This is a genomic window from Faecalibacterium sp. Marseille-Q4137, from assembly GCF_017377535.1.
Classification (GTDB): domain Bacteria; phylum Bacillota; class Clostridia; order Oscillospirales; family Ruminococcaceae; genus Faecalibacterium; species Faecalibacterium duncaniae.
Window position 1 is genome coordinate 113,416 of sequence record NZ_JAFREK010000001.1, and the last position, 57,375, is coordinate 170,790.

Consider the following 57,375-nt stretch of genomic DNA (forward strand, 5'->3'; position numbering starts at 1 on the left):
TTGATCGGTGTTCAGATGAGCACCATTGCCCCCGCTAAGATGCCTCACTTCGACGCATACGAGAGCATGGGCAAGCTGGCTGATATCGGCTATCACTGTGTCGAGATCTCTCAGGTCCCCATGACCGCTGAGAACGTTGCAGGCTTCCGCAAGGCAATCGATGAGCTGGGCCTGAATGTCTCTTCCTGCACCGCATCCACCTCTCCCATGCTGCCCGGTATGCCCGGCGAGTTCCTGTGCAATCCCGACGACTATAAGAAGATCGTTGAGGACTGCCGTAAGCTGGACTGCGATATGCTGCGCATCGGCATGCTGCCCATGACCTGCATGGGCAACTACCAGAAGGCCGTGGATTTCGCCAAGGAAGCAAATGAGTATGCTCTGAAGCTGAAGGAAGACGGCATTGACCTGTACTACCACAACCATCACGTGGAGTTCGTTCGTTACGACGGCGAGTTCCTGCTGGACATCATCCGCGCAAATGCTCCTGCTCTGGGCTTTGAGCTGGACAGCCACTGGATCCACCGCGGCGGCCAGGACCCTGTTAAGTTCATCAAGAAGTATGCCGGCAGCATCCGTCTGGTCCACCTGAAGGATTACCGCATCGGTGAGATGCCCATCCCCGAGGGCGGCGTGGACTTCACCAGCAAGGAAGGCATGATGAAGTTCATGAGCAACTTCACCAACATTGTGCAGTTTGCTGAGGTTGGCGAAGGCACTCTGGATATGCCCGCTATCATCCAGGCTGGCCTGGAGGGCGGCGGCGAGTACTTCCTGGTGGAGCAGGATGACTGCTATGGCCGTGATCCGTTCGATAGCCTGAAGATCAGCCACGACAACCTGGTCAAGATGGGCTTCGGCGACTGGTTCTAATTGAAAAGTTTCTGAGGAGTCGTTTTTTACGATCCGATAAATGAAATCGATGCTGTTTTGCAGAAATGCAGAGCAGCATCGATTTTTTATGTTTCAGGGTTCTGCTTTGTAACACGCTCCAAAATGTTGAAAATATTTTGTGCAAGTTTCACAGTTTTCTATTTGAGCCTTTGGTGGTACAATAGATGTGGAAATTCATAAACCGCTGGAGGAGCTACATGGCCGAAAAAAGTATTGAGTTGGATAGTGTGGAGATCGCCGCTGCCATCTTTGGCAACTGTGACCGCAACATTCGTCTATTGGAAAAGGAGTTCTCTGTCACGGCAGTCTGCCGGGGTACGATGCTTCGCCTCTCTGGCGAGGAGGCCAACGTGGCCGCTGCTGTGCGTGCCGTGGAGGGGATGCTGCTCCTGATCGAAAACCACACGCCGCTGGAGGATCAGACGGTGCGCTACTGCCTGAGCCTTGCTCACGATGGAAAGGAGCAGCGTGTCCGGGAGCTGACTGAGGATTTTGTCACGGTCACAGTCAAGGGCCGCCCCATCCGCCCCAAGACACTGGGACAGAAGGAATATCTGAATGCTATCCGCAAGAATGCTGTGACCTTTGGCGTAGGTCCCGCCGGTACCGGCAAGACCTACCTGGCCGTTGCGATGGCGGTCAAAGCGTTCAAGGCCAAGGATGTTTCCCGCATTGTGCTGACCCGCCCCGCCGTGGAAGCAGGCGAGAAGCTGGGTTTTCTGCCCGGTGATCTGCAGCAGAAGGTAGACCCTTACCTGCGTCCTCTCTACGATGGCCTGTTCGATATGCTGGGTGCCGAGACCTATGAGCGCCTGGTGGAAAAGCAGATCATTGAGGTTGCTCCGCTGGCATATATGCGCGGCCGCACGCTGGATGATTCCTTTATCATCCTGGATGAGGCGCAGAATACCACACCGGAGCAGATGAAGATGTTTCTGACCCGTATGGGTGTAGGTTCCAAGGTGGTTGTGACCGGCGATGTGACCCAGATCGATCTGCCGGACCGTACCCGCAGCGGCCTTGTGGATGCGCTGCATATTCTCAAGAACGTGGATGGCATTGCACAGTGCTATTTTACGGAGAAGGATGTTGTCCGCCATCGTCTGGTGCAGGAGATCATCAAGGCCTACGAAGCGGCTGCGCACCCGGCCAAGCGTTGAAACCGACGCGGAAAGCTGCAATTGCAGCATAAAATGAAGGGAGAGGAATGTTATGTCCAATAAAGTTTTGATTACCAATTCACAGAAAGCCGTAAAAGTGCCTTCTGGCCTGCGGATCCTGATCCGCCGTGCCTGCAATGCTGTGCTGGAATATGAGCACTTCGATGAGCCTGCTGAGATCAGCGTGACTTTTGTGGATAACGCTGCCATTGCAGAGCTGAACAATCAGTACCGCAACAAGCCGATGCCCACCGATGTGTTGAGCTTTCCTCTGGGAGAAAACGGCGTTTACGATGTGGATGAGAACAACGGCTGCAAGATGCTGGGGGATATCGTCATCAGCATGGAACGTGCTCAGGAGCAGGCAACGCTCTACGGCCATCCGCTGCAGCGTGAAGTCGCTTTCCTGACCGTTCACTCCATGCTGCATCTGCTGGGCTACGACCATGAGAACGGTGGTCTGGAAGCTATGCGGATGCGCGAAAAGGAAGAGGCTGTGCTGACCCAGCTTGGCCTGCCCCGCACCGTCAGCTATACGGAATGATCAAAGATACTGGCAAAGGATAGGAGTTCTATTTTGAAAAACGCAGCACCCATGCAGCAGCATTACGATACCTCATCTGTGTTCGTAGCGGTCATCGGCCGCCCGAACGTGGGCAAATCCAGCCTGACCAATCGTCTGGTGGGGGAGAAGGTGGCCATTGTCACCTCCAAACCCCAGACGACCCGCACCCGCATCACCGGCGTTGTGACCCGCGGCCCCCTGCAGTATGTTTTGCTGGACACCCCGGGCGTGCATAAGGCCCACAACAAGCTTGGCAAGCGGATGGACAAGACGGCCAGCGATTCCATCGCGGATGTGGATGTCTCTATGATGCTGTTTGAGCCATACGGTGCCCTGAATGAGCCGGAAATGGTTCTGGTGGACGCTCTGCGCAGCAGCGGCGGCCCTGCCATTGCAGTCATCAATAAGACCGATCTTGTCAAGGAGCCTGCTGATCTGGAAGCCCGCAAGGCTGAGCTCAAGGAGCTGGGTGTGTTTGATGCCATTTACACCGTAAGCGTCCGGGCGGACGACCACTGTGAGGAACTGTTCGATGCCCTGAGCCAGTATGCTGTGGAGGGCCCACACTACTTTGACGATGATGCCTACACCGATATGCCGGAAAAGGAACTGGTGGCGGAGGTCATCCGTGAAAAGGCACTGCTGTATATGCGGGATGAGATCCCGCATGGCATTGCAGTCGTGGTGGAGCGCTTCAAGGAGCGCCCCGGTACAGATCTGGTTGATATTGATGTAAATATCTACTGCGAGCGCGAGAGCCATAAGGGCATGGTCATTGGCAAGGGCGGTGCGATGCTGAAAAAGATTGCCAGCTCTGCCCGTGCGGACTGCGAAGAGTTTCTGGGCTGCCGGGTCAACCTGCAGTGCTGGGTCAAGGTCAAAGCAGATTGGCGGGACAATGAGTTTCTGCTGAACAACTTTGGCTTCAAACAGAACCCGAATAATCGTTGATTTTTCTCTTTACATTGCCCAGGACACTGCTCGGGCAGGGAGAATATGCAGATGGACACGATCGTAACACCTGGGCTTGTGTTAAAAGAGACCCGGTACAAGGAATCTGACCGGATTCTGACCATTCTTACACCGGAGCTGGGGGTCATTTCGGCCTCAGCACAGAGCAGCCTGCGGCTGAAGAACAAATTATTCAGCGCCTGCGGGCTTTTTTGCTACTCTGAATTTGTGCTGCTACCCGGCCGGAATATGTACACCATCCGAGAAGCAGAAGTGCGCAACGTATTTCACGGCATTTCCTCCACCATCGAGGGGATGAGCCTTGCCATGTATCTTGCCGAGATGGCGGCGGCACTTTCTCCTACGGGGGAGGAAGCTGCCAAGGAACTACGCCTGCTGCTGAACTGCCTGTATATGATCAGCGAGGGGAAAACCGACCTGCACGTGGTCAAGGCTGTGTTTGAGCTGCGCACCATGAGCGAGTGCGGCTTTCTGCCGCAGCTGGTCTGCTGCAAGATCTGTGAAAAATACGATGGCCCCGCGTTTTATCTTGACCCGCAGGAGGGCATTCTGCTCTGTGAGGACTGTGCGAAAAAGGCGGGCAAAACCTGCAATCTGGACATGGGTGCCTTGTATGCCCTGCGTCATATCTGCCTTGTAGAAGATAAGAAAATATTTGCATTCAAAATCTCGGTCGGCAGTCTGGCAAAGCTGTCTGCGGTGGCAGAGCGCTACGCTTTGACCCACCTGGACAAACCGCTGAAAAGTTACGACTTTTTGAAATCCGTTCTGCCTTGACCGGGATAAACAATTTTGATATAGGGAACAAACATGGAAACAAGCTATTTGAAAACTTTAGAGCTTGATAAGATCATTGCGCGTGCATCCGAGGGCTGCGTGTGCAAGGAAGCTAGAGAGCAGCTGCAGGCTCTGGAGCCTCAGTGCGACCCAGATGAGGTGCGTTACGCGCTGGAACAGACCGATGCCATCAACAGTCTGCTCATCAAAAACGGGTCTCCACGCTTTGGCGGGGTAGAGGGTGTCAGCTCTCTGGCAGCCCGTGCGGTCAAGGGCGGTGTGCTCTCCATGGGGGAACTGCTGATGGTGGCCGGCGCTCTGCGCAACTTTCAGAACCTGACCAGCTGGTATGGCTCCTCGGAACATGATGCCCTGCCTACGGATGACCTGTTCTATGCACTGGCACCCCAGCCCGGGCTGGAGCAGCAGATCTCCAGCGCCATTCTGGCTCCGGATGCCATGGCAGACACGGCTTCCCACACCCTGAACGAGCTGCGCAAAAAAATCCGCGCTACGGAAAACAGCATACGCGACCGGCTGGAAAGCATGGTCCGCAATATGGATACCTCCAAGTATTTGCAGGAGAGTGTGGTCTCCATCCGCAATGGACGGTATGTTGTGCCCGTTAAGAGCGAGTATCGCGGCGAGGTGAGCGGCATCATCCATGATGTCTCGTCCACCGGTGCTACTGTCTTTGTGGAGCCGCAGGCGGTCGTGGAAGCAAATGCACGCATTCTGCAGTATCGTGCACAAGAAGCGCAGGAGATCGAACGCATTCTGGTGGCATTTACGGCACAGGTAGCCGCCATTGAGCCTCAGTTCCAGTACAGCTACAAGGCAATGCTGGAAATTGATGTGCTGTTGGCAAAGGCTCGTCTGGCTCTGGATATGAAGGCATTCAAGCCCTCTGTCCGCACCGACAGCTCCTTTTCGCTCATTCGGGCGCGTCATCCGCTCATTGACCCCAAAAAGTGTGTACCTGTGGACATTGCGTTGGGTAAAGAGTACGATTCGCTCATCATCACCGGCCCGAACACCGGTGGTAAAACCGTCACCCTGAAAACGGCGGGTCTGCTGTGTGCAATGGCACAGTGCGGCTTTCTGATCCCTGCCGATGAACGCAGTGAGATCTGCGTGTTCGATGAATTTCTTGTGGACATCGGTGATGAGCAGAGCATCGAACAGAGCCTTTCTACTTTCTCCGGCCACATGAAGAAGATCACCGGTATTCTGGAACTTGCCATGCCGCACACGCTGGTCTTATTGGATGAGCTTGGCGCGGGCACTGACCCTGCCGAAGGTGCAGCGCTGGCCGTTGCCATCATCGAGGAACTACGCCGCCGCGGTGTGCTGCTGATGGCAACCACTCACTACGCCGAGCTGAAGGTGTTTGCGCTGGAAACCAAGGGTGTAGTCAATGCCAGCTGCGAGTTTGATCTGGAGACACTGCGCCCGACTTACAAGCTGAGCGTAGGTGTGCCCGGCAAGTCCAACGCCTTCCTCATCAGTGAGAAGCTGGGCATCCCGGAGCGTGTCATTGAGGCAGCCCAACAGCATCTGTCTGCCGAGGATAAGCGCCTGGATGCAGTTTTGGGCCAGCTGGACGACCTGAAGCTGCAGCTGAAAGAGAGCCAGGACGAGGTTGAGGAGCTGAAGAACGAGGCTTCTCACCAGCTGGAGGCCGCTCAAAAAAAGCGGGATGAATTGATCCAGCAGGGCGAAAACGAGTTGGAAGCTGCCCGTGCCAAGGCACGTGCGCTGGCACAGCAGGTGGAAAGCAAGGCGTATGCACTGACCGATGAGCTGCGCCAGCTGCAGAAGGACGAGCGCCTGAGCACCCAGCAGAAAGCCCAACGTGCCCGCGAGATTGCTAAGAAAGAGTCCGAAAAGCTCTTTATCGGCACTGAGGTGGTGCATAACCCTGTCAAGGAGTTTGTCCCACTGAAAGAAGTCAAGGTAGGGCAGGAGGTCTGTATTGCAGAGCTCAACCAGCTGGCCACCGTGCTGGCACTGCCGGATAAAAACGGCGATGTTCTGGTGCGTGCCGGCATCATCAAGACCAAGGTCCCGCTCAAGGGCCTGAAGCAGCCGGATAAGCTCATCAAAGAGCCTCAGCCCAAAACCAAGGCACAGCAGCGTTATTCCCGCCTGACGGGCGATGCAAACCGGCCCAACGGCAGGGTAGAGCGTGTGCAACGTTCGGCCAAAATGGAGCTGAATCTGCTGGGCCTGACTGTGGATGAGGCTCTGCCTGAGGTGGATGCTTATATCGATCGCGCCATTCTGAACGGGCAGACAGTGGTGTACCTGATCCATGGCAATGGTACCGGTGCTCTGCGCACCGCGATCCACAAACATCTGCGCGGAAACCGGATGGTAAAAAGCTTCCGGCTGGGCCGTTATGGTGAGGGTGAGAGCGGTGTGACCGTGGTTGAATTGAAGTAAAAACATACCGGGAGTTTCCCGGTAGCGCCCGTCCGGAAGATCATTCTTTGGGCGGGCGTTTCTTATAAAACGGCAGGGAAGTCATCATGGCAAAACATTCGGTACAGCGCAAAAGAAAGAAAAGGGGCAATGGCTTTTCCTTTGGCAGCGCAGTGGTTCTGGTTCTCTGTTTTATTGGTGTCAGTTTTGGGCTTTATCTGTGGCAGGCGGCTTTCTCCATTGGACAGCCAACACCGACCGTGGACGATGATGATTTTCGTCCGACCATCGGTGAGCCGCCGTACCGTATTGTGATCGATGCAGGACATGGCGGCTCAGATCCGGGTGCAAGGGGAGTGGTGCAGGAAAGCGAGATGACCGCTGCCACAGCGGAGGCTTTGAGCGCCTGGCTGGAGCGTGACCCCAATTATATCCCACTGACCACCCGGGAAAGTTACGACAGCACCGCAAAACCTGCTGAACGCGCCGCTGCCGCCAATGCACAGAATCCGGATCTATTGTTGTCTGTCCACGGCAATTCAGCACCCGAAGGCTCCAGCGCAGCCGGGTTTGAATGTTATCCGGCTGTTCCGGGACGAGCATACCATCAGGAGAGCTATTATTTTGCAAAGCAGCTTGCCGGGGCTATGCAGGCGGCAGGAGCCAGCCTGCGGGGACGCGGGGGAGTCCGATACATTTATTACCAGGGTGAAGTAAAACAGCTGGTGGAGAGCAGTCACAAGGAAGTGCGGGTAGAGCGCAGCTTTACGATTCTGGAAGATGTAAATTGTCCGGCTGTGCTGGCGGAACAGTGTTTTGTGACCAGCGATACGGACGTAGCCCGGTTCGGCAGTGAGGACGGATGTAAGCGGACTGCTCGTGCATACTATGAAGCGATCTGCGCATACTTTGAAACCACACCATTGCCGGAAGAGTGATGGGTACATATTTTCTATAACAACAGTTGATCGGTCAGACCCTCTGAGATCTCAGAACCCGCAGCGGGAAGAGAGAGGAGGGTCTGATTTTTTGATTATTACATTTTCGTATAATGCAGGTTATGCGAAACATAGGGGAGTGAAAAAGCCCTCTTTTCCAGTTTTGGGCGTTTTTAAAGCCGCCTCGGCTCAATCTGAGCTCTGGCGGCCTGTTTTACAATAACTGTGTATTTTGCGTTTTTTACACACGTTTTTCCTGTTATTGATCTGTTTGATCTATTACAGCATCCGGTTCATTACAACGACCGTATAGTCCTGCGTGTGATTTCTCAATCCGGTATCTGTGAACTGATTCTTTTTCCAGAACGATTCACTTTGCTTGTTGCCATCCACATAACCCAGCCGGATATACTCGTAACCCAGACTGTGCAGATACACACACAGCTCTGTGATAATCCTGCTTCCAATGCCATGTCCCTGTACAGAACGTTCCATCATAAAGAATCCGATGAAGCAGCTTCGTTCCGTTGGATAATGGTCAATAAAGTCCATCACAGCCACAAGCTGCTCGGCATCATCAAAAAATCCGAGATAATACTTATCCTGAGGTTCGTCCATTTTGCGCTGCGGCAAGGCACACATATCATCCCGAATGCTTTCCGCAGTTACAAATGGCGGACAATGTTCATAAAACTGTGTGTTTATCTCACAAAGAGCCAAAATCAACGGAATATCGCGTTCTATCAACATCCGTACATGATAGCTCTTAGAGAAGTTGATATAGTTCATACAGTTTCCTTATCCCCGGTCATAGAAGAGATATCCACCCGGATGCCATCATTGGCAGCACCCTCAAAAGCTTCCATCGGACCGGTAGATTTTTCAACATCCGTCGAATCGGCGTTATTTTCCCCTCTGTTCTCCCCTGCTGCCCGTTTTGTTGTATCCAAGCGTGCTTTTTCGGGTGTGACCGTGCCCAGCGGGTTCTGCTCAATGGCAGCACGCACCTGAAATTCTTGCAGATGCGTATAAATTTGCGTTGTACCCACACTGCTGTGACCCAGCAGCTGCTTGAGGGTCAAAATATCCACATTGCCGGTCTGATACATCAGCGTTGCCGCAGTGTGACGCAGCTTATGGGTGGAAAAGCCCTTGAGCCCGGCCGCTTTCATGGCACCGGTGACGAGCTGCTCCACCCTGCGGTTGGAAATGCGCTCCTTCCGGCGGCGTGTCACAAACACAGCCTTTTCCTTTGGATTCAGGCCCTCCATCGTGTTGCGTTTGGCCAGGTAGAGCTGCAGGGCTTCGACGCAGGCCTCATTCAGATAGACCATCCGTTCCTTGTGGCCCTTGCCAAAGAGCCTGATCTGCCGCTGTTCCAGGTCGATATCGCCCAGATCCATGCCCACCAACTCAGAAAGCCGCATTCCGCAGTTCAGGAACAGAACCACCATGCAGTAATCCCGCTCCGGAAAATCGCTCTGATATTGCGTGCTCTCCAGCAGATCCATGGACTGTTCCGCTGTCAGATATTTGGGCAGGACTTTATCCTGCTTGGGCGGCTTGATGGAAGCAGTCGGGTTCTCTGTCAGCTTATTGACCTGATTGACCAAGTAATCATAAAAGCCGTGCAGGCTGGCCAGCCGCCGGGCGGTCGAGGATTTCTTGTTGCCGCATTCGCGGTTCAGGAAATAGAGATATTCATAGATGTCCTCTTTACTCACACTGCCCCAGAAGGCTGTGTCCAGACCCTTGGGGTCAATATCCTTGATCTCCGTATCTGCTGGAACCAGCCCGCGGCGGCGTTTCATAAAACGGGAAAAACCGCGCAGGTCACAGTAATAACTGAAGGCAGTGTTGGCGCTTTTGCCCGCGATCACCTCCAGGTACCGCACATATTCCACAATATCCGGCGAAGCATCATCAAACGGCAGATGCTTGCCCGGATTTTTTTCATCAAGATAGATTGACATAGTTTCTCCGTAAATTCGTTACAACCGGTCTGATTTCAATGCATGGATCGCATCCGAGATATAAGCCGCACCTATCAGCTTCATGCCCGGATAATCTGCCGGATTCAGGTGGGCAAGGCTGTGTTTTGGCACCACAGCCCGCTCAAAGCCGATGCGCTCGGCTTCCCGCAGGCGTTGTTCAAGGTTGGGCACACTGCGCACCTCACCGCCCAGACCCACTTCTCCAATGGCAATGAGCTTATCGCTCACGGGGCAGTCCAGCAGAGACGACACCATACACAGGCAGACCGCCAGATCGCAGGCAGTATCCCGCAGGGCAATGCCGCCCACTATGTTGATATAGACATCCAGATTGCCAAAGAAATACCCTGCCCGCTTTTCCAGAACGGCAATGAGCAGATTCATGCGGTTATAATCATAGCCGCTGCAGGCACGGCGCGGTGCCGGGAAATTCGTTTTGGTGGCAAGGGCCTGGATCTCGCTTAGAATGGGGCGGCTGCCCTCCATCGTACAGGCGACGCAGTTACCGGAAACCCCCAGCGGACGGCCTTCCAAAAGCATCTGGGAAGGGTTTTCGATCTCCTCCAGCCCCTGCCCTGTCATATCAAACATGCCCAGTTCATTGGTGGAGCCATAGCGGTTCTTGGCGGCCCGCAGAATGCGATAAGGCAGCATCTTGTCGCCCTCAAAGTAGAGCACAGTATCCACGATGTGCTCCATGACCTTGGGGCCTGCAATGGCTCCGTCTTTGTTGACATGGCCCACAATGAACATGGGGATCTCCTGCTTTTTGGCTACCGCCAGCAGACGGGCGGCGCTCTCCTTGACCTGACTGACCGTACCGGCAGAGGAAGAAAGATCCATACAGCGCATCGTCTGGATAGAGTCGATGACTACAAGCTCCGGCTTTTCCTTTTCAATCAAGCCGCAGATCTCGTCCACATCGTTCTCCGCAGCAAGATAAATATTCTCCTGCGGCACTTTCAACCGTGCAGCACGCAGTTTGACCTGACGGACAGATTCCTCACCCGTGATATACAGAACAGAATGCTGGTTGGAGATGGCACCGCAGAGCTGCAAAAGCATCGTAGATTTGCCAACACCCGGTTCTCCGCTGAGCAGAACCACGCCGCCCAGCACAATGCCGCCGCCCAGCACCCGGTCAAGTTCCGATATGCCGGTCAGGATGCGGCTTTTCTCTTCCGTAGTGCTGATATCGGCCAACCGCCGGGCTGTCAGCGAAGTAACACCCTCCTGCCGGGCAGGTGCTGCCGCTTTGCTGCCGGAAAGCCCTGCCTTGGGCGCTTCCGCAACAACATCCTCATTCATGGTATTCCAGCTTCCGCAACTGGGGCAGCGGCCCATCCAGCGCGGGCTGGTTTCGCCGCAGTTGGAGCAGACGTAAACAGTTTTGAGCTTTGGTTCCTTCATGGTGCACTCCCTGCAAAAACGCCGCTGGAAAAGCGGCGCTCAATTTCATTGTTCTGTTTTAGTTTACCACATTCTGTTGTCTGCCGCAACTGCTCCCTTACTTTACCTCAACAACGGTGATATTTTGGGCTGTCACACTGCTCTTGCTCAACACAATGTCACGGATCTGCGCTACCTGTGCGGCCGTTAAGGCATCGCCCGAGGTCATAACAGTCAGATCGGCCCGACCTGACTGCAGAAAGCAGAGACAATCCGCAAACCCCTTGGCCTTGACCAGTGTCTCGATCTCGTTTTCCGCGTTGAGATCCGCAAGGTTTCCGGTCAGCTGGCTGGTGTACTCCTTCTTTTCTTCCGTGGAGAGAGATGCGGATTTCAGCGCTTTCTGAATGCTGTCCATGGCTTCATCGTGGGCTTTGGTCCGCTTGAGCCGCGCTTCCTCAAAGAACTTGGAGCCGCTGTTGTTTGCAACGCTCACAAGCTGAGCTTCGCCATAATTCTTGTTGGCACTGGAAACCGCCTCGGCTTCGGTCATCAGTTCATCCGTAACGGGAACGGTCTCCTGACTGACGGCAGAAACGTTGACTGCATCCTCTTCCAGCGTCACACCGGTGCGGGCATACTGCCAGTTCAGGTAAACGGCAATGACCAGTGCTGCTGCCAGGGTAATGGCTGTTGCTTTGCGGGTATTCTTCGAGATGGCTCTCATAGCTGTTTCCTCCTTATATTACATGGTGCGTTATCCTTTGCGCTGTTCTACACAAATTCGATTGGCCGAAAGATCCAGCAGTGCCCGGACAAGCTCTGTGATGCGGGCGGCGACCCGGACATCTCCCCCACCATCACAGACAACAGCCACACCGCAGACGGCAGGCAGATAGGTCGTCTCTTCCAGGGCGGAGCCATCCTCCAGCAGAACATGGGTCTCCTGGTTCTGCATCTGGCCGGACTGCGTATCCACAGCATAGATCGTTTCTTCCCCACTTTCCAGTGTCACCATCACAACGGTTTTTCCTGCCCCATCGAGCTGTTCGATCAGCTCTTTCAGCTGCGTTTCCAATTGCTCCCGGTAGACAGTTTCTGAAACAGCAGCAGAACTGCCCGCACTTGCTGCGGGTTTTGCGGGGGTCGAGAATAATTCTGAGAATAAGATCAGCAGCATTGCCGCCACACCCAGAATGATTGCGAGCTGGGTGCGGCTTTGCTTCTGGAGCAAACCGGCAAAGAGGCTCTGTTCCCTGCTCTTCATCTGGAAAGGTTCCCCTCCTTTGCTTCCTGTCCGCTGCTGCGGGCATCCAGTTCAGCCCGAATGGCATCTTCCAGCGTGCCCATGGATGCGGGCGAAAGATCCGGCACAGAAAAGGACTGAACTTCTGTCCGGAGCTGAGGGATGACCTGTAAAAGCACCACTAAAATATATAGTCCAGCCACGGCTTTTATGCACCATCGGGCCCAGCTGTTTCCTGTGAGCCGGGCCAGCAGCTCTGCGCAGATACAGGCAGTGCAAAAGATCACGGCTGCGCTTTTCAATGTCTGCATCAAACGCCTCCCAGCATAAAAAGAAGTGCGGTTCCTGTTACGGCCAGCCCGAAAAAGAGTGCGATACAGGCCATCATACACCGGACAGCGGAAGCAAAACAGGTAAGCAGTGCCTGTCCACGGTTGTTTCCGGTCAGGCTGCACAGCGTCCCGCAGAGAACGATACATCCCAGATGTGCAAGCATCCCGAGATACAGTGGCAGAAACTCAGCCAATAAAATCAGGATAGCGGCCATTCCAAGGCCGCTTTTGAGCAATTGGATGCCTGCCAGAACAGCCTCGGAAGCATCGCTCAAACTCTGCCCCACAATGGGAATGGTGCCGGTGAGAAACTGTCCTGTGCGAAGCGCCGTTCGGTCGAGCTGTGCGGCAGAGATGCGCTGGAATCCCAGCAGTGCAGCCAGCAGCTTTCCAGTAAGGGAAAGTCCCTTTTGCAGCAGTGTCCCTGCCGCTTTGCACAGGTTCCCCAGGCAGCTCTGTTCCGTGATACAGCAAGCCATGCTCAATGCAAGGTAGCATTCCAGAATGGGCGGTACAAAGGCCGTCAGGGCCTGTGCCAGCAGACAAAGCAATGTCAGAAAAAAGCCGCTTGCGGCGGCCCCGGCACTTGTCTCACCGCCCATGATCAGAACACCGGCATAGACAGGAAGAAAACCGGAGAGAAAGCGGTTCCAGCTTTCAATCTGCGCACACAGCTGCCGGGCAATTTCAAGCAATGGCTCCCACAGAAGGATCCCGCACCCACCGGCGCAGACAAGGTCACACCAGCTGTGATCACCTTCCTCCCCAAGAAACAGACTGACTATGGCAGACAGGAGCAGAAACAACAGCAGTGCGGCATAACCGCGGATGCTTTCCCGCAGTGTCTGGAACAGCGACGAAGTGCAAAAACTTTGCAGAACGCTCCACGGGTCTTCTGCTACCTGCAAAGCATCCACAGGACTTTGGTCGAGATAAGGCTGCCAGAGCTCTGCTCCCGGCAGCTGTGTGTGCAAACCGGCACTCTCTGCCGCAAAAGCTGTCGGGGCGCACAGGCAGAAGCTCGTCCCCACCAGCAGAAAAGCCCACCACTTCCAGTTCTTCATCTTGCAATGCTCCCAATCGTCTGCAGGATCTCTTCCAGCAAGGGCCACGCCGCCGCCAGTACAAGACACCGACCTGCCAGCCCAACACACCACCCTAAAGATTCTGCCCCGGCTTCCTCACACAGGGTGCGGGTATAATCTGTCAGCAGAACGATAGCCGCACTCCGTACAAGGCAGGAAAAAGCCCCGCTGTCAGCTTGTCCAGCCAGGCGTGCTATGCCGGAAAGTACTGTCCGGATGCTTGTCCCGGCCCGCACCAGCAGCACCAGCGCTGCCCCAAGGGAGAGCAGGAGTGCATAGGCGGGGGCCTGCTTTTCCAGAACCGCATAGAGCAGTGCCGCGAGCAGCACAATGCCGAACACAGCCACGGTTGCACTCATAGTGCAAACAGCGACTTGATGGTAACGAACAGCACACTGATCTGTTTGACCAGGATGGACAGCACGACCACCAGACCTGCCAATGTCGTCATCATTGCCTGATCCTCCCGCCCGGAGCGGATCAGCAGTTGGTTCAGCACGGCAACAATGATGCCAATGGCCGCAATTTTGAAGATAAGGTCAATCTCCATCCGCGTCCTCTCCTTTTGAGCTGATTCATCCCAGCAGAATGGCAGCTGCAAGCCCGGCGGCCAGGCCCAGCTTGTGCGAAAGCATCGACTGCGTTCGGGCCGCAGCTTCACCTTCCTGCAAGGCTGCCTGAAACTGTGCCTGATACAATTCAAGCCGTCTGCACTCCTGCTCCGCTTCCAACCGTCCCAGGCCTGAAAAACATTCTGAGAAGCGGGTGCGTTCTTCTAAGGTCAGGGAGGGAAAGGGCTCCAGCGTTTGTAACGAAACCGTTTCTGGTGGAAGCTGCCCATCCTGTATCAGCTTCCGGCAGAGAAGATTCAGGTCACTGCGGCGGAAGCTGATTTCCTGATGCAGCGTTTCCAGCAGATCCAGCGTTTTGTGCAGGGCTTCCAGATGCGCCTGCGCCTGCTGATGAAAGCTGTCGCCTGCGCACCAGCCGCAGACGACAAAACAGCAGACACTCAACCAGCGCAGAGGGCTCATAGAAACCGCACCTCCCCGATGCAGCCGGGTGCTTGTCTGCCGGTCAGCCAGACGAGCACCCGCACCGCGCCGCGCTCCATCAGATATTTCACCTGTGGGCGCATGGTCGCCTCTTCAGGTGTGGCAGCATGAAGGGTGGCGATAAAATCCACCCCGCTGAACAGGCCCTGCTCCAGCGCTGTGACCTCATCCAGACCTCCCAGCTCATCCAGCAGGATCACCTGTGGCGAAAGGCTGCGCAATACCATCTGCACTGCTTGTCCCTTGGGGAGCCCGGCAAGAACATCCAGCGCCTCGCCGGGCGCATTCCCGGCAAAGAGCTCCCGCCGTTCATCAATGACCGAAAGGATCTTCTGCTGCCGGACGAGCTCCCGGGCAATACTGCGCAGCAGTGTGGTCTTGCCGCTGCCCGGCTCTCCAACAAGAAGCATCCCGATGAAATGCCCCCGCAATGCTGCGGTCAGTTCCTGTGGAAGCGGAACGGTCTTTTCCCGGGCAATGCGCAGGTTGACAGAGGTGAGCTCCTGCAGAACCGTGCCCTGTTCCGGGTTTTGCAAAAAACGCCCGCCAAGCCCTGCCCGACATCCATTTTCCAGTGTGACATAGCCCTGTGCGATCTCTGTCTGATGGGTATGGACTGAACCGCCGCAGAGGGTGAACAGGATCTCTTCCATCTGCAACGGGGTCAGCTGCATCGTTTGCAGTGCGTTCAGTTCAGGTGCCAGCTGTGTCGGTGTGCAGCTGCACCCCTGCACCGTAAACTGTGGAGCACAGCCCAGCCGGAGCCGCAGCTCATGTACAGTCTCTGCGTCTTCTGATGGGAGCTGCCCCAGCGGCCTTGCCAGCCATTGGGGCAAAGCCTGCACCACCTGATAATACTCGTCCATCTTCTGTTCTCCTTCCGTGTCCTTTGCCATCAGTTTATGCACCGGCCCGGAGGTTAGAACCCACAGGACACAGAAAAGCCCGCACAGCATCCAAACTGTACGGGCTTTATAGAACAGGTTTTCTGATTATTGCTGGGACTTATCCTCTGCGATCATAGCAAGGAACTCTGCTTCGGTCAGCACAGGCACACCCAGTGCCTGTGCCTTGGTCAGCTTGGAACCTGCAGCGGCACCAGCCACCACATACGCTGTTTTTTTGGAAACAGAACCGCTTGCTTTTCCGCCATTCTTTACGATAAGTGCCTCGGCTTCGCTGCGGGAGAGTGTTTCCAGTGTTCCGGTCACGACCAACGTTTTCCCGGCGAGCTTATCGCCCTTGGGCTCTCCCTTCCACTGCATGTTCACACCGGCATCGGCCAGGCGGTGCACCAGATCGGTAGTGCCATCCTTGGCAAAGAATTCAGTCACGCTCTGGGCCATCACGCCGCCAAAGCCATCAATCTCGCCGATCTGCTCCTCGGTTGCTTCCCGGATGGCCTGCAGAGAGCAAAAATGCTCTGCCAGCAATGCGGCGGCTTTATCGCCGATGTTGCGAATTCCAAACGCAAACACCAGCTTATCCAGATTGTTCTGCTTGGAAGCTTCGATCGCCTGCAGAAGATTGTTTGCGCTCTTTTCCTTGAACTTTTCCAGTGTGAGCAGCTGCTCTATTGTCAAGTCATAGAGATCTGCCGCAGAGTGTACCAGCCCTTTATCCACCAGCTGCGTGGCGACCATGGTGCCCAGACCGTCGATGTCCATGGCATCCCGGGATGCAAAGTGGATGATATTGCGGAGTGCCTGTGCAGGGCATTCCGGGTTGACACAGCGCAATGCGGCTTCATCTTCCAGGTGCACTGCCGGGGCACCGCAGGAAGGGCAAAATTCCGGCATCTGGTAAGGCTGAGCGTCCGGTTCGTGGCGGGTCACACCGATGACCTCCGGAATGATATCACCCGCCTTGCGCACCTGAATGGTATCTCCGATACACAGACCCAGTTGACGGATAAAATCTTCATTGTGAAGGGTGGCACGGGAAACCGTGGTACCTGCCAGAAACACCGGGTCAAAGCAGGCAGTGGGAGTCAGAACGCCGGTGCGTCCCACGCCGACTTCAATACTGCGCAATGTGGTCTCCTTGACCTCGGGCGGATACTTGAACGCAATGGCCCAGCGCGGGAATTTGTTGGTGGAGCCCAGCAGTTCCCGCTGTGCAAAGTTGTTCACCTTGATCACGGCACCGTCCATATCAAAATCCAGTGCGGCACGGTTCTGGCCGATCTGCTCGATCTCTGCAATGGCATCCTCGATATCGTGCACGATATGATAACGCGGAGAGACTGGCAGGCCCAGACTCTTGAGGTAATCGAGGCTTTCGGCATGGCTGGTCAGTTCCCTGCCCCGCACCTGCTGGACGTTGAATACGAAGATGGACAACCCCCGGCTGCCGGTAATCTTAGAATCCTTCTGACGCAGAGACCCTGCGGCAGCATTGCGCGGATTTTTGAACGGTGCCGCACCCTGTAATTCCTGTTCCGCACAAAGGTGCTGGAAGGCATCGTGCGGCATGTAGACCTCGCCGCGCACTTCCAGATATTCCGGGGCATTTTTCAAAGTCTTTGGAATACGCTTGATGGCCTTGACATTGGCTGTCACATCTTCACCCACCACGCCGTCACCGCGGGTGGAAGCACGCACTAGCACACCGTTTTCATATTCCAGGCTGCAGGAAAGGCCGTCGATCTTGATCTCGACGACATATTCCGGCTCGATTCCGGCTTCCCGTACCCGGCGGTCAAAATCACGCAGTTCGTCGTAGGAAAACGCATCCAGCAGGCTTTCCATCTTTACAGCATGCGTCACCTTGGCAAAGCGCCCGCTGGGTGTGCCGCCCACTTTCTGGGTCGGAGAATTCGCAGTGACCAGCTGCGGGAATTCTGCCTCCAGTGCTTTCAGTTCCCGGGTCAAAGCGTCATATTCAAAATCCTCCAGCTCCGGGGCATCCTGATCATAGTATAAACGGTTGTTCCTTTCAATGATCACGCGCAGCTCTTCCGCGCGTTTGCGTGCCTGTTCCAGTTCCACGTTCGTTTACTCTCCTTTTCCCAATACCAATACTGTAATTATACCATATTTCAAAAACAAAATACAGCAAAAAGTGCTGCCGGTGGCTCGGGAGTGAACGTGTCGAATCCTAACAAGACAGTCACTTTATTTTGCCCAGGTGGGTTCCTCCGTGCCATCATAATCGAACAGGCCATCATTTTTCTCTTCCATGGCCTTGATCATGTGGTAGGTGTACTCGTTATACGGCGTGGGGATACCAAGCTCCTTTCCCATCCGCATCAGTGCTCCCGAGAACATATCGATCTCTGTATGCCGTCCGGCATCCAGATCCTGCAGAGTGGAATAACGGGCCGTGGCAGGAACAGCGCATCCGTGGCTGACGGCATCTGCAATGCGCAGATCAATGCCCCGTACAGTTGCAATGGCTTCCAGTTCCCGGCGCAGGCCATCGCTGATGGCTTTCATGTGGACGCTGTCACGGTAGCAGCCCACACCGGCTCCCAGAATCGCCTGCGGCAGATTGTTGCAGACGTTCAGCCGGAACTTGCTCCACATCTCTTCCTGAATGTGCTCCGTGACCCGGAAGTTGACCCAGGAATCCGTGAACAGTTCCCGCACTGCCTCGACACGTTCACTCTCAAACGGTGCAAATCGCTCGCCATAGATCACGCCAAGTGTTGCATCCGGGTCAAAATGGTAACCATCCGCTTCCTTGTGAGATGTAACCTTAATGAAGGAATACAGCAGATGCTCTGCACCTACCTGTGCGGCGATCAGCTCTTCGCTGTCCACACCGTTCATCAGACTCATCACAACGGTATTGCTGCCGACAGCGGTCTTGATGCTTTCCAGAGCTCCGGGCAGTGAGCCATATTTCAGTGCAACGACCAACAGGTCTACACCCTGCGCTTCCTGCGGGGTCCAGACCTCCGGGCGGTAAACTGCTCCATTGATGGCGCAGCCGCTTTCTTTTAGCCGCCGGGCACGGTCGCCTTCCGCTATCACACCCAGACGGATATTATCCTTTTTAGAAAGCCCCCAGATGATGTAAGAGCCCACCGCTCCAGCGCCCAAAATGGCAACAGATTGTATTTTCATGTTAGATTCTCCCTCTTTGATTTGTCCGATTCTATTGTAGCACGAATTCGATTTACTGGAAAGAGAAATGAAAATGCGAAGCCACTTTTGCACATAGATTTTACAGCAATTAGATTGCAGCGGATGCTGATGTGCCGCGGGGCAGCGGATATGCTGGGCGCAACCTTCAATTGACCGCAAACGGTGCCAAAGTGCTTTAAAGCGGGACACAAAAGCCCCCGGAGAACGTTTCACGGCTCTCCGGGGGCTGATTTTACGCATTATAAAACGTAGATACGTCTGTTATTCTCAAATAGAAATGGTGTTGCACACGTCAATAAGCACGGGGTCAAGCGTCTTAGTCATCTCAAGCGCCTCATCCACGGGGTAATCCACAAGGTGCTCACCCTTCATACCAACGATGCGGTTGTACTTACCCTGCTCCAGCAGGCAGACAGCGTGATAGCCCATTGCGGAAGCATTCACGCGGTCACGCAGAGTGGGAGAGCCACCGCGCTGGACATGGCCCAGAATGGTGGCGCGGGTATCGATGCCGGTACGGGCCTGGATCTCGTTGGCAATCTCCTGAGAGTGGCCAATGCCCTCGGCAACGATGACAATGAAGTGGCGCTTACCGGTGCGCTGCGTCTCGGTAATCTTATCCAGAATATCGTGCTGCATATCGAATTCCTTCTCCGGCAGCAGCACAGCCATGGCACCGGAGGCAATGGCGACGTTCAGAGCGATGTAACCCGCATTGCGGCCCATGACCTCGACCACGCTGCAGCGGTCATGGCTCTGGGTGGTATCGCGCAGCTTGTCGATCATTTCCAGGGCGGTGTTCATTGCAGTATCGTAGCCGATGGTGTAATCGGTGCAGGCGATATCATTATCGATGGTGCCGGGCAGACCGATCATCGGAATGCCGCGGTGTGCCAGCTCACGGGCGCCACGGTAGGAGCCGTCGCCGCCGATGACCACCAGTGCGTCAATGCCCAGCTCACGGCACTTTGCAGCGCCCTTGTCCTGACCCTCCTTGGTCTTGAACTCCAGGCAGCGGGCCGTATACAGGATGGTGCCACCGGCAGAGATGATATTGGAAACGCTGCGCAGGTTCATTTCAAAGCACTCGCCATCCAGCAGGCCATTGTAGCCGCGCTGAATGCCGATCATACGGAAGCCCTTATGCAGGCCTGCACGGACAACGGCGCGAACTGCAGCATTCATGCCGGGAGCGTCGCCGCCGCTGGTCAGCACACCAATCGTTTTGATTTGCTTTTCCATGGAAAGATTCCCTCCAATTGTTTCGTCATTTACCTATGGAGCACTTACCCTCTCTCTTTGGGCACCGGCTCCATCGCCTTGCTCAGATCAAAACTTGCCTTTAGACATTATAACACAGTTCCCGCTTGAATCCAATACCTTTTTGGCACTTCGTTAAAAGTTTATTAAAATTCACAACCGTGCGTCTTGGTGTCGTTTTTGGCACACCTGCACCAAGTTCGAATCGTTCCTGCGCATGTCATTTTGTTGCAACATTCTTTTCGCCCACGATGCGCTGCAGTTCCTCAAAGAAAAGCGGATGACCTGACGTATACAGCCTGCGGGGAGCCGCCAGCTTCTGTTTTGTGTCCTCCAGATAGAAGATCACCGGCATATCACCGTCAAAAATCTCCAGCAAATTGACCACCTTGGCGTACTCCGGGCTGGTGCGGGAGGGCAGCCGGACGTAGAGCCGCCGGGCTGCATCCCGCATCTGATTGGGGCGGTTGGCCTGCGGTCTGGCGGGGTTGTAGCCTTCAATGGGCGAAATGCTTTCGGCAACCAGGCGGGCAGGTTCATCCTCTCGGATAGACAGGCGGCCCTCAATGACCACGACCGCGTTATCGTGCAGCACGTCCCGGAATGTTTCCAGTGTACGCGGGAACACGATGACCTCCATGGTGCCGGTCAGATCCTCTACGCTGGTATAGGCCATCATGCTGTTGGTCTTTGTCGTCACCATTTTGCTTTTGACAATGGTGCAGACGATGCGGACATGGCTATTGTCCGGCACATTGGCATCCTCACCGGTCAGAGCTTTGATGGTGTGGGTAGCAAACTGAGCCGACTGCTCCCGGTAGGCATCCAGCGGATGTCCGGAAAGGTACAGGCCGCTGACCTCTTTCTCCTGTTGGAGCAGCTCGGCATGGGTATACTCAGGGCAGGGCTTGATCTCATAGCTGTCGGCGGCAGACGTATTGTCCATGCCGCTCATCATCGAGAAGAGATCGATCTGACCATCCAGATTCTTCCGGCTGTCACTCTCGATGCTCTTGAGCACACCCTCAGTTGCTTCGACCAGACTGCGGCGGTTGGAGCCGAGATTATCAAAGGCACCGGCCTTGATGAGGCTTTCCACAGTGCGGCGGTTCAGCTCGGTGCCATGCATCCGTTTGCAGAAATCGTACAGGCTGGTATAAGGCTTTTCCTGCCGCTCCTCTACGGAGCGCTCGATCAGCCGGGTGCCGACATTTTTTACGGCGTTCAGGCCAAACCGGATCCGGCCACTGTCCTCTGCAGTAAAGCCGCTGCCCGAGATATTGATATCCGGCGGCAGGACCTTGATCCCCAGCCGGGCGCACTCGCCGGAATACTCGATGACCTTGCCGGTGTTGTCCAGAACACTGGTCAGCAGAGCAGCCATAAACTCGCTGGGGTAATGGCACTTAAGGTAGGCTGTCTGGAACGCCACATAGGCATAGCAGGCGGCATGGCTCTTGTTGAAGGCGTAGGATGCAAAGCTGGACATCTCATCGTAAATTTCGTTTGCAACCTTTTCCGAGATGCCGTTTGCCACACAGCCCGGGCACTCGTTGCCGGGGTCTGTGCAGCCGTGGACAAAATGTTCCCGCTCTGCCTCCATCACAGCGTGTTTCTTCTTGCTCATGGCACGGCGGACATTATCTGCCTGCCCGAACGAAAAGCCCGCCAGCTCCCGGAAGATCTGCATGACCTGTTCCTGATAGACGATGCAGCCATTGGTCACATCCAGAATGTGGGCCAGCTGCGGGGTCTTATAGCTGATTTTGTCCGGTTCATGGCGGTTGCGCAGGTAGGTCGGGATGGAATCCATCGGGCCGGGGCGGTACAGACTGATCAGAGCGATGACATCTTCCAAATTCTGCGGCTGCAGGCCCACCAGCACCTGCTTCATACCTGAGGATTCAAGCTGGAACACGCCTTCGGTCTCACCCCGGGAGAGCAATTTGTAGGTCTCGGGGTCGTCATAATCCAGTTTGGCGATGGAGAAATCCGGTTCTTTTTTCTGGATGGCCAGCTCCGCATCCCGGATGACCGTCAGGGTGCGCAGACCGAGGAAGTCCATCTTCAGCAGACCCAGCTCCTCGATCTCCGTCATGTTGAACTGGGTCACGGGCAGGCCATCGTTGGTGGCAAGGGGCAGATAATAATCCGTTGGTTCCGGGGTAATGACAACGCCTGCCGCATGGGTGGAAGCGTGGCGGGGCATTCCCTCCACCTTCATGGCAGTGTCGAGCAGTTCCGTCACCTTCGGGTCCGTTTCATACATCCGCCTGAGCTCTGGCGAGACCTCCAACGCATGTTTGATGGTCATTTTGAGCTCCGCCGGGACCTGCTTTGCCACTACATCCACTTCCTGATACGGCATTCCCATCACACGGCCCACATCGCGGATCGCATTGCGGGCAGCCATGGTGCCAAAGGTAACGATCTGAGCTACATGGTCAGCGCCATACTTGCGGTTGACGTAGTCGATTACTTCCTGGCGGCGCTCGTAGCAGAAGTCCACGTCGAAATCGGGCATACTGACACGTTCCGGGTTCAGGAAGCGCTCAAAGATCAGGTTATAGCGGATGGGGTCAATGTCAGTGATGCCCACGCTGTATGCTGCGATACTGCCCGCACCGGAGCCACGGCCCGGGCCCACCGGGATCCCCTGGCTCTTGGCATAGTTGACGTAATCCCAGACGATGAGGTAATAGTTGGTATAGCCCATCGTCTTGATGACACTGATCTCGTAGTTCAGGCGGTCTTTGTTGGCCTGCGGCACATTGGAACCGTAGCGGCGCTCCAGACCCTCCCAGCAGAGCTTTTCAAAGAACGCCTGGTTGTCCATGCCGCCGGGGGCCTTATAATACGGAATTTTGGTGTTACCAAACTCAAAATCAAAATTGCACTGGTCGGCAATGATCTGTGTGTTGGCACAGGCATCCGGCACCATGGCAAACAGATCGTACATCTCATCCGTTGTTTTAACGTAGAATTCGTCAGTCTGGAACTCCATACGGTCGGCATCCTGCATGGTTTTTCCGGTTTGGATGCAGAGCAGGATCGCCTGCATCTTGGCATCCTCCTTGCGCAGGTAGTGGGAATCGTTGGTGGCTGCCATGGGGATGCCGGTCTCCCGTGCCAGCTTGATGAGCTGGGGCAGCACAATGTTATCCTCTTCCAGCCCGTGATCCTGCAATTCAATGTAGTAATTGCCCTCACCAAAGAGGTCGCGATACCACAAGGCAGATGCCTTAGCGCGCTCGTAATCGCCGGACAGGATCGCCTGCGGGATCTCACCCGCCAGGCAGGCAGACAGGCAGATGAGGCCTTCGTGGTATTGCTCCAGCAGCTGCTTATCCACACGCGGCTTGGAGTAGAAGCCCTCGATAAAGGCGGCAGAAACCAGCTTGGCAAGGTTTTTATAGCCCGTCTCGTTCTTGCACAGCAGGATCAGATGATTGTTGCCATCGATCTTGTTCACCTTATCAAAGCGGGTGCGGGTGGCCACATAGACCTCACAGCCGATGATGGGCTTGATGCCCGCCTTTTTGGCCGCCTTGTAGAACTGCACACAGCCGTACATCACACCGTGGTCGGTGCAGGCAATGGCAGTCTGGCCGCACTCCTTCACCCGATCCATCAGCTGGTCAATGCGGCAGGCACCATCCAGCAGACTGTATTCTGTATGGATATGGAGGTGGACGAAGTCTCTTCCCTGCTTGTTGCCCTCACTGGGTTCGATCATTTCGTTTCCTCCTTTTCTACGTTTTCTTCCAATCTTCTGCGCAGATCTTCTGCCAGCGCTTCCAGCTTCTTCATCCGGTGCGAAAGCCCCGATTTGCTCACGGGCGGGTCAAAGCAGGCACACAGAGCTGTCAGGGACAAGTCCGGATTTTCCATTCGAATGGCCGCAGCCTGCTGCAAGACCTCGGGCAGTGTTTCCAGCGCACCCTGCTCCTGCAAAAAACGGATTGCACGGGTGGTCTGGGCATTGGCCCGGGCCGTTTTGCCCAGATTTGCGGTATCGCAGTTGGTCTGACGGTTGATCTGGTTGCGCAGCTGCTTGACTGCCTTCTGGGCATTCATCCGGGCTGAAGCTTCTGCCGCTCCCATAAACGCAAGGATGCGCTCCACGCTGGCGCTGCTTTTGACGTAAATCAGGTTTACGCCGTTGCGGCGGGTACGGTGGGGCGCAAATTCATGCTCAGCAAGCAGGGCCTCAAAATCCTTTGCAAGGTTGGTGCGTCCGGTCAGAAATTCCAGATTATACTCCTTCTGTGGGTCCGTCACAGTGCCGCCGCACAGAAACGCCGTGCTGATATAGGCACTCACGCAGGTCTGGCACCGGATGAGCCCCGGGTCGATCTGCAAGCTCGTCTCGCTGCCCGTGGTGCCGAACAGCTCGTGCATCCGGCGCACCTGCTCCGACTCTCGGATGCCGAACTCATATACCACACCGCTGGGGCGGGGCTTTTCCAGCACCGTACCCTGCACGCCGCAGCGGGCAAACAGCTGTTCGGCCACACGGGCGGTCAATTCCTGCTCAGTCTGCAGCACAAGGCCCCGTGCATCAAAATCTTTGGCAAAGCAGGCGATGCCATAGGCTGCCGCCCGCACACAGCAATCCTTTTGCAGCTGTAAACTGCGCTGTGCGATCTCTTCCCGTGCCTGGGATGCAAAACTCATGTCACTCTCATTTCTGTTCTCACGGGCTCTGCCGGGTCAGCGCGCCGCATCACGGTGCTGAATGCCGGTCTGATAGCCCAGTTGTTTGCAATATTCCGCGATCTTCCGCGCAAAGGTAATAGAGCGGTGCTTGCCGCCCGTGCAGCCCACTGCAATGGTCAGCTGGCTTTTTCCCTCCTTGACATAGAGGGGCAGCGCATACTCCAGAAAACCTTCGTACCGGCGCAGCAGTTCCTTTGCCTCCGGGTGGCCCATGACAAAATCTACCACTTCCTCATCCAGCCCCGTTTTATGTTTGAGCTCCGGGATATAGAAAGGGTTGGGCAGACAGCGGACATCCAGCACCAGGTTCGCATCCTCTGGGATGCCGAACTTGAAGCCGAAGGACATCACGGTGAGCCGCATTGCTGCCTTTGCCCCGCCATCTGGCGCAAACAAATTACAAATGCGTTCCTTATTCTGGGCCGTGGAGAGAAACTCCGTGTTGATGGTATAGTCTGCCCGTTCCCGGAAGGGCTGCAGGATCTGTCGTTCCTTTGCCAGCGCCTCCCGGGTGGAGATTCCCTCGGCAATGCTGATGGGATGGCGGCGGCGGGTCTCACTGTAACGGCGCATCAGCACATCGTCCGGAGCATCAATGAATAAGATCTCGTACTCGACGCCCTGCTCATCCAGCTGGTGCAGCGCCTGTTCGATCTGCTCGCTGGTGTGGCAGCCGCGCACATCCATGGAGAGCGCTACCCGCTTGAGCTGGTTATCGCCTGCCTTGGAGAACGCCGTGATGCTGGGCAGAAGCTCTGCCGGAACATTGTCGATACAAAAAAAGCCGATATCCTCCAGTGCGTTCATCGCAACCGATTTTCCCGCACCGGAAAGCCCGCTGACGATCAGAAGATCCATACCATTTTCCCTCTTATGCCTTGACCACTCGAATTTCCTTTTCCAGGTCGTACCCGGTCTTTTCCTTTACGACTGCCCGCACCTCATCGCACAGGGCCAGCACATCAGCGCAGGTCGCGCCGCCCAGATTCACCACAAACCCGCAGTGCTTCTCGCTGACGGCAGCACCGCCGTGGCGATAGCCCCGCAGGCCGCACTGGTCGATGAGGGCAGCCGCAAACGCTCCCACCGGCCGCTTGAAGGTGCTGCCGGCGCTGGGCTTATCCAGCGGCTGCTTATCGATGCGCTTCTGCATCAGCTCATCCATCCGGGCCTTGATGGCTGCCGAATCTCCATGCTTCAGGTGGAACTTTGCGCTCAGGATGCAGCCGCCGTTTTCCTCAAAGATGCTGTGCCGGTAGGAGAGGTCGAGGTTTGCGGCATCTTCTGTCACGATCTCACCTTCTCTGGTCAGATACGTCACAGAGACCAGCACATCCTTCATCTCTCCGCCGTAGGCACCGGCATTCATATAAACTGCACCACCCACTGTGCCGGGGATGCCATAAGCAAATTCCAGGCCAGTCAGGCTGCTGTCCAGCGCCGCCTTACACAGAGCAGAAAGCTTCAAGCCCGCACCTGCGATGACTGCATCGTAGACCGCCCCCGGCTCTGCACCCGGATGGCTGACGTTTTCCAGAAAACCGATTCCCATTTTCAGAGCCGTGGTATCCACGACCACGCCCCGGTAGCCCGCATCCTCAAACAGGATGTTGCTGCCGTTGCCCAGCAGGTAATATTTCACATCGCACGCTTTGCACAGTGCGATCACACGGCAGAGCTGTTCCTCCGTCTCCGGCTGGACAAAAACATCCGCCGGGCCGCCGATTTTAAAGGTGCAGTGGGCAGCAAGGGATTCGTTTTCGATAAAGCGGATCTCCTCCGCTTGCAGCAGTTGTTTCAATCGTTCCATAAAACAGGATTCCTTTATCTGTAATCTTCATTCAACGGTGCCGTCCAGACCCAGACGGATCAGCAGCTCCTTGGCGGCATTATAACCCATCCGCTTCTGGCGGTTGTTGATGGCGGCGGTTTCCAGCACAACAGCCAGATTGCGTCCCGGGGAGACCGGGATGCTGGTGCTGGGGATGTTCACGCCCAAAATCTCGTAATATTCGCTCTCCAGTCCGGTGCGCTGATAGTTCTTGGTGGGGTCCCATGCTTCCAGCTGGACCACAAGGTCCAGGCTCTCGCTCTCCTTGACCGCACCCACGCCGAACACACGGGCCACATTGACGATGCCGATGCCGCGCAGCTCGATAAAATGGCGGATGTTCTCCGGGGCCGTGCCCATGATCTGGCGGTTGGAGACCTTGCGCAGCTCCACCGCGTCGTCCGCCACCAGACGGTGGCCGCGCTTGACCAGCTCAATGGCCAGCTCACTCTTGCCGATGCCGCTGTCGCCCAGGATCAGGATCCCTTCACCATACACCTCCACCAGCACGCCGTGGCGGGTGATGCGGGGTGCCAGCTCCAGATTCAGCACGCTGATCAGACTGCCCATCAGGGTGCAGGTCATCTCGTTGGAGCGCTCGTTGGAGCGGAGCAGGGCCACCCCGTGCTTCTGAGCCAGTTCCAGCATCTCGGGAAATGGTTCCAGTTCCTCACTGCGGCAGACGATGACAGCCGGGGGCTGCTGGCTGAACAGCTGGTCCAGCCGCTCGTACCGCTTCTCGGCAGAAAGACCAGAAAGGAAGTTCATTTCGGCCAGACCCAGGATCTGCAGCCGGAGTTTATCAAAGTAATCATAGTATCCGGCAAGGAACAGGCCCGGGCGGTTGACCTCCGCAATCTCGACATTGATCTCTTCCAGCCCTTTCGGGGTGTAGACCACATCCAGACTGACCTTTTCCGTCAGCTTCTTCAGCGAAACATTGAAATTCGCCATCGTTCTTCCTCCTGCACAAATGTTTCCTCTCCCTGCCCGGCAGCACACCGGCTGCGGGGCACGCTTTTTCTTTCCCTTATTATAAACGAGATGGTTTCGGATTACAATGATTCTGCCGGAAAATCTTCATTCCGGAGCCTGCATCCCGTTGCATCCTCCCTCATATCTATTTATAATAGAGATGGTACATCCCCGCACCGGGAAACAGTCATTCACTTTACACGCATTTTACATTCTCTGGATTTCCGATTTTACATTCAAGCTCTATACTCATAAACAGGAGAACATTCCGTCAAATAAACGTGTCAAACAAAGCGAGGAACTTCAAATGACTGTTTTTAATGTATTTTCCCTGCTGGGCGGCCTGGCCTTGTTCCTGTTCGGTATGGACATCATGGGCAAGGCGCTGGAAAAGCAGGCCGGCGGCCAGCTGCAAAAGATCCTGAGCAAACTGACTGACAACCCGCTCAAGGGCTTTTTCCTGGGTCTGTGCGTCACTGCCGTGATCCAGAGTTCCAGCGCCACCACCGTTATGGTGGTCGGCTTTGTCAACAGCGGCATCATGGAGCTGCATCAGGCCATCGGCGTTATCATGGGCAGCAATGTGGGCACCACGGTCACCAGCTGGATCCTGAGCCTTTCCGGCCTGCAGGGCGACAGCTTCCTGATCAATATGCTCAAGCCCACCTCCTTCAGCCCGGTGCTGGCCTTTATCGGCATTCTTCTGTACATGGGCAAAAGCGAAAAGCGCAGGGGTGTCGGCACCATCCTCATCGGCTTTGCCGTGCTGATGACCGGTATGACCGCCATGTCCAATGCTGTGCTGCCCCTGCAGAATGAGGCATGGTTCACCAACCTGTTCATCCGCTTCTCCAATCCTCTGCTGGGCGTTCTGGTGGGTGCCGTTGTCACCGGCATCATCCAGAGCTCCAGCGCCAGCGTTGGTATTCTGCAGGCACTGAGCGCCACCGGTGTCATCACCTACGGCAGTGCCATCCCCATCATCATGGGCCAGAACATCGGCACCTGCGTCACCGCGTTGATCTCCTCTGTGGGTGCCAATAAAAATGCCCGCCGCGCCGCCATGGTGCACCTGTACTTCAACATCATCGGTGTCACCCTGTTTCTGGCTGTTTTCTATGGTGCAAATCTGTTGCTTGACTTTGCCTTTGTCACTGAAACGGTCACTGCCTGGGGCATTGCCGTGGTCCACTCCATCTTCAACCTGACGGCCACCGCTGTTCTGCTGCCCTTTGCAAATGGGCTGGAAAAGCTGGCCATCCTCACCATTCCGGACGATGCCGAAAAAGAGAGCTTTGCTCTGCTGGATGAGCGCCTGCTGAACACTCCCGCCGTGGCTGTGGAACGTGCCCGTGCCGCCACTGCAGACATGGCCGAGCTGGCCCGTGTGGGCGTGGTGCAGGCCATGAGCCTGACCCACAAGTGGGACGATTCCCTTGCCCAGAAGGTGCGGGAGGAAGAGGAAAAGGTGGACAAATATGAGGATGCACTGGGCACCTATCTCGTCAAGCTGTCCAGCCGTGAAATGAGCCACGCCGACAGCCAGAGTGTGAACACTCTGCTCCACACCATCAGCGATTTTGAGCGCATCAGCGATCACTCTGTAAATGTTCTGAGCTCCGCCGAAGAGATCCACGCCAAGAGTATTGCGTTTTCCAAGGATGCACAGGAGGAGCTGCAGGTGCTGGAGGGGGCCGTGCAGGATGTGCTGAGCCGCACCACCGACGCATTCCGCAAAGGCGATCTGCACATGGCCGGCAAGGTCGAGCCGCTGGAGACCGTTGTGGATGAACTGGTGCGTGCCATCAAGGCCCGCCATGTGGCCCGCCTGCAGACCGGCAGCTGTTCCATTGAGTATGGTTTTGTTCTGGAAGATCTTCTGACCAACTACGAGCGTGTCTGCGACCACTGCAGCAATGTGGCTGTTGCCCAGATCGAGGTGGCACAGGACAGCTTTGATACCCACGCTTATCTGAACGACCTGCGCTACGGCAACGAGACCAAGGAAAGCGAACAGTTCCAGCGCCGTCTGGATCGTTACCGTGAGCGTTATCTCTTCCCTGACAGCGACACTGCACCCGCAGACGCAAAGGAGGAACCCAACAAATGATCTACATTGTAGAAGACGATGCCGCCATCCGCGAGCTGGAGCAATATGCACTGCAATCCAGCGGATACGAGGTACAGAGCTTTGAAACCTCTGAGCCTTTCTGGCAGGCCATGCGCACCGCAGAGCCTGAGCTGGTCATTCTGGATGTGATGCTGCCCGGTGAGGACGGTTTCTCCATTCTGAAAAAGCTCCGCAATACCCCTGCTCTGCGCCGACTGCCCATCATCATGGTTACAGCAAAATCCAGCGAGCTGGATACCGTGCGCGGGCTGGACTGCGGTGCAGATGATTACATCACCAAGCCCTTTGGCATCATGGAATTTCTGAGCCGGGTGCGGGCCGCCCTGCGCCGCTCTGCCCCCGAGGAAAAGCAGAACGTTTATGCCTTCCATGAGATCCTGCTGGACAATGCCCGCCACAGCGTGACTGTAAATGGCACCCATGTTGACCTGACTTACAAGGAATACAGCCTGCTGCGCCTGCTGCTGGAGAACACGAACCTTGTCGTGACCCGCGAGACCATTCTGCAGGTGGTATGGGGCACCGATATTTCTGTTGAAAGCCGCACCGTGGATATGCACATCCGCACCCTGCGCAAAAAGCTGGGGGATGCGGGCAGATATATCTGCACCGTGCGCAAGGTCGGCTACAAGCTGGCCGACAATGAGGAGGGCGAGGAAGAATGAAACCGCAGAGCATGGAAGAAAAAATCAGTTACCGGCTGTTTTTCATGGGCTTCGTCGGTCTGGTCTGCACCGCCGTGCTCTGTCTCTTCGTCTTTCACAAAGCGTTCCGGGAACAGGCGTGGACCTCGCTGGAGCATCAGGCCGATCTGGTTTCCGCCGGATACGAGCAGCTTTCCTCTCCGGATCAGCTCTCCGTGTTCGTCAACGGAGACCTGCGCATTACCCTGATCGCAGCAGATGGCAGTGTGGTGTTTGAATCCGCCACTGACCAGCAGATGGAAAATCACCTGTCCCGCCCGGAGATCCAGCAGGCCATGCGAGAGGGTGTAGGCCGTAACTGCCGCGATTCCCAGACCATGGGGTACGAGACCTACTATTACGCCATGCTGCTGCCCGGCGGCGATATCCTGCGTGTGGCCCAGGATTCTGAGACCATCTGGTCGATCTACGACGCGGCCCTGCCCGCCATCATCCTGAGCTGCATCCTGATGATGGGTGCCGCAGCGCTGATTGCCGGGCTGCTGACCCGCAGTCTTGTCCAGCCCATTCTGAAAATGACGGATGACCTTGAGCACATTCAGGAAAACGTTCCCTACCGGGAACTCATCCCCTTTGCCGAGAGCATCCACTCTGACCGGCTGTTGCGGGAGAACAACGAGAAAATGCGGCAGGATTTCACAGCCAACGTCAGCCACGAGCTGAAAACGCCACTGACCAGTATTTCCGGCTATGCGGAGCTCATTGAGACCGGCATTGCCAAACCTGCCGATGTGCCCGAATTTGGCCGGAAGATCCATGTAGAAGCCAGCCGGATGATCCAGCTGGTGAACGATATCCTGCAGCTGTCGCACCTGGACAGCGTCAGCGAGACCCATGCACAGCCCGACATGGAAGCGGTCGATCTGCTGGACGTGGCCAAGGATTGTGTGGAACGTCAGAAACTGAACGCGCAGCGCTCCTTCATCTCCCTGACCTATCTGGGCGAGAGTGCCAGAGTGCTTGGCAACCGGGATCAGCTGGATGAGCTGTGCCAGAACCTGTGCGACAACGCCATCCGCTACAATCGACCCGGCGGCAAGGTCCAGCTCATCACCTCCTGCACCCGGGACGGCCATTGTACCCTGACCGTCAAGGATAACGGCATCGGCATTCCGAAAGACGCGCAGTCCAGCGTGTTCGAACGCTTCTACCGGGTGGATAAGAGCCGGAGCAAGGCCACCGGCGGCACCGGTCTGGGGCTGGCTATTGTCAAACACATTGCCCGCATCCACAACGCCCGCATCAAGCTGGAAAGCGAAGTGAACGTTGGCACCACCATCACCGTCGTTTTTGAGACCGCCCACTAAAACTGCAAAAAGCTCACGTCTGCCTGCACCTGCGGGCAGGCGTTTTTTGTAGTCAGCGCTTCTCGCCCTGTTCCCTGCTTCAACGCCCGAACTGCTCCCAGAGAGAGCAGATCATACCCGTTTTCCCAGCAGCGCTGAACGGTCTGCACGCAGAGCTGCTCCAGCGCCGCACACTGTGCTGCTGTGGGCAGAGCTGTGCCCGCCCTGCGCTGGCCGGTCAGGGTCACGGCAAAGCCATCTTCTACAGCTTCCACCGATACTACACAGCGCCGGAACGTCACCTGCCCGCTACCCAGCGGAAAAGTGTGTTCTCCGCTCTGACCCAGCAGCAATTGTGCCATCTGGCTCTCTGCCGGGGTGAGCCGGGTGTTTCCTGTTTCGGTGAGCAGAAGCATTATCTCCGCGTTTTCAATGGCACCGTCCGTCAGGATGAGTACCGGGGCCAAAAGAGCGTTCCGGCTCTCGTATAGGTGCGGAGCCTGCGGTGCGGCTTCTTTCACGACCTGCAAAAGCTGTTCCGGGAACAGTTCGTTTTCTCCGTCTGCTGCGGCCAGTTCTTCTCCGGAAAGATCCATGCAGAGGACCCGGGCAGATAAGCCCTGCACCGGCTCCTCTTTCAACACGGTCTCCGCCTGTCGAATGGTTTTTAAAGTTGTTTCGGCATTCAAAAGCAGATACTCGCACAGCCGGTAGCTTGCTTTACGGGGCAGGCCACGCTCGGCTTCCGTCAGAGCCGTTTGCAGGGTGTTTCCCTGTCCCGTGCAGAGCTGCACCTGTGCGGCGGCATCAGAAGCATCGGCGGCGGCTTCCGGAAACTGGTAGAGCAGACCCACTGTCCAACTCTGTGCCACCACTGTGGGAGGAGTCAGGAGCAGGGCACGCACCATGCTTTTTTCGGTGTTCTCTGCCCGCAAAAATACCCCGCACCAGAGCACCAACACCCCTGCCGCCAGCCACCGGAGGGCACGCTGTTGGCCCGTCATGCGTTTTCCTCCGCAGGTGTAGCCCTGCCCCACAGCCGCCCGGCCAATTGACGCACCACCTGCACCAGCATGCAGAACCGGAACATTGCCGCTGCCAACCAGACCAGCAGCACAAGGGCATCAAACCGGGAGATGCTGCCCAGCCTGCCCGCCCGCAAAAGCTCGATGCCGGGCAGGGCATTCCCCGCCCCAAACACCAATTCCGTGCAGAGCGCAAAGCTGCCAGCCAGTATAAAAGCTTTCACCGGAAGCCAGACAGCGCACCGCACCTGCTTTGCCGGGCAGAACAGCGGTAGGGCGAAGTATTCCGGATACAGAGGCAGGATAATCGTTTGAGCATCAGCTTGCATCATCAGACTTTCCCAGTGGAACTGGCCATTTAGTCCCAGCAGGCCGAGCAGGCCCGCCAGCGCCGCCGCCCAGCACAGGATCGGCGCACAGCGGACCAGTACCGAAGGTTCCAGCTTCCATCCTGCCCAGAGCAGCAGCGGGAGAAGCCCCAGCATGGCCATGGAAGAAAAATTCTCCCAGCAAAGCTCCTGCGCCTGACGGAAGGTCTCCACAGCCTCCCAGACAAACCAGAGTCCCAGCCCTCCGCAGACCACCCGGGAACGCAAGTCTGCACCCGAAAAACAACTGTCTGCACGCAGCTCTGCCCCGGCTGTCAGGGCGGTGATCAGAACCAGCGCCAGTGTCATGGGCAGGCCGCGCAGCAGAAAACTGCGGGCTGTTACAGGCGCACCCGTCTGTAACACACACCGAGCGAACTCTGCAGTGAGCACACTCAGGGTCAGTGTTTTTTCAGAGAAACAGGATTGTTCCAACTTCAACCACCTCGTTTTTGCCAAATGGTAAAGGGCCGCCAGGAAAGTTTTGGGTAGCTGCGCCGGGTCACACCGTCCGGCGAGAGCGGCACCTCTGGGAAGATGACATCCCGCAGGTAGGGCACACCCAGCGCCGAGACCCGGGTCAGCCCAAATAACACGCCCAGTGCGCAGGCGGCAAGTCCCACCGGGCCAGCCACCCCTGCTGCCAGCAGCACCACCAGCCGCAGAACGGTTGCCACCTCATATAGCGAGGGCGTGACAAACACCGCAATGGACGCGGCAGCGGCGGTCAGGATGACCGGTGTGCTCATCAGTCCGGCGGCAATGGCGGCATCCCCGATGATGAGGGCCGCGATCAGGCTGACAGAGTGCCCCAGGGTCTGGGGCATCCGCAGGCCAGCCTCCCGGATGATCTCCAACATCAGGATCACCAGCAGCATTTCTCCGAACAACGGCAGCGGCGTAGCCTGCTCGGCGGCCTCGATTTTGAACAGCAGCTGGGGCGGCAGGAGTTCTGGCAGGTAGACCGCCCAGCAGACGAACACGCCCGGCAGGAAAATGCTCAGGTAGAACGAGATATATTTCAGCACCCGCAGAAAGGATGCAAAATAGGCCGTTCCTGCATAGTCATCCAGGCATTCAAAGTTTTCGCAGAACAGGGTGGGCAGGATCAGCGCTGAGGGGCTGCCATTGACCAGAATGACGAATTTCCCCTCCCGCAGCTTTGCCGCTGCCACAATAGGCCGTTCGGTATAGCGCACAGGAGCAAATGTGCGGATCTTACAGGGAAAGAGCCATGGCACAAAGTAGCTGGAATCCAAAAGCAGCTGCGGCCTGGCCCGCTGCAAAGTCTGCCGCACCTTTTGCACTGCTTTTGGGTCTGCCGTATCCCGGCAGTAACAGAGAGCATACTCCGTTTTCATCTCACAATCGGCTTGACCGATCTCAATGACCAGAGCATCATTGCGGAAGCACCGCCGCAGCAGGCTGATATTCACCCGGAGCAGATCCGCAAAGCCTTCCCGGGAGCCGCGGAGATTTCCCTCCCCTGCCGGTTCATCCACCGAGCGGGCGTTCAGGCTCTGCACCGAAAAGGCGATACCTTTTGCGCATCCGTCCAGCAAAAGCACTGCCATGCCCGCCGTCAGCCGCCGGATCAGGGCCTCCCAGTCCTCCACAGGGTCAGGCTCTGCGGGCAGTGCGGAGTGCTCAAACAGCAATGCAAACACCTGTTCCCCGGTCAGCTGTTCTGCCGGGCCGGGCGGTGTGCGGCGGCTGGCGGCATCCAGCAGCAGCTGCCACAGCCCTTTCAGGCTGGCCATTCCATCAAACAGAACGATGGCTCCTTTGCAGTGGTAAAGCTCAAGCTCCTTCGCATAAAAATCTGCCGATTGGCCAAACCTAGCGTTGAGCTCCGCAAGATTTGCCGCCAGATGGCTGGAAAGCTGTTCCATTTTGCCGCCCCCTTTCTGGTAGCTTGTCCGCCGGGGCGGCGGTTATACGCTGGGAGGTGTTCCGGTTTGAAACTCTTGATCTTCCGTACCATCCTGATCTATCTCTGCGTCCTGTTTGCCATGCGGCTGATGGGAAAACGTCAGCTGGGGGAACTGCAGCCTGAGGAATTGGTATCCACCATCCTCATCTCCAATCTGGCTTCCATCTCCATTGAATCTGAAGAAGTACCGGTCACAGCCAGCCTGATCCCCCTCTTTCTCATTGCAGCGCTGGAGCTGCTGGGATCGATCCTCAGCTTCAGGAGCCAGCGCTTTTTCAACCTGATGTCCGGGCGGCCCAAAACCGTCATCCTGAATGGTGAGATCGATCAGAACGCTCTGCGCACCCTGCGGCTGACTGCCGCCGATCTGATGGAGGCGCTGCGCGGCAAAGATGTGTTCGACCCCCGGGATGTCTCCTATGCGGTCGTGGAGACCAACGGCAGTCTCTCGGTGGCTCTGCGTCCGGAAAAGGAGCCGGCCACCCTCGCCGACCTTGGGGCAAGGGTACAGCGGGCACAGGCCACCATCCCCTTTGTGCTGGATGGTCAGGTGCTTGCCGAAAACCTGACCACCTGCGGCAAGGATGCTGCCTGGCTGGAACGCACCGCACAGGCCAACAGCCTGCTTCTGGAAGAGATCCTGATCCTGGCGGGCAACGATACCGAGGATTATTTTCTGCTGAAAAAGGAGCCTCGTCAAACGGCGGGGCTCCGGCAAGGGGGTGCGGCATGAAACGTATTTATGTCTGCATTGGCATCGTAGTCCTGCTGCTGGCGGCAGCCTTTTACAGCAGCTTCCGGGTACAGCAATTCGCCGAGGATATCTCCGATGACATCGACACCGCTATGGAGGATATCCGGAACAGCGATCTGACCGGTGCGCGGCAAGCACTGGCCGAAGGAGCCGAGCTCTGCGACACCATGCGGGAGGGCATGAACCACCTGCTCCGCACGCAGGACTTCACGGAGCTGGAAGCCGCCCTGCGCGCCGCCGATGGCCACCTGGAACTGAATGCACCCGAGGAAGCCTTCGGGGAACTGCGCCGGGCGCAGGTTCAGGTAGAGACCCTGGCCTGGCTCTCCCATCGTATTCTTTGAGGGTATTTGTACTGAGCTGAACAGTTGAGGTGAGCACAACAAAAAGCCAGGCTTTCTCGTGAAGTTCACGAAAAAGTCTGGCTTTTAACGCTGGAACCTTAGTTTTTCTCTTTCCGGTCGCCCATCAGTTTTTTCAGCTCCGTGAAAAAGCTCTCGACATCGGCAAACTGCTGGTAGACCGAAGCAAAGCGAACATAGGCCACTTCATCGATCTTTTTCAGTTCCTGCATGGTCAGCTCACCAATGCGTACACTGGACACCTCGCGGTCATAGGAGCTCATCAGGCTTTGCTCAATGCTGCTGACAGCCCGTTCCAGTGCATCGTAGCTCACCGGGCGCTTGGCGCAGGCCCGCAGCATTGCATTGAGCAGCTTCTGACGATCAAAAGGCTCACGGGAGTTATCCTTTTTGATGACGATCAGCGGGACGGTCTCCACCACTTCATAGGTCGTAAACCGCATGCGGCAGCGCAGACACTCGCGGCGGCGGCGGATCCGCTCACCGTCTTCGGTCGGGCGGGAATCGATGACCTTGGATTCCTCATCGCCGCAATAGGGACATTTCATAAATCGTTCCTCCTGATGTTGGTTCTTGGCCTGTCGGGCAAAACACGGTCAGGCTTTTTTGGTTTCAGCCTTTTTGCTCTTGCGGTCGTTCCACAGCACCCAGGCGGAGGTGGAAACACAGAGCGAGGTATACACGCCGCTCAGCATACCCATCATCAGCGGGAAGGCAAAGGTAAAGATGCTGTCCAGACCGTACAGCTTGGAGACCACGCACATCACACCCAGTGCCATTACAGTGGTCACCGTAGTGATGATGGTACGGCGGGCAGACTGGTTGACCGAGTGGTTGACCAGCCCCTCGAACGGGGTCTTTTTCCCCATCAGGGCGCGGTTCTCGCGGATGCGGTCATAGACCACAACCGTATCGTTGATCGAGTAGCCCAGAATGGTCAGCATGGCGGCAATAAAGTTGCCGTCCAGCGGGGTGCGCAGCAGCACAAAGGTACCAAACACCACCATCAGGTCGTTCAACAGGGCCAGCACAGCCATCAGGCCACCGGTCATGCCGCCGATCTTCTTGAAACGGAAGCCGATATACAGCAGGATGAGCAGCAGGGAGAACACCACAGCAACCAGACTCTTCTGCAGGAACTTGGTGCCCATGGCAGCGCTGACATTGCTCAGGGACAGCTGGGCAAAGGCATTGTCCGGGTACTGTTCGTTCAGGGAGGTCAGCAGATTCTCCACCTGATCAGTGGTCACGGTCTCGTTGCCGGGCATGGAGATCTTCAGGGTCTGCTCCCCGGTGGCGACATTCTCGCCGGTCTGCAGGGTCAGGCCGTTGTTTTCCAGTGCAGTGGAAGCGGTCTTCTGAACTTCGGAGGTGCTGATCTCACCCTGATAGCTCAGGGTGATCATGGCACCGCCCGTAAACTCCGTATCCAGCCGGACACCGAACACTGCAGCACACAGGATGATGGCCGCCATCAGGCAGGTGGAGATGGTCAGGAAGCGCTTGCGCAGGCCCACAAAGTCGATGGGCTTCTTTTCCTTGACTTCCTTGCCGGGCTTGACAGCACCATAGAGCCAGGGATTCCGCAGGGCCTTGATGGAGGCTGCACCGCGGATCATCACACGGGTGGCAAACACGCCGAACACAAAGTTCAGCAGAACGCCGGTCAGCAGCGTGTAGCCAAAGGCGTAGATGGTGCCTGCGGTGGAGGGCCCAAAGGCGAAGAACACGAAGTGCAGGGCCTTGGCGAACAGGCCATCCGAGGGGCCGAAGGCACCCATCAGCACGATCGCCACAATGACAATAGTCACGTTGCCATCAATGATGGGGGTCAGGCCGCGGGCAAAGCCGCTCTTGAGCGCGCCATCCAGAGATTTGCCGTTGTTCAGCTCCTCCTTGATGCGCTCGGCGGTGATGACATTGGCATCCACACCCATACCAATGGCCAGGATGATACCTGCGATGCCGGGCAAAGTCAGGGTAAAGCTCTCAAACACCGGGAAGTAGCCGGAGACGAAGGCCAGCGTTGCCGCCACCTGACCGGCCAGTGCAATGCAGGCCAGGAAGCCGGGCAGACGGTACAGCAGAGTCATCAGCACCACGATGAGGGCATAGGCAATGAGTCCGGCCAGCACCATGGCGCTCAGGCTGTTCTCGCCCAGGCTGGGGCTGACAGTGGAATAGCTGTCCACAGTCAGGGCAAAAGGCAGTGCACCGGAATTGATCTGGCGGGCCATCTTGACCACGTCCTCCTGCGTGAAGGGATTGGACGCGGAACTGGTGATGATGGCGGCACCATCGGTGATGGCCGCATTGACCGTTGCCGTGCTCACGTTCTGATCATCCAGCCAGATGCTGATGGTTCCACTGCTCTGGTAGAGCTCCGTGGTGGCATCCCCGAAGGCCTTGGCACCCTCGTCGTTGAACTTGAGGGCCACATAATATTCGGATGTACTGCCGCTCACCGGGCCGTACTGAGCAGCTGCGCTCTCGACCATGGAGCCGTCCAGGATCAGTTCGCCGTCTGCACTGCTCCCCTTGCGGAAGGTCAGGTAGGCGGTGCTGCCGATCTCTTCAATGGCGGCTTCGGGGTCAAAATCGGTCTCACCGGACTGCCACGGAAACTCCAGGATCAGGCGGTCGGAGTCATAATCCACATACAGCTCGTAGTCGGTCACGTTCAGGCCGACCAGACGATTCTCGATGACCAGCTGGGCAGCGTCCAGCTGATCATCGGTGGCATCGTAGTTGTCCGAGGGGGCAAACGTTACGTTGACACCGCCCTTGATATCCACGCCAAAGCGGATATCCTGCGCTCCCTTGATGTATGTCTTGGTCACATCACCGTACTTGACTGCCACACCAAAGAATGCCGTGTAGACAAACGCGGCGATCAGGAGCACTGTGACAACAAGCTGCCATGCTTTGCCTTTCGTCTTCATAAGAAACAGGAAACCTCCAAAATATAATAAACCTCCGCCGCGCAGAAAAACCTCTGCACGGAGGAGATTTTTTGCAGAATAAAACGCTTACTCTGCCTTTTCGGCCAGCAGCTTTTCGATGACTGCCAGCTTTACGCAGACGCAGAGCAGATCAGATGCGGTCTCCACCTCGTCCAGGCTGGGATAGGTGGGCGCGATACGCAGGTGAGAATCCTGCGGGTCCTTGTGGTAAGGATAGGCGGAACCGGCACCGGTCAGGGTCAGACCGCACTCCTTGCACAGCTGGGCCACACGCTTGGCGCAGCCTGGCATAACGTACAGGCTGATGAAGTAACCGCCCTTGGGGTTCGTCCAGTGGGCGATGTCGCCGCAGGGGGTCAGCTCCTCGGAAAAGGCCGTCTTGACGGCATCAAAGCAGGGGATCAGGCGGCGGCGGTGCTTTGCCATGTGGGCCAGCACACCCTCTTTGTTCTTCAGGAAGCGGACATGGCGCAACTGGTTCATCTTATCATAGCTGATGATCATCACGGAGAAGCGCTTGCAGATATACTTCATGGAGTCCACGCTGCATGCAATGGCGGAAACACCTGCACCGGGGAAGGTGATCTTGCTGGTGGAGGTGAACATGAACACACGGTTCTCCGTGCCGTACTTCTTGCTCTCGTTCAACAGAACAGGGGTCTCGATGATCTCCTCGGTCAGGTGGTGGACGATATAAGCCTCATCCCAGAAGATCTTGAAATCAGGAGCAGCGGTCTTCATCTTGGCCATCCGGTCAATGGTCTCATCGCTGTAAGTATAACCATCCGGGTTGGAATACTGGGGCACGCACCAGATGCCCTTGATGGTGTCATCCTCGGCCACCAGCTTCTCCACAATGTCCATATCGGGGCCATTGGGGGTCATGGGCACGCTGATCAGCTCAAAGCCGTACTCCTCAGTGATGGCAAAGTGGCGGTCATAGCCGGGCACCGGGCAGAGGAACTTGCGCTTTTCCACCTGAGACCAGGGGCAGGGAGACTCAGGGAAGCCGAACACATAGCCAATGTTGATGAGGTTGTACATCAGCTGCAGGCTGGAGTTGCCGCCCACGAACACTTCCTCAGGCTTGACACCGAACACATCCGCAAACAGAACGCGAGCCTCGTGCAGGCCCTCCAGATCACCATAGTTGCGGGCATCGGTGCCTGCGTCGGTGGTGTAATCGTTCATCTGCAGCAGACCCATTGCCAGATCCATCTGGTGAGGGCCGGGCTTGCCACGGGCCATGTTCAGCTTCAGGTTCATGGCCAGAAACTTTTTGTACTGCTCATTCAGTTTTGCCTTTTCGGCAGTGAGCTCCTCACGATTCATCTCAAGATAGTTTGCCATTGAAAAACACACTCCTTTATCGTACTTCCAATTTCCCACAGTATCCGATGCCGGGTGTTTCAGGAGTTCCTGCCAGAGAGTTCTCCCACCACAGTCATCCAGACTTTTAATATTATACCGCAACTCCGGGCGCGAAACAAGCAAATTACAAAAAAAGCCCCGCCAAAGCCGAAGCATTTGGCAGGGCATCCCTTCCCTGCTGTCTGCAGAGTGCAGATATCAACTCAGGGAGGTCTGGTTCTTATACCGTTTGCGCACAGCGCCGTATTCCAGATGGGCCTCGCCGCCCTCCACGGTGTCCTTGTCGATGGTGACACGGATGATGGTGGGGTCATTGGGCACATCATACATGACAGGCAGCAGGATGCCTTCCATCACGCTGCGCAGACCGCGGGCACCGGTCTTGCGCTCAATGGTCTTGCGGGCGATCGCGTGGAGGGCCTCGTCGGTGAACTCCAGCTCTACACTGTCCATGCTCAGCAGCTCCTTGTACTGCTTGACCAGGCTGTTGCGGGGCTCCTTGAGCACACGCACCAGTGCGTCCTCGTCCAGATCGTCCAGCACAGTGATGACCGGCAGACGGCCGATCAGCTCAGGGATCAGGCCAAACTTGACCAGATCGTGAGGCTCCACCTTGCGCAGCAGGGCACGCTGGGCATCCTCGGAGTTGTCCTTCAGGCTGCTGCCGAAGCCCAGTGCAGAGCGATCAGTGCGGCGCAGGATGTATTTATCCAGGCCATCAAAGGCACCGCCGCAGATGAACAGGATGTTGGTGGTATCGATCTGGATAAACTCCTGCTGGGGGTGCTTGCGGCCGCCGTTGGGCGGCACGTTGCTCACGGTGCCCTCCAGGATTTTCAGCAGCGCCTGCTGCACACCCTCGCCGCCCACATCACGGGTGATGGAGGGATTCTCGCTCTTGCGGGTGATCTTGTCGATCTCATCGATGTAGATGATACCCACCTGTGCCTTCTGCACATCAAAATCCGCCGCCTGAAGCAGCTTGAGCAGGATGTTCTCCACATCCTCACCCACATAGCCCGCCTCAGTCAGGGTGGTGGCATCCGCAATGGCGAAGGGCACCCCCAGCATCTTGGCCAGGGTCTGAGCCAGCAGAGTCTTGCCGACACCGGAGGGGCCCAGCAGCAGAACGTTGGACTTCTGCAGTTCCACATCCGCACCTTTGCCGCTCAGGATGCGCTTATAATGGTTGTAAACGGAGACCGCCAGCACACGCTTGGCCTCATCCTGACCAATGACATACTGGTCCAGCCCGTTCTTGATCTCAGCCGGGGTCAGGATATTGATATCCAGATCATCCACAGCCTGCATCCGGGTACGGCTTGCGCCGCGGCCCGGGCGGCCGTTTGCTTCCGGGTGCTCCGGCTGATCCGAGAGCAGATCATGGCACAGGCCGATGCACTCGCTGCAGATGTTGACACCGGGGCCGATGATCATCCGTTCCACTTCGTCCTGATGCTTGCCGCAGAAGCTGCACACCAGGTCTTTTTCATTTTTGCCGGAATTGTTGTTTGCCATAACTGTTATTCCTTATTCTGGGTCTTTGCGCGCAGGGCTCTCCCCCGCGCCTTTCAGTTTCAGCGGTGGGCGATGACCTCATCGATCAGGCCGTATTCCTTGGCTTCCAGCGCGGTCATATAGTTGTCGCGCTCGGTGTCCAGCTGGATCTTCTCCAGCGGCTGGCCGGTGTATTCGCTGAGCATGTGGTTCATCTTATCGCGGATATACACCATGTGCTCGGCGTGGATCTTGATATCAGTGGTCTGGCCGGAAAGGCCGCCGCCCTGACCGCCGATCAGCGGCTGATGGATCAGGATCTCGGAGTTAGGCAGAGCAAAGCGCTTGCCCTTGGTGCCGCTTGCCAGCAGGAAGGCACCCATGGAAGCGGCCATGCCCATGCAGATGGTGGAGACATCACACTTGATATACTGCATGGTATCGTGGATGGCCATGCCTGCGCTGATAGAGCCACCGGGGCTGTTGATATACAGGCTGATATCCTTGTCCGGGTCCTGCCCTTCCAGGTACAGCAGCTGCGCCACCACAAGGCTTGCGGAGGTGTCGTTGACATCCTCGCTCAGAACGATGATGCGGTCATTCAGCAGACGGGAGAAGATATCATAGGAACGCTCACCATGTGCCGACTGTTCGACAACGTAAGGAACAAAACTCATAAAGTTCGCCTCCTGATACGAAAAATGATTCTATTTGCAAAATTGACCGATACGGCAAAAGAAACAGGGCCGTATCGGTCAATTTTAACAACCTTTGTTTACAGGGTACGCTTCAAACAGCGTTTCCTGCAAATTGCGGCCTTGGCAGCTGGATTATTCAGCGTCCTCGGTCTTTTCAGCCTCAGCGGCCTTCTCTACGATGTTGGCGTGGCTCTTGATGAAGTCGATGGCCTTGTTGATTGCCAGATCCTTCTTCAGGTCGTCAACGTTGACCAGCTCACGGACCTTGTCCTCTTCCATCTTGTACTGGTCAGCGATGCGCTTGATCTCAGCGGAGACATCCTCCTCGGAAGCCTCGATGTTCTCAGCAGCGGCAACAGCCTCCAGAGCCAGGCGGATCTTGACCTGCTTCTCAGCCTGAGGCATGAAGGAAGCACGGAACTGATCCATGGTCTGGCCCATATACTTCAGGTAGTCTTCCAGGCGCAGACCCTGCTGCTCCACACGGAAGGCGAAGTCATTGACCATCTCGTCCATACGGGTATCGTACATAGCCTGGGGGATCTCAGCCTCCATGCTCTCGATGACCTGATCGACCAGAGCGTTCTCAACAGCCAGGTCATCCTGCTTGTCCAGCTGCTCCTGGTTGTTCTTGCGGATGGACTCCTTGAACTCTTCCAGAGTGTCGTACTCGGAGCAGTCCTTAGCCAGCTCGTCATCCAGAGCGGGCAGCTCCTTGTACTTGACCTCGTGCAGCTTGATCTTAAAGACAGCAGCCTTGCCAGCCAGCTCGGCAGCCTGATACTCCTCGGGGAAGGTGACGTTCACGTCAAACTCCTCACCGGCGGAGTGGCCAACGATCTGATCCTCGAAGCCAGGGATGAAAGAGCCGCTGCCCAGGGTCAGGTTGTAGTGCTCAGCCTTGCCGCCCTCAAAAGCGACACCATCCACAAAGCCCTCGAAGTCGATATCAGCGATATCGCCATTCTCAGCAGCACCCTCGCGGGTCAGCTCACGGGCGTTGCGCTCCTGCACGCGCTTCAGCTCTGCATCAACGGCCTCGTCGGTAACAGTATGGACAGTCTTCTCAACGGTCAGACCGTTGTAGTTGCCGACCTTGACTTCGGGCATCACAGCGACCTTGACGGTCAGGGTCACGCCCTCGGTCTCGCTGGCAGCATCCACAGAAACCTCGGGACGGCCAACAGGCTCGATGCCGGCTTCCTTCACAGCTGCCTCGTAAGCAGCGGGGAACAGCTCATTGATGGCATCATAGGTAAAGACATCAGCGCCGTACATCTTCTCGATCAGAGAACGGGGAGCCTTGCCCTTGCGGAAGCCGGGCACGGAGTACTTCTTGCCCTCCTTCTTGAAGACATCGGCCACTGCGCCCTTAAAGGCCTCAGCGTCGATGGAGAACTGCAGCTCTGCCATGCTCTTCTCGAGCTTTTCGCACTTGATGAAATTCATTTTGTGTATCCTCCACTCAAAAATTCTATTGCGTTGGGGACAGGTTTTCTTCCCTGTCTCCTGCAACCGCGCACCGCGTCCTGTATCTTCTGTTTGCGAAATGCGGGGACGCGCGCGCTCAATTGGGTGCAACAATCGCGTCAAAACTTATTATAGCACGTTCCAGACACAATTGCCAGACCAAATTTTGACTTTTTGTTCTTTTTGCCCACACTTCCCGCCTTTAATTGATGCGGTAGGGGCAGAAACGCAGGCCATCGGCACTGACAAGCTTATACTGGATGCCGTCCACATCGCCCTGCACCGCGTACCGGATGGCGTTTCCGTGCAGGTGGCCGTAGTAACAGCGGGTGATGCCGTAGGCCTTCAAGGTGGCCACGATCTCAGGGGCGCTGGTGCCGGTGTAGACCGGCGGGTAATGCAGGAACACCAGCTTCTCCAACCCCGGTTCCGCAGCATCCAGGCTCATTTTTAAGCGCCCGATCTCGCGGTTCATCACTTTTTCATCGTGGGGTTCTCCCACATCGAACAGCCAGCCCCGGGTGCCGCACAGCGCATACCCCTCCACAGAGTAGGAGTTGTTGTGCAGGATGTGCAGGGTGTCAAAGCCCTCAGCCTTGAGGTAAGCGTTCATCTTGTTGGCCGTGGTCCACCAGTAATCGTGGTTTCCCTTCATGATCAGCTTCTGGCCGGGAAGCTCCTGTAAAAACGCAAAATCCCTGCGCGTATCGTTCAGGCGCATGGCCCAGCTGATATCCCCCGCCAGCACGATGGTGTCCTCAGGTTTGATCAGCTTGCGCCAGTTGCGCTCCAGCCGCTCCACATAGCCGTTCCACCCCGGAAAAACATCCATGGGTTTGGAAGCGCCCAGTGAAAGATGGGTATCGCCAAGCACATAAAGTGCCATTCATTTTTCTCCTGTTCTAAGTCCGGCAGGACAAGGTTTATTCCTGATAGCTCAGCGCCACCTGCGCGATCTGCTCCGGGTCGATGACGGTATTGAACCGCTCCGCCTTCTGCCGCAGGGCAGCAAGGCTTGCGGGTGCAGTGCGGCCGGTGGCTGCTTCCAGCTCCTGCATGGCCTCAAAGTCGTTCTGCGGGGCAGTGTGGCCCAGAGCCTCCAGCACGCTGCGGGGGAACTTGTAGGGGGAGGCAGTGGACAGCACCACCATGGGCACACCCTCGCGCTTGTGACAGCCCGCCACATGGAAGGCCACAGCGGTGTGGGTATCGCAGAGATAGCCATCCTGCTCATAGCGGGCACGGATCTCCCCTGCCACCTCTTCCTCGCTGCTCCAGCCGCAGCCAAAGCTTTCCTGAATGGCGGCCAGCGTCTCGGGCCGGACGGTATAGCTGCCGGTTTCAGACAGGCTCTTCATCAGGCCCGCCACCTCGGCATCGCTGCCGGTGACGTGATAGAGCAGGCGCTCCAGATTGGAGGACACCAGAATATCCATGCTGGGAGAAGTGGTCTTGAAGAATTCCCGCTTGGCAGTATAAGTACCGGTGGTCAGGAAATCGGTCAGGACGTTGTTCTCATTGGAAGCGCAGATCAGTCGGCCCACCGGCAGGCCCATCTGCTTTGCATAGTAGCCCGCCAGAATATCGCCAAAATTGCCCGTAGGCACACAGAAGTCCACCTTGTCACCAAAGCGCACCTTCCCTGCCTTGAGCAGCTGGGCGTAGGCGGCAAAGTAGTAAACGATCTGCGGCACCAGACGGCCCCAGTTGATGGAGTTTGCACTGGACAGGCGGATGTTCCGCTTTGCCAGCTCGGCAGCAATGGCCGGGTCGCCAAAGACCTTCTTCACGCCGGTCTGGGCATCATCGAAGTTGCCGCGCACAGCGTAGACCGCCACATTTTCGCCTTCCTGGGTCACCATCTGCAGGCGCTGGATCTCACTGGTGCCGCCCGTGGGGAAGAACACCGCGATCTCCACACCCGGGATATCGTGGTAGCCATCCAGCGCGGCCTTGCCGGTATCGCCGCTGGTCGCCACCAGGATCAGTGTTTTCTCGGTGCGGTCAAGATTTTTCTTTGCCTCCACCAGCAGCTTCGGCATCAGCTGCAGGGCGTAATCCTTGAAGGCGCAGGTCGGGCCGTGCCACAGTTCCAGAGAGTACACCTCATCCGAAACAGGGGCCAGGTAGCCCGCCTTTCCGCCAAAGGCCGCACCATAGGTGGCCTTGGCGGCCTCCTGCAGGAACTCCTGCGAATAATCAGTCAGATACTGCCCCACGATGGCAGCAGCCATCTCGGGGTAATCCAGCGCACAGATCGCCTTGACATCCACCTGCGGGAAGCTCTGCGGAACAAACAGACCGCCCTCATCCGACAGGCCCTGTGCAATGGCCTGAGAGGCACTTACCACGCGGTTATGATCTCTCGTGCTGAAAAACTGCATTGTCGTCGCTCCTTTTTGCCAGCGGGGCCCGCATTGGCCCCATGTTTGCGGCAGCGGCAAAAGCCGTTTTCTGCCTTTTCCCACCAATGCACCCCGCATTACGCGGTAAATGCACCCTTTATAATATGTACCATCCAGCGCCCGCTGTCAAGAGGGGTCACTTCGGCAACGTCAAAACGAACCGGTTCATCACTCTGTCCGGTGTGCTGGAGATAATATTCCGCGGTGCGGATGAGCCTGCGCTGCTTGGCAGGGGTCACGGCCGCAGCAGGTGCGGCCAGCGGGTCGGGGCTGCGGGTCTTGACCTCACAGAGCACCAGTGTGCCGTCCGGCTCCCGCAGGATGAGGTCGATTTCCCCCATCCGGGTGCGGTAGTTGTGGGCTACCAGCTCACATCCCTGCTTCTGGTAATACCGCGCAGCCACAGCCTCGCCGGTGCGGCCGGTCTCGGCCCGATCCATCACTTGCCCTCCGGCCAATAGCCCTGCTTTTTCAGGAAGCTGCGGCGGTAGAAGGGCTGGATCCCGTACTGGTCGATCAGCTCATAATGGAGCTTGGTCGGGTAACCTTTGTGTTTTGCCAGCTGATACTGCGGGTACTGCTTGTCCAGCTCCATCATATAGCGGTCACGGCTGACCTTTGCCAGGATCGATGCCGCGCCGATGCTGGCGCTGGTGGCATCGCCCTTGACCACCGGCTGGGCGGGGATCTCCAGCGCAGCCGGGACACGGTTGCCGTCCACCAGCACGAGGTTCGGCACAATGTCCAGCCCTTCCGCAGCCTGCTTCATGCCGCTCATGGTGGCGTTCAGGATATTATCCCGGTCGATGATCTCCGGGCCTACAAAGACGATCTTATAGGCCAGCGCCTTGTCACGGATCTCATCAAAGAGGGCTTCCCGTTTTTTCTCGGTCAGCTTCTTGGAGTCGTTGATGCCGTACACCGGCTTCTCCGGGTCAAGGATACAGGCCGCCACAACGACCGGGCCGCACAACGGGCCGCGGCCTGCTTCGTCCACACCGGCAAAAAAACCGTACTGCGCACGGATGGCGGCATCATACTCGTACAGAGGGGTAGAGATCTCCTCGTCAGAACGCCGTTTCATTCGTCGTCCTCCTCGGCAAAATCCGCCAGATCATCCCGCTGGGGCGGGCGCTCCAGAGAGATGCGGCCCCACTTGCAGGCGCGGAACTCGTCCACCAGCATGATGGCACAGCGCTCGGTGTTCACCTCGCCGCCGCGCACCAGCAGACCGCGCTTGCGGCCGATGGCTTCCAGCAGTTCGTAGGGCGGCAGAGCCAGCGTCTCTGCATCCAGCTTGTAGCGCTGGGCCACGAGATCGGGGTAATTGCGGCGCACCTCATCCAGCAGGTTCATGGCCAGTTCTTCCACATCCAGAATATCATCCTTGATGGAGCCGATGAAGGCCAGATTAGAAGCAATGGTCTTGGAATCAAACTTTTTCCAGAGCACGCCGGGCATATCCAGCAGGTCAAACTTTTCGGTGCTGACCCACTGCTTGCCCTTGGTCACGCCGGGACGGTCGGCCGCCTTGGCACGGGCAGAACCTGCAAAGGTGTTGATGAAGGTGGATTTGCCCACGTTGGGGATGCCGCAGAGCATCACCTGAGTTTTGGCACCACCCATACCACGGTTCTGGCGGCGCTCCAGCAGCGAGGCCAGCTCCCTTTCAATGGCGGTCTGCACCGCCTTGGTACCGCCCTTCTGCTTGGCGCTGATGGCCACGCAGCCTGCATCGGCGGCGCGGAAGTATCTGATCCACTCCTCTGTCACAGCAGGATCGGCCAGATCTGCCTTGTTCAGCACATAGAGCTTGGGTTTGCGGGCCGTAATGCGCTCCACCTCGGGGTTCAGGCTGGAAAGCGGGATGCGGGCATCCAGCAGCACCAGACTGGCATCCACATGCTGGATCTCCGTCTCCATCATCCGCAGGGTCTTGGTCATGTGGCCTGGGAACCATTGGATGTTATATTGATTTGCAAAGCGGGTATCGTTGTTCATTTTACCACCCCAAAATCCGAAAAGGGCAAAAAGCAGAGCAGCACTTTGCCCAGAATATCGCGTTCATCAATGCAGCCCACATAGGACGAGCGGCTGTCCAGCGAGGCGTTGCGGTTATCGCCCATCACAAACACCGTGCCCTCCGGCACCGTGTACGGAAATGTTACGTCATAGCCAAGATAGGTCGGTTCAGCGATATAAGTTTCCTGCAGCACTTCCCCGTTCACCGAGACCGTGCCCGCCTGATAATCAATGTTCACCACATCGCCGCCCTTGGCAATGACACGCTTGACCAGCGGCTTACCGTAGGCTGTGTAGCTGTCCACGATGACCACATCGCCCCGCTGGGGTTCGTAGCCTGCGCCCCAGACGATCAGCTTATCGCCGTTCTGCAAGGTAGGCACCATGGATTCGCCGTCCACCTGAATGATGCGGAAGAACAGCGAGAATACCAGCACCAGCACCAGCGCGGCGGAGATCAGCGCCTCGTACCACTCAAACACATTCTGTCCGCGCACAGTTTCCTGTGTTGAAGCATGCTTTTCCATTTCCCGATGCACCTCACAATCTTGTCTGGCCTGGAATAAAGAAAAAAGGGACAACAAGTTGTCCCTTTTCTCCCGGTTTTACGCGGGGATCATCAAATATCGCTCTTGACCTTAGCAGCCTTGCCGGTACGACCACGCAGATAGAACAGCTTGGCGCGGCGAACCTTGCCCTTGCGGACAACGGTGACCTTCTCAACGAAGGGGCTGTTGATGGGGAAGACACGCTCAACGCCGACACCGTAGGAAACGCGGCGAACGGTAAAGGTCTCTGCAACGCCGCCGTGCTTCTTAGCAATAACGGTGCCCTCGAAAGCCTGGATACGCTCACGCTCGCCTTCCTTGATGCGAACGTCAACGCGAACGGTATCGCCAACGTTGAACTGGGGCTTCTCAGCCTTGATGCTGCCTTCAGAAATAATCTTCAGTGCGTCCATTTTTGAATCCTCCATTTGTTTTTAGACGTTCATGCACGGCACCTTGCCGTCAGAGGACCGCCCGTTTAATGATATTGTCATTAACCCCGCTGTGGTATCAGCGGACACTAACGCCTTAATAGGATAGCACAAAACGCCCGTAAAATCAAGCGATTTGCCCAAAATAATCCCAAAAATTTTCTGTTCTGCCCAAAAGGCATTCTTTGCCCGGGAAATCAGGCAAAGAGCTGCCGATCCGCCGTCAGGAAGCGCTTGCGCAGGATGCCTGCGCTGGCTGCAGGCAGACCGAACTTTTCTTCCAGAAAGCCGGTGAGCAGCGAGGAATTCAGGTTCAGCTCCTGTGCGGCAGGCAGGCAGAGCTCCATGCAGACACGATCCCCTGCGGTGGTATATTCCACCTGCGGGATGTGATCCTTGAGCTCCACGATCTTTTTGCCCTTTTTGCTGTGCTTTTCCACCGGGGCGCTTTCCAACGCGTTGTACTGTTCCAGCACAGCCGCTGCCGCTGCCGGGTAGGTGATCTGGTAGCAGGCAAAGGCGATGAGGTCAGCCTTCATCTGCACCGGGCCCACATGGGTGATGCGGATGCCGGTGGGCATGATGGCATTCAGTTCGGTCTGCCACTGGGCAAAGTCCGGGTTCTCAGCCTCGGTCTTGACATCCACGCATTCGCACTCGCTCTCCTGCCCCAGCGAAAGCGGGCAGGCAAAGGTCATGTAGATGTGGGGGTTGAAGCCCAGCGTGTGCCACACAGGCAGGCCGCTGCGCTTGAGCACCCGCTGCATCACCCGCTGCAGATCCAGCAGGGAGATGTAGGAGGCCTCATTCTTCTTCTCAAACGAGATTCTGACTGTAATCAAAGCAGGGACCTCCTAACAGATGATTGGCACCGCAGCCATGGCAGGCGCGGTTGCAGGGCTGGGTGGTCTGGGCGGCAAGGGCCTTGTTGTACTCCCGCACCAGATATTCATGGGTCACACCGTAGTCCATGTGGCTCCACGGGGTCACCTCGTCCAGCCCAATGGGACGCTGGCAGTAGAACTTGGGATCAATGCCCAGATCCTCAAACACCTGCATCCAGGTATCATACTTGAAGCACTCTTCCCAGCCGTCAAAGTAACAGCCTCGTTTGTAGGCTTCCAGAATAACAGGAGCCAGACGGCGGTCGCCCTTGGCGAATACGCCCTCCAGAAAACTGGTGGTGCTGTCGTGATAGTTCACCTTGATCTTGCGGCTGTGGACGCTTTCCAGCAGGTGCTTCTGCTTGGCCTGCAGGCTTTCCTCCGTGTCCATAGGCACGAACTGGAAAGGCGTATGGGGCTTGGGCACAAAGCAGGCACAGCTGATGGTCACCTGCACCCCCCTGCCCTTGGCGTGCCTGGGGTTGGAGTAATAGAGATCTACCACCTTCTGGGCGGTCTCGGCAATCCCCTCGATGTCCTCCATCGTCTCGGTAGGCAGACCCATCATAAAGTAGAGCTTGACCGAGGAATAGCCGTTGGCAAAGGCCAGCGAGCAGGTCTTTTCGATCTCATCCCAGGTAACATTCTTGTTGATGACATCCCGCAGGCGCTGGGTACCGGCCTCGGCCGCAAAGGTCAGGCCGCTCTTGCGCACCTTTGTAGTCTTTTCGATCAGGCTCTGGGAGAAGTTGTCCATCCGCAGGGAGGGCAGCGAGAGGCTGACGTGCTCCTTGGGGGCCCACTCGTTCAGATCATCCAGCAGTTCTTCCAGCTGGCCGTGGTCGGAGGTGGACAGGCTGGACAGGCTCAGCTCCTCATAGCCGGTGTTGGCACACAGATCCTGTGCTGCCTTATTCAGCAGGCTGGCATCCCGCTGGCGCATGGGGCGGTACAGGAAGCCCGCCTGGCAGAACCGGCAGCCGCGCACACAGCCGCGCAGCACCTCAATGCTGGCACGGTCCTGGATGGCCCCCACCATGGGCACAACAAAGTTCGTTGGCGGGGCAAACTCGTTCAGATCCTTGATGATGGCCTTGGTGATGACCGCCGGGATGCCCGGCTCGTTGGGGGTAATGGCCTTGACCCGGCCGTCCTCAAAGTAGGTCACATCGTAGAAGGCAGGGATGTAGACCCCGGGGATCTTTGCAATGCGGCGCAGCAGCTCCTTTTTGGAGACGCTGCCCTCTTTCTTGGCACGCTCGATCTCGGCGCAGATGGAAGGCAGCTGGTTCTCACCCTCACCCAGCTGGATGACATCAAAGAAATCTGCAATGGGCTCCGAGTTGCAGGCGCAGGGGCCGCCCGCCACGATCAGGGGCCAGTGCTCGTCGCGGTCCTTTGCGTAGAACGGAATGTGCGCCAGATCGAGCATTGCCAGAATGTTGGTATAGGAAAGCTCGTACTGCAGGGTAAAGCCCACCGCATCAAAATCGGTCAGGGGGTCCTTGCTTTCCATGGTGTACAGGGGCAGGTCCAGCCGCTCCATCTCAGCCTTCATATCCAGCCAGGGCATGAAGGCCCGCTCACACCACCAGTTCTCGTGGCTGTTGAGCAGCTCGTACAGGATCTTCTCACCGAGGAAGGACATTCCCACCTCGTAGGTATCCGGGAAGCAGAATGCAAACCGGACATCCACCTTTTCTTTGTCTTTATACACGCTGCCCGGTTCGCCGCCGGTGTAACGGCCCGGCTTCTGTACCCGGCCCAGCGCTTCTTTCAGCTTGGGATCAAACATCAAGTTCCTCCATTGACAGAACAGTTTTACTTCATTCATTTTATTGTACCCGATTCTGCCGGGAAATGCAATCATTGTTTTGGAGGCACCACCATCCGCACGCCGCCAGCTGTGCCCCATCCAGCGGCGGGATGGGCAGGAGGTTGAAGGCCCCGGTCAGGAGGTTGGCCGCCAGAAAGGCACTGGCCCGGATGGTGGCCCGCTGTTCCAGCCGAAGCATCCAGAGCCCGGCCAGCACAAAATTCACCGCAGGGCCTGCCGCGGCAAGGAGAGCGGTCTGCCACAGGGTCATTTCCCTGCCCCGGGTGCGCATACAAAAGCCGGTAAGGGTGACTTCAATGACCGGAAACTGCCCAAACAGGGCAAGATATACCCCAATGTGCCCCCACTCATGCAGGAATGCCGCCAGCAGCCCCAGCCGCAGAAACCCGCTTGCATCGAAATAGAGCAGAACGTACAGCGCCCCGCAGAGCAGCAACGGGTCCCGGAACACAAGCGGCCCATACCGGAATCGATGCCGCATCATGGCAGGCTCAGTGCGGCAGAAGGATCATACCGGATGCCGCCTGTCAGAAATTCAAAGTGCAGGTGTGCCCCGGTGGCACGGCCCGTCTGTCCGGCAGTGCCCAGCCGCTGGCCTGCTGCAACCACCTCCCCGGCCCGGACATAGAGATACTGCATGTGGGCATAGAGCGTTTCCTGCCCGTCCCCATGGGTCAGCCGGACATAGTTGCCGTAAGCGGTTCCACGCCGGGCGGCGGTCACCACACCGTCCAGTGCCGCAAGGACCGGTGTGCCCTCCGCGCAGGCAAGGTCCACGCCCCGGTGGAAGGCTTTTTCCCCGGTAAAGGGATCCTTCCGCCAGCCATAAGGGTCAGAGACACGCCACGCCGCCGTTTCCAGCGGGAAGCAGAGCGTCTGCCCCGGCTTTGCCTGTTTCAGGCTGGCTCCCGCCGGGATATTTTTGCCCGCACAGACCGGGAGCACCCTGCCCGCCAGCAGAATGATCAGCAGCACCATCAGAGTCAGCACCGCCGCCCATTGATATCGATTGTGTTTCCCTGCTCGTCCATGTTTTGCCTGCATCTTTTCGCCCTCCGTTCTGGAAAGTGTATGCAGGAGGAAGATCACTGAGAACCAAAACACCCCCTGGGAGATTTCCCAGAGGGTGCTCTTTCCGTATTTACCGGCGGAGCCAGTCATGGAGCCGCTGGAAGAGGCTGGGGTGACCGTGCCGTTCCGCGCGATCAACAGCGTGCGGAGCGGGTGCGCTCTGCACAGCCGGAGCAGGTGCTGCTTTCAACGTGGCAGGCTGTTTTGCTGGTTCTGGGGGCTGCTCCGCCACCTGAACCGGCTCCGGTCTTGTTTCGGGCTCAGACGGCCGTTCCGGTGCCTTTGGCTCGGGCTGCTCCGGTTCTGCCGCAGAAGCGGTATCCCGGGCGAGCCAGTCATCCCGGAGCAGATCGTACATGTCCATCTGGCCGTTGACAAGGGGCTCACCGGGGGCCGCTTTCACCTTCTGATAGCTGCCGTCTGCCCGCATCTCCCGGGCATTGACGTTATCCCGCAGCTGCAGCTGCAGGATATCGCTCAGCTTCTGGATGAGGACAGGGTCCTCCACCCGGACGCCCACCTCCACGCGGCACTCGGTGTTGCGGGTGAGGAAATCGCCGGAGGCGATATAGATGCGGGTGGTCACGCCATCGTAGAAGCTGTAGATGCGGCCATGCTCAAGGTAGCGGCCCACCAGACTGCGGATATGCAGGTTCTCGGTCTTGCCCGGCACCTCGGCGCGGACACAGCAGATACCGCGCACGATCATATCGATGCGAACCCCCGCACAGCTGGCTTCTTCGAGCTTCAGGATGATATCCCGATCCGAGATGGAGTTGTTTTTCAGGATCATGGATGCGGGGCGGCCCAGCTTGGCGGCATTGATGACCCGGTCCATCTCGTCCAGCAGCACGCTCTTGAAGCGCAGAGGAGCCACCAGCATTTTCTCGGTGGTCTCCGTCAGCTTCTGCACGGCAAGGTTCTGGAACACGTTGGAGGCTTCCTCACCGATGCCCAGATCTGCCGTGATGAACGAATAATCGGTATAGAGCTCGCTGGTCTTTTCGTTGTAGTTGCCGGTGCCGATCTGGGTGATGTAGCTGTAGCCCTGCGGGCCCTTCTTGGTGATAAGGGTCAACTTGGAGTGCACCTTGTAATCATCAAAGCCATAGAGAATGGTACAGCCAGCCTCTTCCAGCTGCTTGGACCAGTCGATGTTGTTCTGCTCGTCAAAGCGGGCACGCAGCTCCACCAGAGCCACCACTTCCTTGCCATTTTCGGCGGCTTCGATCAGGGCCTGCACGATCTGGGATTCCCGCGCCATCCGGTAAAGGGTCATCTTGATGGAGATGACCTCCGGATCCCGCGCAGCCTTTTTCAGCATCGCGATGAAGGGACGGATGGACTGATACGGATAACTGAGCAGGACATCGTGCTTTTCTACCTCGGCGGCAAGGTCATAATCCTGGGGCGGCAGCATGGGCCGGGCCGTGGGATAGAACAGCTCCGGGTTGCCCTCGGCCTCCATTTTACCGGTGAGCTTGTAGAAGAAGCTCAGATCCAGCGGGCTCTTCTGGGCAAACACCCGCTTATGGCTCAGCTCTAATTTGTCGCAGAGGAGACGCAGGATCTCCTGCGGGGCCGTGGGAGTTACCTGCAGGCGGACAGCGGCCAGCTTGCGGCGGCGCTTGAGCAGGTCGGCCATGATCTCGCGGTAATCGATATCATGGTCCATCATGCCCTCTTTTACATCAATGTCGGCGTTGCGGGTGACGCGGAACAGGCACTTTTCCTGCACGGCATCCTTGCCAAAGATGAGGGACGCGTAATGCAGCACCAGTTCCTCTGTCAGGGCTAACTCGGTCTTGCCCTCCCGGCGCACCAGGATCAGCCGCTCCATCTGGCTGGAGATAGGGATCATGCCAAGGCTCTGGCCCTCTTTCTCCTTGAGCAGAGCGCCGAGGTAGATCTCCTTATTGCGCAGGAACGGGAACGGGTGGCGGTTGTCCACGATCTGCGGGCTGAGGATGGGGAACAGCTCGTTCTGGAAGTACTTTTTCCAGAAGCGCTCCTGCTCCTTATCCATCGCATCAAAGTTTACCTTTTTATAGCCGCAGGCATCCAGATTTTCCAGCGCTTTCTCGTAGTATTTATCGCAGTCCTCCTGCAGATGGGCAACCTTGGGCATGATGGCGTTCAGCTGTTCCTCGGCCGTCATATTGGTCTTGTTCTCACGCTTGTCCTTATCTTTCTGACTGCGTGCAAGGTTGGCGCGCTCCTGCAGAGAGCCCACACGCACCATGAAAAATTCATCCAGATTGGAGCCATAAATGGCAAGGAATTTCACCTGCTCCGCCAGCGGGACATTCTTATCCTTGCCCAGCACCAGCACACGGCGGTTAAAGTCCAGCCAGCTGAGTTCACGGTTGATGAAGATCGTATCCTCTTTCATAGTAGTTTACTCCCTTTTTCCCTGACCTGCGGCTTTCGCCGCAGCGCTTCAGCTCACGTAAGCAAGCCCATCCCACTCTTCCACCACCGCTTCTGTCAGGCCGGGCACGGCGGCGGCCTCTTCTACCGCAGCAAAGCGTCCGTACTGCTCCCGGTATTCGATGATGGCCTGGGCGCGCTGCTCCCCTACTCCCGGCAGGGTGCAGAGAGCGTCCTGCCCGGCGGTGTTCAGATCGACCCGCGCCAGCTGGATGAGCGGTGTTTCACTCCCGGCTGCACGGCCCGGCCCTGTCTGCCGCGGAACGGCAAACCCAAACGCCAGCGCGACGCACACCGCGCAAACAAGGGCCGCTGTCCACAGAAATCTCTGTTCCGTTTTTGTGAGATTGGCTTTCTTCATCCCATTGTACCCGACTTTCTCTGAAAAAGAAAGCCCTCTGCGGAGAATTTGCAGAGAGCTTTACAATGATTTTACGCAGAAGTTTCCGCACGGCGCACCATGCCGTACAAAAGCTCTGCCGCTGCACCGGTATCGTGGTCAGTCAGGGTCATCCGGTTGGCAGCAAGGCGCAGTTCAGGCGCGGCATCCGCAGGCACAACGCTCTCCCCCGCCAGATGGACAAGGTCGAGCATCTGGGTGCAGCCGGCCAGCACCGTCAGCTGCTCGGCGGCATAGCCGGAGGGAGGGCAGACGGCGTTGAGCATGGTACTGCCTGAGACAAGGCCCGGGGTAAGCACCAGCGTATCCTGCGCAAGGCGCTCCGCATGCAGGAAAGCTGCCGCGTCCCCCAGCGCCTTTTGCAGTGTGGGCAGAATGGGCATCTGCTTTTTGTCCTGATAGAACAGGATGCGCAGAACGTCCTCACCCTTGACATCAGCGGCGTTGCTCAGCACAAAGGGAGTCCACTCCTGCTTGAGGTGGAACACTAGCCCTTCGCTCATCCGCACAGCGCGGGTGGAGCCATCGCGCATCTGCAGGGCAATGCCAACGCCGGACAGGGAGGGCAGCATCTTCAGGACAGACTCCTCCATCCCCTCAAAGCTGCACAGCGCGGTGCCGGAGCCCTCCGAAAAGTTGTAGGCCAGTGTGCCGCCGCAGACCAGCGCTGGCGCACTGAGCCGCACCCCGCCCAACAGAGAGCGGACCGCCCGGGGCGAGCGCTGAGAGAACACGGTCAGCCTGCCGCCCCTGCTGGCAAAAAGCTGCAGCACGTCCCGCTGGAGCTGAGGCAGATTGCCTGCGGCATCCAGCAGCAGGCTGTCCAGATCGCAGAGGACTAAGGTCTGGTCAATGGTCGTCTCTTTCATAGGGTATTTCCTCCTGTGCGCTGACGGAGCGTGGTCAAGAAGCGGGTGAAGTAATCCGGCAGCTCAGAATCGAACCGCAGGTGTTCGCCCGTGATGGGGTGAACAAACCCCAGCGTTTTTGCATGCAGGCACTGCCCATGCAGGCTGGTGATGCAGTTGTGGGGGCCGTACACCGGGTCGCCCGCCACCGGGTGGTGGATGGAAGCCAT

Annotated in this window: 55 protein-coding genes (2 of these 55 cut by a window edge); 12 read left to right on the forward strand and 43 right to left on the reverse strand. The window is 57.0% G+C overall.

Features of this window, described 5'->3' with window-relative positions:
- From J3353_RS00600 to J3353_RS00630, 7 genes are all read left to right on the forward strand, one after another.
- A protein-coding gene (locus tag J3353_RS00600; RefSeq protein ID WP_005934249.1) for a sugar phosphate isomerase/epimerase crosses the window boundary here: on the forward strand, window positions 1–873 show its 3' portion. 15 nt of this gene lie to the left of the window's left edge; only the last 873 of its 888 coding nucleotides appear in the window; the start codon falls outside the window, past its left edge; it ends in the stop codon at window positions 871–873.
- Window positions 874–1,091: 218 nt separating this feature from the next.
- Window positions 1,092–2,054: a PhoH family protein gene (locus J3353_RS00605; protein ID WP_035394446.1), complete on the forward strand. Its 963-nt coding sequence runs from the start codon at window positions 1,092–1,094 to the stop codon at window positions 2,052–2,054.
- Between the two features lie 52 nt (window positions 2,055–2,106).
- Window positions 2,107–2,598: an rRNA maturation RNase YbeY gene (ybeY, locus tag J3353_RS00610; RefSeq protein WP_005934255.1), complete on the forward strand. Its 492-nt coding sequence runs from the start codon at window positions 2,107–2,109 to the stop codon at window positions 2,596–2,598.
- A gap of 51 nt (window positions 2,599–2,649) precedes the next feature.
- Window positions 2,650–3,570 carry a GTPase Era gene (era, locus tag J3353_RS00615; protein WP_005934257.1) on the forward strand — a complete coding sequence of 307 codons (921 nt, stop codon included), beginning with the start codon at window positions 2,650–2,652 and terminating at the stop codon, window positions 3,568–3,570.
- Between the two features lie 51 nt (window positions 3,571–3,621).
- The gene (recO, locus tag J3353_RS00620) at window positions 3,622–4,368 is read left to right on the forward strand and encodes a DNA repair protein RecO (RefSeq protein ID WP_098922348.1); all 747 of its coding nucleotides are present in this window, start codon (window positions 3,622–3,624) and stop codon (window positions 4,366–4,368) included.
- A 33-nt stretch (window positions 4,369–4,401) separates the two neighbouring features.
- A complete protein-coding gene (locus J3353_RS00625) occupies window positions 4,402–6,813 on the forward strand; it encodes an endonuclease MutS2 (RefSeq protein WP_207683856.1) in 2,412 nt (803 codons plus the stop codon).
- Window positions 6,814–6,899: 86 nt separating this feature from the next.
- Window positions 6,900–7,730 carry an N-acetylmuramoyl-L-alanine amidase gene (locus J3353_RS00630; RefSeq protein ID WP_207683857.1) on the forward strand — a complete coding sequence of 277 codons (831 nt, stop codon included), beginning with the start codon at window positions 6,900–6,902 and terminating at the stop codon, window positions 7,728–7,730.
- 279 nt (window positions 7,731–8,009) lie between these two features.
- On the opposite strand, the gene J3353_RS00635 is transcribed toward J3353_RS00630, so the two are convergent.
- From J3353_RS00635 to hprK, 19 genes are all read right to left on the reverse strand, one after another.
- A complete protein-coding gene (locus tag J3353_RS00635) occupies window positions 8,010–8,519 on the reverse strand; it encodes an N-acetyltransferase (RefSeq protein ID WP_207683858.1) in 510 nt (169 codons plus the stop codon).
- Window positions 8,516–9,703, reverse strand: a complete 1,188-nt coding sequence (locus J3353_RS00640) for a tyrosine-type recombinase/integrase (protein WP_207683859.1) — start codon at window positions 9,701–9,703, stop codon at window positions 8,516–8,518. Before J3353_RS00640 ends, J3353_RS00635 begins: the two co-directional genes overlap by 4 nt.
- An 18-nt stretch (window positions 9,704–9,721) precedes the next feature.
- Entirely contained in the window at window positions 9,722–11,134 is a 1,413-nt protein-coding gene (gene radA / locus J3353_RS00645; protein WP_117476182.1) for a DNA repair protein RadA, read from the reverse strand.
- 97 nt (window positions 11,135–11,231) lie between these two features.
- Window positions 11,232–11,840, reverse strand: a complete 609-nt coding sequence (locus tag J3353_RS00650; RefSeq protein WP_005934277.1) for a SpoIIIAH-like family protein — start codon at window positions 11,838–11,840, stop codon at window positions 11,232–11,234.
- Between the two features lie 30 nt (window positions 11,841–11,870).
- Window positions 11,871–12,380 carry a stage III sporulation protein AG gene (locus tag J3353_RS00655; RefSeq protein WP_156061135.1) on the reverse strand — a complete coding sequence of 170 codons (510 nt, stop codon included), beginning with the start codon at window positions 12,378–12,380 and terminating at the stop codon, window positions 11,871–11,873.
- Window positions 12,377–12,670: a hypothetical protein gene (locus tag J3353_RS00660; RefSeq protein WP_207683860.1), complete on the reverse strand. Its 294-nt coding sequence runs from the start codon at window positions 12,668–12,670 to the stop codon at window positions 12,377–12,379. The genes J3353_RS00655 and J3353_RS00660 overlap by 4 nt, the downstream gene beginning before the upstream one ends.
- Window positions 12,670–13,755, reverse strand: coding sequence for a stage III sporulation protein AE (locus tag J3353_RS00665; RefSeq protein ID WP_207683861.1), 1,086 nt, complete (start codon window positions 13,753–13,755; stop codon window positions 12,670–12,672). The genes J3353_RS00660 and J3353_RS00665 overlap by 1 nt, the downstream gene beginning before the upstream one ends.
- The gene (locus tag J3353_RS00670) at window positions 13,752–14,135 is read right to left on the reverse strand and encodes a SpoIIIAC/SpoIIIAD family protein (protein WP_207683862.1); all 384 of its coding nucleotides are present in this window, start codon (window positions 14,133–14,135) and stop codon (window positions 13,752–13,754) included. Before J3353_RS00670 ends, J3353_RS00665 begins: the two co-directional genes overlap by 4 nt.
- On the reverse strand, window positions 14,132–14,326 hold the full coding sequence (gene spoIIIAC / locus J3353_RS00675; protein WP_005934292.1) for a stage III sporulation protein AC: 195 nt from the start codon (window positions 14,324–14,326) through the stop codon (window positions 14,132–14,134). Before spoIIIAC ends, J3353_RS00670 begins: the two co-directional genes overlap by 4 nt.
- A 25-nt stretch (window positions 14,327–14,351) precedes the next feature.
- The gene (locus J3353_RS00680; protein WP_097771140.1) at window positions 14,352–14,810 is read right to left on the reverse strand and encodes a hypothetical protein; all 459 of its coding nucleotides are present in this window, start codon (window positions 14,808–14,810) and stop codon (window positions 14,352–14,354) included.
- Entirely contained in the window at window positions 14,807–15,727 is a 921-nt protein-coding gene (locus J3353_RS00685; protein WP_242699244.1) for an ATPase, T2SS/T4P/T4SS family, read from the reverse strand. The genes J3353_RS00680 and J3353_RS00685 overlap by 4 nt, the downstream gene beginning before the upstream one ends.
- A 96-nt stretch (window positions 15,728–15,823) precedes the next feature.
- Window positions 15,824–17,821 carry an NAD-dependent DNA ligase LigA gene (gene ligA / locus J3353_RS00690; protein ID WP_207683864.1) on the reverse strand — a complete coding sequence of 666 codons (1,998 nt, stop codon included), beginning with the start codon at window positions 17,819–17,821 and terminating at the stop codon, window positions 15,824–15,826.
- 126 nt (window positions 17,822–17,947) lie between these two features.
- Window positions 17,948–18,901, reverse strand: coding sequence for a ketopantoate reductase family protein (locus J3353_RS00695; protein WP_207683865.1), 954 nt, complete (start codon window positions 18,899–18,901; stop codon window positions 17,948–17,950).
- A 288-nt stretch (window positions 18,902–19,189) separates the two neighbouring features.
- A complete protein-coding gene (gene pfkA / locus J3353_RS00700) occupies window positions 19,190–20,164 on the reverse strand; it encodes a 6-phosphofructokinase (protein ID WP_097771144.1) in 975 nt (324 codons plus the stop codon).
- 238 nt (window positions 20,165–20,402) lie between these two features.
- Window positions 20,403–23,918 carry a DNA polymerase III subunit alpha gene (locus J3353_RS00705; RefSeq protein WP_207683866.1) on the reverse strand — a complete coding sequence of 1,172 codons (3,516 nt, stop codon included), beginning with the start codon at window positions 23,916–23,918 and terminating at the stop codon, window positions 20,403–20,405.
- On the reverse strand, window positions 23,915–24,859 hold the full coding sequence (whiA, locus tag J3353_RS00710) for a DNA-binding protein WhiA (RefSeq protein WP_207683867.1): 945 nt from the start codon (window positions 24,857–24,859) through the stop codon (window positions 23,915–23,917). Before whiA ends, J3353_RS00705 begins: the two co-directional genes overlap by 4 nt.
- Window positions 24,860–24,895: 36 nt before the next feature.
- Window positions 24,896–25,759, reverse strand: coding sequence for an RNase adapter RapZ (gene rapZ, locus J3353_RS00715; RefSeq protein WP_207683868.1), 864 nt, complete (start codon window positions 25,757–25,759; stop codon window positions 24,896–24,898).
- A gap of 13 nt (window positions 25,760–25,772) precedes the next feature.
- A complete protein-coding gene (gene murB / locus J3353_RS00720; RefSeq protein ID WP_207683869.1) occupies window positions 25,773–26,711 on the reverse strand; it encodes a UDP-N-acetylmuramate dehydrogenase in 939 nt (312 codons plus the stop codon).
- 27 nt (window positions 26,712–26,738) lie between these two features.
- Entirely contained in the window at window positions 26,739–27,686 is a 948-nt protein-coding gene (hprK, locus tag J3353_RS00725) for an HPr(Ser) kinase/phosphatase (protein ID WP_207683870.1), read from the reverse strand.
- Between the two features lie 328 nt (window positions 27,687–28,014).
- On the opposite strand from hprK, the gene J3353_RS00730 reads away from it, so the two are divergent.
- Genes J3353_RS00730 through J3353_RS00740 form a run of 3 tightly spaced genes read left to right on the forward strand, consistent with a single transcriptional unit; the run spans window position 28,015 to window position 31,849 of the window.
- Window positions 28,015–29,817: a Na/Pi cotransporter family protein gene (locus J3353_RS00730; protein ID WP_156073848.1), complete on the forward strand. Its 1,803-nt coding sequence runs from the start codon at window positions 28,015–28,017 to the stop codon at window positions 29,815–29,817.
- The gene (locus tag J3353_RS00735; RefSeq protein ID WP_156073850.1) at window positions 29,814–30,503 is read left to right on the forward strand and encodes a response regulator transcription factor; all 690 of its coding nucleotides are present in this window, start codon (window positions 29,814–29,816) and stop codon (window positions 30,501–30,503) included. Before J3353_RS00730 ends, J3353_RS00735 begins: the two co-directional genes overlap by 4 nt.
- Window positions 30,500–31,849, forward strand: a complete 1,350-nt coding sequence (locus tag J3353_RS00740; protein WP_117504126.1) for a cell wall metabolism sensor histidine kinase WalK — start codon at window positions 30,500–30,502, stop codon at window positions 31,847–31,849. Before J3353_RS00735 ends, J3353_RS00740 begins: the two co-directional genes overlap by 4 nt.
- Here the strand turns inward: J3353_RS00740 and J3353_RS00745 are convergent.
- The 3 genes from J3353_RS00745 to J3353_RS00755 are packed head-to-tail and all read right to left on the reverse strand — an operon-like array spanning window position 31,846 to window position 35,113.
- Entirely contained in the window at window positions 31,846–32,832 is a 987-nt protein-coding gene (locus J3353_RS00745) for a hypothetical protein (RefSeq protein WP_207683871.1), read from the reverse strand. The two genes, J3353_RS00740 and J3353_RS00745, sit on opposite strands and share 4 nt — an antisense overlap.
- Window positions 32,829–33,656, reverse strand: a complete 828-nt coding sequence (locus J3353_RS00750; protein WP_156073856.1) for a hypothetical protein — start codon at window positions 33,654–33,656, stop codon at window positions 32,829–32,831. The genes J3353_RS00745 and J3353_RS00750 overlap by 4 nt, the downstream gene beginning before the upstream one ends.
- Window positions 33,657–33,658: 2 nt before the next feature.
- Window positions 33,659–35,113 (reverse strand): spore germination protein, encoded by a 1,455-nt coding sequence (locus J3353_RS00755; protein WP_207683872.1) that lies wholly within the window; start codon window positions 35,111–35,113, stop codon window positions 33,659–33,661.
- A gap of 66 nt (window positions 35,114–35,179) precedes the next feature.
- Between J3353_RS00755 and J3353_RS00760 the strand changes: the two genes are divergently transcribed.
- Together J3353_RS00760 and J3353_RS00765 are read left to right on the forward strand one after the other, a co-directional pair.
- Window positions 35,180–35,887: a DUF421 domain-containing protein gene (locus J3353_RS00760; protein ID WP_097771948.1), complete on the forward strand. Its 708-nt coding sequence runs from the start codon at window positions 35,180–35,182 to the stop codon at window positions 35,885–35,887.
- A complete protein-coding gene (locus J3353_RS00765) occupies window positions 35,884–36,252 on the forward strand; it encodes a DUF4363 family protein (RefSeq protein ID WP_005934332.1) in 369 nt (122 codons plus the stop codon). The genes J3353_RS00760 and J3353_RS00765 overlap by 4 nt, the downstream gene beginning before the upstream one ends.
- Window positions 36,253–36,350: 98 nt before the next feature.
- Here the strand turns inward: J3353_RS00765 and nrdR are convergent, their stop codons facing one another.
- The 21 genes from nrdR to J3353_RS00870 form a co-directional block, all read right to left on the reverse strand.
- On the reverse strand, window positions 36,351–36,818 hold the full coding sequence (nrdR, locus tag J3353_RS00770) for a transcriptional regulator NrdR (protein WP_005934334.1): 468 nt from the start codon (window positions 36,816–36,818) through the stop codon (window positions 36,351–36,353).
- Window positions 36,819–36,866: 48 nt separating this feature from the next.
- Entirely contained in the window at window positions 36,867–39,212 is a 2,346-nt protein-coding gene (gene secF, locus J3353_RS00775) for a protein translocase subunit SecF (RefSeq protein ID WP_207683873.1), read from the reverse strand.
- 87 nt (window positions 39,213–39,299) lie between these two features.
- Window positions 39,300–40,583, reverse strand: coding sequence for an aminotransferase class I/II-fold pyridoxal phosphate-dependent enzyme (locus J3353_RS00780; protein WP_005934338.1), 1,284 nt, complete (start codon window positions 40,581–40,583; stop codon window positions 39,300–39,302).
- A gap of 219 nt (window positions 40,584–40,802) precedes the next feature.
- Window positions 40,803–42,122 (reverse strand): ATP-dependent Clp protease ATP-binding subunit ClpX, encoded by a 1,320-nt coding sequence (gene clpX, locus J3353_RS00785; RefSeq protein ID WP_207683874.1) that lies wholly within the window; start codon window positions 42,120–42,122, stop codon window positions 40,803–40,805.
- 59 nt (window positions 42,123–42,181) lie between these two features.
- Window positions 42,182–42,778, reverse strand: a complete 597-nt coding sequence (clpP, locus tag J3353_RS00790; RefSeq protein ID WP_098922298.1) for an ATP-dependent Clp endopeptidase proteolytic subunit ClpP — start codon at window positions 42,776–42,778, stop codon at window positions 42,182–42,184.
- Between the two features lie 153 nt (window positions 42,779–42,931).
- Complete coding sequence (gene tig, locus J3353_RS00795) at window positions 42,932–44,248, reverse strand: trigger factor (protein ID WP_005934342.1); 1,317 nt, start codon at window positions 44,246–44,248, stop codon at window positions 42,932–42,934.
- Window positions 44,249–44,471: 223 nt separating this feature from the next.
- Window positions 44,472–45,155, reverse strand: a complete 684-nt coding sequence (locus tag J3353_RS00800; RefSeq protein ID WP_207683875.1) for a metallophosphoesterase — start codon at window positions 45,153–45,155, stop codon at window positions 44,472–44,474.
- Between the two features lie 37 nt (window positions 45,156–45,192).
- Complete coding sequence (gene thrC / locus J3353_RS00805) at window positions 45,193–46,653, reverse strand: threonine synthase (RefSeq protein ID WP_207683876.1); 1,461 nt, start codon at window positions 46,651–46,653, stop codon at window positions 45,193–45,195.
- 98 nt (window positions 46,654–46,751) lie between these two features.
- Window positions 46,752–47,114 (reverse strand): YraN family protein, encoded by a 363-nt coding sequence (locus tag J3353_RS00810; RefSeq protein ID WP_005934349.1) that lies wholly within the window; start codon window positions 47,112–47,114, stop codon window positions 46,752–46,754.
- Window positions 47,114–47,758: a ribonuclease HII gene (rnhB, locus tag J3353_RS00815; protein ID WP_207683877.1), complete on the reverse strand. Its 645-nt coding sequence runs from the start codon at window positions 47,756–47,758 to the stop codon at window positions 47,114–47,116. The genes J3353_RS00810 and rnhB overlap by 1 nt, the downstream gene beginning before the upstream one ends.
- On the reverse strand, window positions 47,755–48,675 hold the full coding sequence (gene ylqF, locus J3353_RS00820; RefSeq protein ID WP_156068221.1) for a ribosome biogenesis GTPase YlqF: 921 nt from the start codon (window positions 48,673–48,675) through the stop codon (window positions 47,755–47,757). Before ylqF ends, rnhB begins: the two co-directional genes overlap by 4 nt.
- Complete coding sequence (gene lepB / locus J3353_RS00825) at window positions 48,672–49,223, reverse strand: signal peptidase I (RefSeq protein WP_207683878.1); 552 nt, start codon at window positions 49,221–49,223, stop codon at window positions 48,672–48,674. The genes ylqF and lepB overlap by 4 nt, the downstream gene beginning before the upstream one ends.
- A 92-nt stretch (window positions 49,224–49,315) precedes the next feature.
- A complete protein-coding gene (gene rplS, locus J3353_RS00830) occupies window positions 49,316–49,657 on the reverse strand; it encodes a 50S ribosomal protein L19 (RefSeq protein ID WP_035394456.1) in 342 nt (113 codons plus the stop codon).
- Window positions 49,658–49,872: 215 nt separating this feature from the next.
- Complete coding sequence (locus J3353_RS00835) at window positions 49,873–50,517, reverse strand: TIGR03936 family radical SAM-associated protein (protein ID WP_207683879.1); 645 nt, start codon at window positions 50,515–50,517, stop codon at window positions 49,873–49,875.
- A complete protein-coding gene (locus J3353_RS00840; protein WP_097771167.1) occupies window positions 50,492–52,354 on the reverse strand; it encodes a TIGR03960 family B12-binding radical SAM protein in 1,863 nt (620 codons plus the stop codon). The genes J3353_RS00835 and J3353_RS00840 overlap by 26 nt, the downstream gene beginning before the upstream one ends.
- A gap of 40 nt (window positions 52,355–52,394) precedes the next feature.
- Window positions 52,395–52,880 (reverse strand): peptidase, encoded by a 486-nt coding sequence (locus tag J3353_RS00845; RefSeq protein WP_207683880.1) that lies wholly within the window; start codon window positions 52,878–52,880, stop codon window positions 52,395–52,397.
- The gene (locus tag J3353_RS00850; protein WP_242700791.1) at window positions 52,877–53,440 is read right to left on the reverse strand and encodes a M23 family metallopeptidase; all 564 of its coding nucleotides are present in this window, start codon (window positions 53,438–53,440) and stop codon (window positions 52,877–52,879) included. Before J3353_RS00850 ends, J3353_RS00845 begins: the two co-directional genes overlap by 4 nt.
- 97 nt (window positions 53,441–53,537) lie before the next feature.
- Window positions 53,538–55,859, reverse strand: a complete 2,322-nt coding sequence (gene ppk1, locus J3353_RS00855; protein ID WP_207683882.1) for a polyphosphate kinase 1 — start codon at window positions 55,857–55,859, stop codon at window positions 53,538–53,540.
- A gap of 48 nt (window positions 55,860–55,907) precedes the next feature.
- On the reverse strand, window positions 55,908–56,258 hold the full coding sequence (locus J3353_RS00860; protein ID WP_156058138.1) for a helix-hairpin-helix domain-containing protein: 351 nt from the start codon (window positions 56,256–56,258) through the stop codon (window positions 55,908–55,910).
- A 71-nt stretch (window positions 56,259–56,329) separates the two neighbouring features.
- A complete protein-coding gene (locus J3353_RS00865) occupies window positions 56,330–57,166 on the reverse strand; it encodes an HAD hydrolase family protein (RefSeq protein ID WP_156058140.1) in 837 nt (278 codons plus the stop codon).
- Window positions 57,163–57,375: the 3' portion of an RluA family pseudouridine synthase gene (locus J3353_RS00870; protein ID WP_097771932.1), read on the reverse strand. The gene runs 732 nt beyond the window's last position; the window shows 213 of its 945 coding nt (coding positions 733–945); its start codon lies off the right edge, out of view; it ends in the stop codon at window positions 57,163–57,165. The genes J3353_RS00865 and J3353_RS00870 overlap by 4 nt, the downstream gene beginning before the upstream one ends.

Coding starts and splice junctions, on each gene's coding strand:
- whiA (WP_207683867.1), bottom strand. CDS start 24,859: ATGAGTTTTGCATCCCAGGCACGGGAAGAGATCGCACAGCGCAGTTTA.
- J3353_RS00845 (WP_207683880.1), bottom strand. CDS start 52,880: ATGATGCGGCATCGATTCCGGTATGGGCCGCTTGTGTTCCGGGACCCG.
- J3353_RS00635 (WP_207683858.1), bottom strand. CDS start 8,519: ATGAACTATATCAACTTCTCTAAGAGCTATCATGTACGGATGTTGATA.
- J3353_RS00670 (WP_207683862.1), bottom strand. CDS start 14,135: ATGAGTGCAACCGTGGCTGTGTTCGGCATTGTGCTGCTCGCGGCACTG.
- secF (WP_207683873.1), bottom strand. CDS start 39,212: ATGAAGACGAAAGGCAAAGCATGGCAGCTTGTTGTCACAGTGCTCCTG.
- lepB (WP_207683878.1), bottom strand. CDS start 49,223: ATGGAAAAGCATGCTTCAACACAGGAAACTGTGCGCGGACAGAATGTG.
- clpX (WP_207683874.1), bottom strand. CDS start 42,122: ATGGCAAACAACAATTCCGGCAAAAATGAAAAAGACCTGGTGTGCAGC.
- J3353_RS00865 (WP_156058140.1), bottom strand. CDS start 57,166: ATGAAAGAGACGACCATTGACCAGACCTTAGTCCTCTGCGATCTGGAC.
- ylqF (WP_156068221.1), bottom strand. CDS start 48,675: ATGAACAACGATACCCGCTTTGCAAATCAATATAACATCCAATGGTTC.
- J3353_RS00745 (WP_207683871.1), bottom strand. CDS start 32,832: ATGACGGGCCAACAGCGTGCCCTCCGGTGGCTGGCGGCAGGGGTGTTG.
- era (WP_005934257.1), top strand. CDS start 2,650: ATGCAGCAGCATTACGATACCTCATCTGTGTTCGTAGCGGTCATCGGC.
- J3353_RS00665 (WP_207683861.1), bottom strand. CDS start 13,755: ATGAAGAACTGGAAGTGGTGGGCTTTTCTGCTGGTGGGGACGAGCTTC.
- J3353_RS00780 (WP_005934338.1), bottom strand. CDS start 40,583: ATGGCAAACTATCTTGAGATGAATCGTGAGGAGCTCACTGCCGAAAAG.
- thrC (WP_207683876.1), bottom strand. CDS start 46,653: ATGCAGTTTTTCAGCACGAGAGATCATAACCGCGTGGTAAGTGCCTCT.
- J3353_RS00705 (WP_207683866.1), bottom strand. CDS start 23,918: ATGATCGAACCCAGTGAGGGCAACAAGCAGGGAAGAGACTTCGTCCAC.
- murB (WP_207683869.1), bottom strand. CDS start 26,711: ATGGAACGATTGAAACAACTGCTGCAAGCGGAGGAGATCCGCTTTATC.
- rnhB (WP_207683877.1), bottom strand. CDS start 47,758: ATGAAACGGCGTTCTGACGAGGAGATCTCTACCCCTCTGTACGAGTAT.
- ybeY (WP_005934255.1), top strand. CDS start 2,107: ATGTCCAATAAAGTTTTGATTACCAATTCACAGAAAGCCGTAAAAGTG.
- J3353_RS00840 (WP_097771167.1), bottom strand. CDS start 52,354: ATGTTTGATCCCAAGCTGAAAGAAGCGCTGGGCCGGGTACAGAAGCCG.
- recO (WP_098922348.1), top strand. CDS start 3,622: ATGGACACGATCGTAACACCTGGGCTTGTGTTAAAAGAGACCCGGTAC.
- J3353_RS00605 (WP_035394446.1), top strand. CDS start 1,092: ATGGCCGAAAAAAGTATTGAGTTGGATAGTGTGGAGATCGCCGCTGCC.
- J3353_RS00630 (WP_207683857.1), top strand. CDS start 6,900: ATGGCAAAACATTCGGTACAGCGCAAAAGAAAGAAAAGGGGCAATGGC.
- J3353_RS00695 (WP_207683865.1), bottom strand. CDS start 18,901: ATGAAAATACAATCTGTTGCCATTTTGGGCGCTGGAGCGGTGGGCTCT.
- J3353_RS00680 (WP_097771140.1), bottom strand. CDS start 14,810: ATGAGCCCTCTGCGCTGGTTGAGTGTCTGCTGTTTTGTCGTCTGCGGC.
- hprK (WP_207683870.1), bottom strand. CDS start 27,686: ATGGCGAATTTCAATGTTTCGCTGAAGAAGCTGACGGAAAAGGTCAGT.
- tig (WP_005934342.1), bottom strand. CDS start 44,248: ATGAATTTCATCAAGTGCGAAAAGCTCGAGAAGAGCATGGCAGAGCTG.
- J3353_RS00740 (WP_117504126.1), top strand. CDS start 30,500: ATGAAACCGCAGAGCATGGAAGAAAAAATCAGTTACCGGCTGTTTTTC.
- ppk1 (WP_207683882.1), bottom strand. CDS start 55,859: ATGAAAGAGGATACGATCTTCATCAACCGTGAACTCAGCTGGCTGGAC.
- J3353_RS00860 (WP_156058138.1), bottom strand. CDS start 56,258: ATGAAGAAAGCCAATCTCACAAAAACGGAACAGAGATTTCTGTGGACA.
- J3353_RS00810 (WP_005934349.1), bottom strand. CDS start 47,114: ATGGATCGGGCCGAGACCGGCCGCACCGGCGAGGCTGTGGCTGCGCGG.
- J3353_RS00735 (WP_156073850.1), top strand. CDS start 29,814: ATGATCTACATTGTAGAAGACGATGCCGCCATCCGCGAGCTGGAGCAA.
- radA (WP_117476182.1), bottom strand. CDS start 11,134: ATGAAGGAACCAAAGCTCAAAACTGTTTACGTCTGCTCCAACTGCGGC.
- spoIIIAC (WP_005934292.1), bottom strand. CDS start 14,326: ATGGAGATTGACCTTATCTTCAAAATTGCGGCCATTGGCATCATTGTT.
- pfkA (WP_097771144.1), bottom strand. CDS start 20,164: ATGGAAAAGCAAATCAAAACGATTGGTGTGCTGACCAGCGGCGGCGAC.
- clpP (WP_098922298.1), bottom strand. CDS start 42,778: ATGAGTTTTGTTCCTTACGTTGTCGAACAGTCGGCACATGGTGAGCGT.
- J3353_RS00685 (WP_242699244.1), bottom strand. CDS start 15,727: ATGGCAAAGGACACGGAAGGAGAACAGAAGATGGACGAGTATTATCAG.
- J3353_RS00730 (WP_156073848.1), top strand. CDS start 28,015: ATGACTGTTTTTAATGTATTTTCCCTGCTGGGCGGCCTGGCCTTGTTC.
- nrdR (WP_005934334.1), bottom strand. CDS start 36,818: ATGAAATGTCCCTATTGCGGCGATGAGGAATCCAAGGTCATCGATTCC.
- J3353_RS00660 (WP_207683860.1), bottom strand. CDS start 12,670: ATGCAGACATTGAAAAGCGCAGCCGTGATCTTTTGCACTGCCTGTATC.
- J3353_RS00650 (WP_005934277.1), bottom strand. CDS start 11,840: ATGAGAGCCATCTCGAAGAATACCCGCAAAGCAACAGCCATTACCCTG.
- J3353_RS00640 (WP_207683859.1), bottom strand. CDS start 9,703: ATGTCAATCTATCTTGATGAAAAAAATCCGGGCAAGCATCTGCCGTTT.
- rapZ (WP_207683868.1), bottom strand. CDS start 25,759: ATGGATCTTCTGATCGTCAGCGGGCTTTCCGGTGCGGGAAAATCGGTT.
- J3353_RS00625 (WP_207683856.1), top strand. CDS start 4,402: ATGGAAACAAGCTATTTGAAAACTTTAGAGCTTGATAAGATCATTGCG.
- J3353_RS00850 (WP_242700791.1), bottom strand. CDS start 53,440: ATGCAGGCAAAACATGGACGAGCAGGGAAACACAATCGATATCAATGG.
- J3353_RS00800 (WP_207683875.1), bottom strand. CDS start 45,155: ATGGCACTTTATGTGCTTGGCGATACCCATCTTTCACTGGGCGCTTCC.
- J3353_RS00655 (WP_156061135.1), bottom strand. CDS start 12,380: ATGAAGAGCAGGGAACAGAGCCTCTTTGCCGGTTTGCTCCAGAAGCAA.
- rplS (WP_035394456.1), bottom strand. CDS start 49,657: ATGGACGCACTGAAGATTATTTCTGAAGGCAGCATCAAGGCTGAGAAG.
- J3353_RS00755 (WP_207683872.1), bottom strand. CDS start 35,113: ATGGAACAGCTTTCCAGCCATCTGGCGGCAAATCTTGCGGAGCTCAAC.
- J3353_RS00765 (WP_005934332.1), top strand. CDS start 35,884: ATGAAACGTATTTATGTCTGCATTGGCATCGTAGTCCTGCTGCTGGCG.